This window comes from Algoriphagus machipongonensis (genome assembly GCF_000166275.1).
In the GTDB taxonomy this organism is placed as follows: domain Bacteria; phylum Bacteroidota; class Bacteroidia; order Cytophagales; family Cyclobacteriaceae; genus Algoriphagus; species Algoriphagus machipongonensis.
Window position 1 is genome coordinate 4210216 of sequence record NZ_CM001023.1, and the last position, 57671, is coordinate 4267886.

Consider the following 57671-nt stretch of genomic DNA (forward strand, 5'->3'; position numbering starts at 1 on the left):
AGGACGAATATTAACCACAAAGCCCTGATTCACATCGGGGCTTTGCCTTTTTTATAAGCCCAGAACTTGTCTGAGCCTTGTATACCCCGCTTTGCTGACGGGGATCTTTTCAGCATTTCTTAGCTTCACCAAATAGCTTTCCTTTTCGTAAGGCTCGATTTGGGTGACCTCGTTGAGGTTGACCATAAATGATCGATGCACTCTCGCAAACTTATTCGGGTCTAATGCTTCCTCCAGAGATTTCATGGTCATCTTCTTGAGATACTTGGAGCCTTTGCTATGAATGGCGATGTAATCTCCATCTGCCTCAAAATAAGAGACCTCTCGGATGGGAATGATTTTGATTTCATTCTTGACTCTGACTACCAAACGACTGCTTTTCTCTGCCAATTGGCTCAAATTCCCAGTCTCTAGCTCCGTGGACTGACTTAAAAACCTTTCTATGGCTTGATTAAATCGCGTTTGAGAAAAAGGTTTTAGCAAATAGTCTATCGCTTTGGAGTCGAAAGCCTGAATCGCATATTGGTCAAAAGCAGTGGTAAAAATAACGGCTGGAGGAGTGTCCAATAATTCCAGCATTTCAAAGCCTGTAATCTTTGGCATTTGTACATCCAGGAAAATTAAGTCCGGCTGATGGTTTTGGATAGCTTTTAAGCCCTGAAACCCATCTTGGCAAACTTCCACCAGTTCAAATTGAGGAAAGGCCTGTAAGTACTCCTGAACGATGCTAGCCGCTAAAGGCTCGTCGTCTATGATGATTGTCTTGATCATTTGATTTGTGGTATTTTGAGCGTCACCAGAAATTCTCCTTCCTTCGCTACACTGCTAAGCAAATCCGTTCTTCCAAATAGTAGTTCTAACCTGCGCTTGACAGAATTTAACCCAAAGCCAGCTCCGGAGGATACAGCGCTTTCAGGGTCAAAGGGATTTTGAACTTTGATATAAACATAATTGGTCTCGGTAAAAGCTTCTAGTTTAATCTCCACCTCCCCAGTCAAGCCATACAACCCATGTTTGATGGCATTTTCCAGCAAAGGCTGAATCAAGAGCTGTGGAAGTCTTACGGACTTTACCTCTTCGGTGACATTGATTTTCACTTGAAGCCTATGACCAAAGCGAACCCGCTCTATATCCAAATACATTCTCAGGTAATTCAACTCTTCCTCAAGAACCACCCATTCCTGATGATCCTTCCGGATGGTACCGCGGAGAAAGTCCGATAATTGCAGCACCATTTCTCTGGCTTTTTGTGGCTTGGCTACGACAAGCGCACTGATGGAATTTAAGCTGTTAAACAGAAAGTGCGGCTGTAGCTGCTGACGAATCTGCATCAACTCGGCTTCTCTGGCCAATTCTGAAATGGCAGCCTCTCTTTTTTGGGACTCTCCTTGTTGCTCAAGCTTGGAAACGACCAAGGCTATGATCGCAATTAATACCGCCGGAACGGCTAAAATTGCCCAACGTAGATAGAATCCGGTATCAAGCACATTCAGATAATCCAGTTGATCCCCAAAGACCCATTTCATGATCAGCTTATGCGCAAAGACTGCTATAAAACTTAGCAGTACGGGTATGACTACCAGCAACCATGTGTTTTTGCCTTGGGGGATATAAAAGCCGAATACTAATTCAAGGATAAAAAGAATCACTAAAAACACCCCCGTAAAAGCCAGGGCATCCGGCCATGCTTGCTGAACAGGCACACCTAGATTAGTGAGTATAAAATAGCTTCCCAGGAACCACATCAGGGCGGTTCCCAGGATAACATATTTAACTAATTGTGGCTGTGAAAAAGCTTTAAATATCAATTTCTAGAAGATGAAGTGAAGCTAAATCTCGTTAATATGATTTGATTTCCAAACCTCCAAACAGAACCGTCCCTTTTAAGATTAAGACTTTTTCCGGGTCGATAGAAGATTCTCTGTACACTCGTTTATCATCAATCCCAGCAGCGATATTGCTGACATCAGATCGCACATCCCAATGTGGTGGAACTACCAGTTTCATTCCTCCAAAAATCACATCAATTTGTAAGGTCACTTCTCCCTGGATATCCGCTTGAGTTAAATCCAGATCTATTCCTCCAAAAGCAGCAGTCAGCTTTCCCCCTTTTAGGTTTTTGGATAGAATCCTTTTATTCACTCCGCTTAAGATCGCATCAATATTCAGGGTGTCCGAGAAGGAATTCCCACTCATACTACTCGCCCCTGAGAAAGTTGAGGATGAAGATGCGGAGGATGAGCCAAAGCTACTGGAGGTAGAATTTTCAACTTTTGCCTCATCTTTTACCTCCTCTCCTCCTATGGGAGCAGAAGTACCCTTGTTTTTATTGATTTGCCATTTGGCCTGGATATCGTTCATCAAGTCCTGCTCTTTCTTTTTCTTGGAAATAAGATAGATCCCTAAGACAATTAAGCCTACCGGGAAAATGTATCTGTCCAGAGAAAAGTCAAGGCCAAACTCATTTCGAAGGAGAAAATAAGAACCGAGGGCTAGTAAGAACGCCCCGAAAAGACTTTTGAATTCATGTTTAATTAACGTGAAGACACCGATTACGATCAAGATCATAGGCCAAGTCAATACCCATCCGGGGATAAAAACGCCTACCTTTTTTAGAAGTAGCAAAACACCGATTCCTAGGATAATGAAACCAAAGGCGATGCCACCATCATTTCGTGAGGAAGAAGAAAATTTATTCATGAGCTTTTTTGATTAAAATTGATAATCAAAAGTATTTAAGCTCCACGAATTAAATTATTGCTATTAGTCAGGTGAGACCCTATCGTCGATAAAAGCCACTAAAAAGTCGATAAAGCAATCAACAAATTATTGAGCTTTCCTTTTTGAAAGCAAAAACTCCCCGTACTCCAGATCTTCCGGCGTGGTGATTTTGAAGTTTTCAGGGTTTCCGGCAATCAAAGAAACTTGCCATCCCTGATGCTCATAAACCGTGGCATCATCTGTAAACTGCTGGATTTCCGTGACCTGAAAAGCCTTCTTAATTTTATCAATTTGAAAAGTCTGAGGAGTTTGTACCAATCTGAAATACTGCCGCTCCTGATAAGTGGACTTCCCATCATCTGACAATTTGCGGATGGAGTCCTTCAATGCCACAACCGCTATGGCACTTCCCGAGGTCTCTGCTACACGATAAGACTCTTCGATGACATCTTGCCTTACAAATGGACGAACCCCGTCATGGATCGCTACAAGGCCCTCAGTCCAAGTGATGGAATGAAGACCATTTCTTACGGACTGAAATCTGGAATTCCCTCCAGCTACCAATTGATGGGGAATCTGAAAATCGTACTCCTGGCAGAGTTCCTTCCAGTAGGAAAAATCATCTCCGGGAAGTACTAGAATCAATTCGATGGAAGCATCCAGTTGATAGAAAACCTCCAAGGTGTGCATCAACACTGGTTTGCCACCGATCGGTAAGTATTGCTTGGCAATGGGACCTCCCATTCGTTTTCCTTTTCCTCCGGCAACAATAATCGCAGCTTTATTCATTCTCAAAATTTTAAACAAAAATATTCCTTCTTGGCAGAAATACCCCTTCCCTGAATTATTAAAATGTAAAGGAAATAAAAAAGGCTCCCATTTGGGAGCCTAATATGTTTAGAGAATCAACATCGCGTCTCCATAGGAGAAGAAGCGATACTTTTCTTTAATAGCTTCTTTATAAGCTTTCATAACCAGATCATAGCCTCCGAATGCTGATGCTGTCATCAACAAGGTAGATTCTGGTAAATGGAAGTTGGTGATAAGCGCATTGGCGATTTTAAACTCGTAAGGAGGGATGATAAATTTATCGGTCCATCCTTGGCTTGCTTTCAATCGTCCATTTGCGGTTACAGAAGATTCCACAGTTTTCAGAGAAGTGGTTCCTACTGCTACTACACGCTTTTTCTCATCGAGTGCCTTGTTGACAAGAGAAACGGTTCCTTCAGGAATATTATAATTCTCAGAGTCCATTTTATGCTTCGTAAGGTCTTCTACGTCTACCTGACGGAAAGTACCCAATCCAACATGAAGTGTAATCGGAGATACTTCTACCCCTTGCAGTTCCAGTCTTTTCAACAAATGTGGAGTAAAGTGAAGTCCTGCAGTTGGGGCAGCTACCGCACCCACATTTTTAGCAAATACGGTTTGGTATCTTTCTCTATCTTCTGTCTCCACCTTACGCTCGATAAATTCCTTTAATAAAGGAGTTTCTCCAAGCGTATCGATTGTTTTATGGAATTCCTCTTCGGTGCCATCAAATAGGAAACGGATCGTTCTACCTCTAGAAGTAGTATTATCAATCACCTCAGCCACCAAATCAGAATCGCCGAAATACAATTTATTTCCAACTCTGATTTTTCTAGCAGGATCTACCAAAACATCCCAAAGTCTTAATTCAGGGTTTAATTCACGAAGTAGGAAAACTTCGATTTCTGCTCCTGTTTTTTCCTTGTTACCGTATAATCTGGCTGGAAATACTTTTGTGTCGTTCGTGACAAAAACATCCCCCTCTCCAAAATATTCGGTGATATCTTTAAATACCCTGTGTTCGATTTTTCCAGTGTCTCGGTGCAAGACCATCAAGCGTGATTCATCACGGTTTTCTGCTGGATACAGTGAAACAAGTTTTTTCGGAACTTCAAATTTGAAATCTGATAATTTCATAGGAAAGCTTTAGTAGTCTGAGCTTGATTTGTTTATTTTAGATTAACTCTAAAAAATGCAAAGATAATAACAATAATGCCCAATTTCAGCTATCTTAACAAATTGTTTTAACCAACTATAAAAAGCATGCTATTTTTCCAATTGACATGGGAGAGCTTTAGGTTTGCGATAACTGCCTTAAAATCAAACATTACAAGGACAATTCTCTCCTTATTGGGAGTGACTATTGGTATATTTGCAATCATTGCAGTTTTTACTTTAGTGGACTCCTTGGAAAATAATATCAAGTCATCTTTTTCATTTCTAGGGACAAACGTCATGAGAGTGGATCGCTTTCCATTTTCCAGCGGTCCCCAGGAATATCCCTGGTGGAAGTACTTTCGCAGACCTCCCGGATCTGTTGCAGAATATGAATTCTTAAAAGAACGATTGAAGTCTGCCGAAGCCGTGACTATTTCGGCTTCAGCAAGTACTACCGTTCAGGCAGGAAGCAATGCCTATCAGGGAATGCAACTAACAGGAATCGAATACGGCTATCAAGATGTGTATGATATGCCTATTGAGGAAGGTCGGTTTTTTCTTGAATCAGAAATCAACGCCTCCAGAAACTTGGTGGTGATCGGAAGAGAAATTGCCAACACTCTTTTTCCTAATCAGCCACCCATTGGAAGGGAACTCAAGCTGAAAGGCATCAAATTTATCGTGATCGGTATTTTTGAAGAAGAAGGAGAAGGACTTTTTGATGCCCCCTCTAAGGATGAGGCGGCCATCGTACCTTATGGAGCATTTACAAAAATGTTTTACACCGGTAAAAACGGAATCGAGCCTACCATCGCTGTGCAGGGAAAGGAAGAAGATATAGGATTAGTAGCTCTGGAAAATGAAATGACAGGTTTGCTTAGAGCGAAAAGAGGTTTGAAACCAACGGAAGAGGATAATTTTGCACTGAACAAAACCGAGTTTATTCAAAATGCCATCGGCTCTATTTTCGATGTGATTTCGATAGCTGGATGGGTAATTGGTGGATTTTCGATTTTAGTTGGGGGCTTCGGGATCGCAAACATCATGTTTGTATCTGTCAGAGAGCGAACCAATATTATTGGAATTCAAAAATCCTTAGGAGCGAAAAATTATTTCATACTATTTCAATTCCTGTTTGAGGCTGTATTCCTAAGCTTAATTGGCGGGATTACAGGAATCCTCATTGTATTTGGACTGAGTTTCATCCAACTCGGCTCCCTTGAATTGATTTTATCATTTAAAAATATTGTACTGGGACTTGGGGTCGCTTCGATCATCGGGGTAGTTTCGGGAATCGTTCCTGCAACCTTAGCAGCAAGGATGGACCCGGTGGAAGCCATTCGAACGAATTAAGAATAAAAAAAGGGAGCAATTTAAATTGCTCCCTTTCTATTTTACCTCGTATTATTGGATTTACTTTTCTGTCTCCGCCGGAGCATTCAATCCAGAAGCAGCTTTGATTTTCACTTCCAGCTCTTCCATCAATTCAGGATTATCCAGAAGTAGGTTTTTCACTGCATCTCTACCTTGCCCTAGTTTTTCTCCATTGTAGGAGAACCAGGATCCAGCTTTCTTGACAATGTCAAATTCCACACCTAGATCAATAATTTCCCCAACTTTGGAAATACCCTGACCATACATGATGTCAAATTCAACCACCTTAAATGGTGGTGCTACTTTATTTTTCACCACTTTCACTCGGGTACGGTTACCTAAAATACTGTCAGCACTCTCTTTGATTTGACCTATTCTTCTGATATCCAATCGCACAGAAGCATAAAACTTCAAAGCATTACCACCGGTAGTCGTTTCAGGATTCCCAAACATTACCCCGATTTTTTCTCTTAACTGGTTAATGAATATGCAAGAGCATCCTGTTTTATTAATGGCTCCAGTCAGCTTCCTCAAAGCCTGAGACATCAATCTTGCCTGAAGTCCCATCTTGGAATCTCCCATATCTCCTTCCAGCTCGCCTTTCGGCACTAAAGCCGCCACGGAGTCAATCACGATAATGTCAATAGCTCCAGATCTAATCAAATGTTCTGCGATTTCTAAAGCTTGTTCTCCATTGTCAGGTTGAGAAATGAGAAGGTTCTCTGTATCAATCCCAAGCTTTTCGGCATAGGTTTTGTCGAATGCATGTTCAGCATCGACAAAAGCAGCTAAACCTCCGGCCTTTTGGGCTTCCGCGATACAGTGCATCGTCAATGTGGTTTTACCTGAGGATTCCGGACCATAAATCTCGATCACCCGGCCTCTAGGAATCCCGCCCACACCAAGAGCCATATCGAGCCCAAGAGAACCTGTGGAAATGGCAGGAATATCCAGTACTTTGTTGTCGCTAAGCTTCATCACAGTACCTTTTCCATAGGTCTTCTCTAACTTATCAATGGTAAGTTGGAGGGCTTTTAGTTTTTCTGCATTATTACTCATGTATTTTCGTTTTAAAGAATCAATAGTAGGTGAAATTACTCAAACAACAAGCTATAACCAAAGGAGAAACAACCATTGTTTTAGATGGCCAAATTCGTAATTTTATTCACCAAATGGCGCTTTTTTTCGTATTACCTTTTAATAAACTCAATTTTTGTCAGGTATTGTCACTCAATTTTATGAGAAAGCATTTCAGTTTAGTGATTCTAGTCCTTCTTCTAGGTAGCTCTAGAGCATTTTCCCAGCAAAACCCCCAAAATGACGCTTTTACTTTTGGTGAAGAATTGAATTTTGAGGTGAGCTATGGCTGGCTAAATTTAGCGGATGCTAAGCTTCAGATAAATAAAAAACCTCATACCCAAAACAACAGACCTCATTATAAAATAGATGTCTATGGCAAGACAAAAGGGGCTGCCACCATTTTCGGTAAGGTCAACGATAACTGGGGAACTTACCTCGATACCACTGACATCTACCCTTCCCTATCCTATCGCCATATTGAAGAAGGAAAATACCGAAAGCATGAAAAGGTTTACTTTGATCAGGTAAATTATACCGCTTTGGTAGAGCTTTTCGAGAAGGATAACAAAACCCTGAAAAGCGTCAAAGAATATAAGTTGGTAAGCAAAGTTCAGGATATCGTCAGTGGATTTTACTATCTCAGAACTCTTGATCTGGAAAAATTAAAGCCCGGAGACATCGTTTTTATCCCTGGCTTCTTCGATAAAGAAAGATATAACATAAAGTTAATATATGAGGGGACGGAATCCTTAGAAACCGAAATCGGGGAAAAGGACACCTACATATTCTCACCAGAAGTGCCAAAAAACAAATTGTTCCGAGGGGATTATCCCGTGAAAGTTTGGGTTACTCAGGATCAGAATAAAATCCCGGTAAAAATCAAGGCCAACTTATTTCTTGGCTCACTGAACTTTGACATTGTTAATGCCAAGGGGCTTAGAAACAATTAGGTAATCCTGTCTTAACTTTGACATAACCCTGTCACAGGTATTCGGATTTTCTCCTCATTTTTTATTGAATCATGCCCCATTACTTCCATTTTATTTGGCGGGCATCTTTAAATATTCCTTAATTTTAAGCGAATTATTAAGAAAACCTAGCATGGGCGACAAGCGAAAAATCAAAGTTCTAGTTGTAGATGATGAGCCGGATATTGTAGAAATCCTCAAATACAATCTTCAGAAAGAAGGCTATGAGGTATCTACTGCGGAAGATGGTGTCAAAGCTGTAAAAGTGGCATCTAAATTTCATCCCGATGTCATCCTATTGGATATCATGATGCCAGGTCAAGATGGTGTTGAAACTTGCCTTCAGATCAGACAAATTCCAGAATTAAAAAATGCCTTTATCATTTTCTTGACAGCCAGAATGGAGGAGTATTCTGAAGTAGCTGCATTTGATGTAGGAGCAGATGACTATATCACCAAGCCTATCAAGCCTCGTGCACTGATGAGCCGAATAGCTGCATTGTTCAGAAGGGAGTTAAAGAAGGAACAAGAGCAAGTACAGATCAAAATCAAGGACCTCACCATAGACCGGGGGAGCTATACGATCGACAAGTCTGGAAAAACCATCACTTTGCCCAAGAAGGAATTTGAATTATTGTATTTCCTTGCTAAAAACCCTAATATGGTTTTCAGTAGAGATGAGCTTCTTCAAAATATCTGGGGAGCTGATGTGTTTGTCTTGGCAAGAACAGTGGATGTACATATCAGAAAAGTCCGTGAAAAAATTGGAGATGACTATATCACTACTGTCAAAGGAGTAGGATACAAGTTTGATCTAGGCTAAAATGCTTACAAATTCTCGAGGGATTGCAGTGATCATAGCATTGGCTATCAGTATGCTGGTGGCTGCATTTTTATCATTGCTTGATACTACCACTGCTACCATTCTGATGGTGGCAGGTGGAATATCTTTTTCCGTTTCCTATTTATTAATCAATATCACCTTGGAATTTCTGGTGTTTCGTGAGATCGGAAACATCTACACTTTATTGGAAAAAATCCAGAAGAAAGAACTTTCTGAGTTCAGTGATAAATCATCGAAGTCTTCCATATCACCTTTACGGAGAATTAATAAGGTGATTAATTCCTATGCACTGGCCAGGCAAAAGGAAATTGACACACTACAGAAAAACGCCGAATTCAGAAGGGAGTTCATTGCAGATATTTCTCATGAACTAAAAACCCCCATTTTTGCAACGCAAGGCTATATCCACACGCTTCTTGATGGAGCAATAGATGATAAGGAAGTTCGGATGAAGTTTCTTAAAAGAGCTGCCAAAAGCCTGGACTCCTTAGATGTTTTGGTTCAGGATTTATTGACGCTGAATCAAATGGAGAGTGGGGTAATCAAGTTTACTTTCACCCAATTTGACCTGAAGGATTTATTGCTCGAGGTCATCGACCAGTTGGAACACAAAGCTTCCAAGAGAAAGGTTGATCTGGTTTTCCAATACGATGAAAAGGAAGATTATATTACCTCAGCCGACAAACAAAAAATTTATCGCGTCTGCCAAAACCTGATTTTCAATGCCGTTAAGTACAATAATAATCAGGGGAAGGTGAAGGTGAGTTTAAAAACCTCGAAGCATAACCTACATGTAGAAATCAAGGACAATGGGCAAGGCATCCCTCCCGAGGATTTGAAGCGGATTTTTGAGCGCTTTTATAGGGTGGAAAAAAGCCGTAACAAAAAAGAAGGCGGAACTGGATTGGGATTAGCGATCGTGAAGCATATTCTGGAAGGACATAAAAGCAAGATTTCTGTGAGTTCTACGGTAGGAAAAGGATCGATTTTTAGTTTCTCGCTGCCTTTGGTTAAACAAGTATTGCCAGAGGGCAAAGAAAAACAGGATGTTAACTAACATATTTAGGAGCTAAATTTTTTACCATAGCTTTTTTCCCTACTTTTGCAGCCTCGTTGAAGAGGCAGGAGATCCATGAAGAAAATTGATTTTCAAAAACTTATTCTGTTTGAAAATGCGGATTACCTGGTAATCAATAAACCACCGTACCTATCGAGCTTAGACGACAGGCACGAAGCGCAGAACATACTTGACCTTGCCAAGGCATACACTCCCGATGCCCAACTATGCCATCGATTGGACAAGGAAACGTCAGGCTGCCTGGTGATTGCCAAGAATCCGGAGGCCTACAGGCATTTGGCTATTCAGTTTGAAAACAGAAAGGTGGACAAAATCTATCATGCCGTAGTAGAAGGGATTCAGGATTACCAAAATGAATTGGTGGATCGGAATCTAATCGCTACGAATAAGGGGGTTGCCAAAGTCAGTAAAGGAGGAAAGTCAGCGCAGACGTATTTTCAAACATTGAAAACCTATGCTGCGCACACCTTGGTAGAATGCAAGCCGGTCACGGGCAGGCTACATCAGATCAGGGTTCATTTGGCTTACCTAAAGTCACCCATCTGTGGGGACACTTTATATGGTGGCAACATATTATACCTTTCTTCACTCAAGCGTCGCTTCAATTTAAAAAAGGACACAGAAGAGTTGCCTATCATGCAGCGGGTTTCTCTTCATGCTTTTTCTATTGGATTTGAGGGCTTAGATGGTACCAAACTTCAATTGAATGCACCTTACCCGAAAGATTTTCAGGTTTTGGTCAAACAGTTGGAAAAAACGACCAGATAAACTTTCAGTAAAATAAAAAGCATCAAAAAACCCTGTTTAAAGGGAGATTTGTAGCTAAGCCTATGAAAATTAGGACTTAGTAATGGAAATATTTTGCATGAAAAATAAAATACTTCTATCTTTGTGTCCCTTTTTGAGGGGGAAATAAATTTAACAAGCTAAAAATTAAACAGTTACACAGTGGATACTTTGAGCTATAAGACCATATCAGCCAATGCCGCGACTGTAGACAAGCAATGGGTCGTAGTGGATGCCCAGTCAGCAGTTTTGGGTAGATTGGCTAGTGAGGTAGCGAAAATCTTAAGAGGTAAGACGAAGCCAAGCTTCACACCTCATGCAGATTGTGGTGACAACGTCATCGTAATCAATGCAGACAAAGTCAGGCTGACCGGCGACAAGTGGAACTCCAAAGTTTACGTGAGACACACCGGTTATCCAGGTGGACAGCGCATCTCTACTCCAAGATTATTGAAAGAGAAATCTTCTTCTATTTTGGTAGAAAAAGCTGTCAGAGGCATGCTGCCTAAGAACAGATTGGGAAGAAAATTGTACGGCAACTTGTACGTGTATAACGGATCCGAGCATCCACACGAAGCACAGCAGCCTAAAACCATCACCCTTTAATCGCCTAAATCATGGAAATGATCAACACAATCGGTAGAAGAAAAACCTCTGTAGCCAGAATTTACATGGCTCCAGGTAAAGGTGAGATCTCCGTAAACAATCAGTCTTTAGAAAAATACTTCCCATTTGATCTACACCAGATCGTTGTGAAGCAGCCTTTGACTCTTGTTGGCGTAGATGGCAATTATGACATTAAAATCAATGTAGACGGTGGCGGTATCAAAGGGCAAGCGGAAGCAGCTCGTATGGCTATCTCCAGAGCTTTATGTCAATTTGACGAAGAGCACAGACCAGCATTGAAAAAAGAAGGTTTCCTTACTCGTGATCCTAGAATGGTCGAGCGTAAGAAGCCAGGTAGAAGAAAAGCAAGAAGAAAGTTCCAGTTCTCTAAACGTTAATCTGGAGGTTCTTCACTTAATAAAATCATATTTATGGCCAAATTAGAATATAAAGACTTACTAGATGCTGGTGTTCACTTCGGACACTTGACGAGAAAGTGGGATCCAAGAATGGCTCCATACATTTTCATGGAGAAAAATGGTATCCACATCATCGATTTAAATAAAACGCTTGCTTGCCTCGACGAAGCATCTAACGCAATCAAGCAGGTAGTACGCTCAGGCAAAAAAGTCATGTTCGTCGCTACTAAAAAGCAAGCTAAAGACCTTGTTGCTGAAGAAGCTAAGCGTCTTAACATGCCTTTCGTAACTGAAAGATGGTTAGGTGGTATGTTGACTAACTTCGCTACTATCCGCAAGTCCTTGAAAAAAATGTCCGGTTTGGACAAATTGATGAAGGAAGAGGCTTATACAAACCTTGCGAAAAAAGAGCGTTTGATGGTTTCTCGTCAAAAGGACAAAATGGAGAATGTATTAGGCGGTATCGCTGACCTAAGCAGACTTCCTGCAGCCCTTTTCATCGTGGACATCAAAAGAGAACACATTGCTATTGCTGAAGCAAAAAAGCTTGGTATCCCTGTTTATGCATTGGTAGATACGAACTCTAACCCAAATGAGGTTGAATTCCCTATCCCAGCCAATGATGATGCATTCAAATCCGTATCCTTGCTAGTGAAAGCGTTTGGTGCAGCTATCGAAGAAGGTCTTTCTGAGAGAAAGAAGGACAAAGAAGAAGCTAAACTTTCTGAAGAGGAAGAAGCTAAAAAAGCTGTGGACGCCGAAACTAAAGAATAATCCACAATTGAATTGAAATATTAAAAAATTGAACATCAGGTTTCGGCCTATGTTCAATTTTTTGTTTAAAACCTGCGCCATAGTTGTCCAGGTTTCCTATCTAATTTTAAAAGCTTTCGTATTCTGGTACTGAAGCTCCCTTAATAAAACATATCCCGTTTAATTTTAAACTGATAACACAATGGCAATTACTGCACAAGAAGTAAACAAATTGAGACAAATGACCGGTGCCGGTATGATGGATTGCAAAAAAGCTTTGACTGAAGCGGAAGGCGATTTCGAAAAAGCGGTGGATATCCTTAGAAAAAAAGGTCAAAAAGTATCTGCTTCCAGAGCAGACCGTGAAACAAAAGAAGGTGTAGTAGTAACAAACGTTTCTGAAAATGGAGCTAAAGGAACTCTTCTTTCTTTGACTTGCGAAACTGACTTTGTTGCCAAAAATGACGAGTACGTAGCATTTGCCAATACTCTTCTTGAGAAAGCAGTTGCAGCGGGTGCTTCTACTGTAGAAGATATCCAAGCATTGCCTTTCGACAACATCACTGTTGCTGAGAAAATCGTAGAAATGACTGGTAAAATCGGTGAGAAAATCGAAATCTCTAACTACGAAGTAGTAAGTGCTGAAGCAGTTGTTCCTTACATCCACTCTAATGGTAAATTGGGTGTATTGGTAGGATTGGTTAACACTTCAGGTGCTGATGTTGACGAGGCTGGAAAAGACGTTGCTATGCAAATTGCAGCAATGAACCCAGTTGCAGTGGACAAAGACGGAGTTGACTCTTCTGTTGTTGAAAGAGAAATTGCAGTTGGAATGGAGCAAGCAAAAGCAGAAGGCAAGCCTGAAGCAATGCTTGAAAAAATTGCAATGGGTAAATTGAACAAGTTCTACAAAGAAAACACTTTGTTGAGCCAGGCTTTCGTTAAAGACAGCAGCAAAACTATTGCTCAATATCTTGACAGCGTAAGCAAAGGAATGACAGTTTCTGCATTCAAAAGAGTATCTATCGGGTAATTAATTCCGATTTGAACATAAAAAAATCCCCTCCAATTGATTTTGGAGGGGATTTTTGTTTTCAAAGGGTTTGATTAAGCATTCATCAACTCTTCTATCTCTTCAGCCTCTACCGGAATATCTCCCATCAGATCCAGATAGCCGTTTTCCTGAACCACAATATCGTTCTCCAATCGAATTCCAAATCCTTCATCTGGAACGTAAATTCCTGGCTCCACCGTGAATACCATACCCGGTTTGATCGGTCCATGCATGGTACCTACATCATGCACATCTAAGCCTATATGATGGGATGTCCCATGCATAAAGTACTTCTTATAGGCAGGCCAATTGGGGTCTTGGTTTTTGATATCCGTCTGATCGATCAAACCTAAACCGATCAGCTCACTCTGCATGATCAAGCCCACTTCCTTATGGTAATCTTGGATATTCTGACCCGGGATCAACATGCTGGAGGCTTGTTTTTTCACTCTTAATACGGCATCATATACTGCCCTTTGACGTTTGGTAAATCTTCCATTGACAGGAATTGTTCTTGTCATATCCGCATTGTAATTTCCATACTCCGCTCCCACATCCATCAGGATCAATTCACCATCATTACAGGCTTTGTTGTTTTCTAAATAATGCAAAACACAAGCACTGCCTCCAGAGGCAATAATCGGTTCGTATGCAAAACCCTTGCTTCGGTTTTTTACAAACTCATGTAGATATTCTGCCTCAATTTCATATTCCGTAACTCCCGGCTTTACAAAAGAAAGAATTCTTCTAAATCCTTTATTGGTAATGTCACAGGCAATCTGCATTTGATCTATTTCCTCTTGCTCCTTCACTCCTCTCAGTTCGTGCATGATCGGAGCAGCACGCTCATACTCATGCAGCGGAAATTGCTCCTTACAGGTTTTGATAAATCGGGAATCCCTGGTCTCTACCACGACCCCAGCTCTCAAATGCTCGTTAGTATTTAAATAAACTCTCTCGGAAAGAGCCATTACCGTATTAAAAATCAAATCAAAATTAGATAGCCACTGAATGTTTTTGATTCCAGAGGCTTCTTCCGCTTCTTCTTTGGTGTATTTATGACCTTCCCAGATGGCAATGTGCTCATTTGTTTCACGAAGGAAGAGCACCTCCCTCATGGCAGGATTTGGACAATCTGGTGCGATCAATAGAATTGTTTCTTCCTGATCGATGCCACATAGGTAAAAAAGATCGTTGTTTTGCCTGAACTTCATCGTCCCATCTGCATTGGTGGGCATGATGTCATTGGCATTAAAAATAGCCACGCTATTCTTTTTCAACTTGGCAGCAAGCTTTTCCCGGTTCTTGATGTATAAACTTTTTGGTAAGGGCTGATATTTCATAGACCTGATATTGATTATTTCCAGCTCCGAAGTTACTAAAATCTAAAGCAAAAGAAGTCTAAATGCTGCTTGGAAACTTATTGATGCTTTTCTTTGTATTTTACCGATTGGGTAAGCAAATATGAATTTAAACATCAAGGAACTAGGGAACGGAATCCGTATCGTTCATCAGGAAATACCACATACCAGACTGGTGCATTGTGGTTTTATTTTGGACATAGGAAGCCGAGATGAAACCAAAGAGCAGGAAGGCTTGGCTCACTTTTGGGAACATATGGCCTTTAAGGGCACCAAAAAAAGAAAGACCTTCCATATTCTCAACCGGTTGGAATCTTTGGGAGGTGAGCTCAATGCTTATACCACTAAGGAAAAAGTCTGCTTTTATGCCTCCACTTTGAAAGAGCATTACCCTAAAGCAGCTGATTTATTATTTGATATCACCTTCAACAGCACTTTTCCTCAAAAGCAAATCGAAAAAGAAAGACAGGTGATTTTAGAGGAAATGGCCATGTATCGGGATTCTCCAGATGATTCCATCCAGGATGAACTGGATGAGTTGGTTTTTAATAACCATGCTCTGGGAAGAAATATTTTGGGCACAGAAGAAACGGTAGCCAGCTTTTCGCATCAGGATTTCATCAATTTTATTTCATCTCGACTGGATACAGAAAGAATCGTTTTTTCGGTCGTTGGAAATATCAGCTTTAAAAAAGCACTTCGCATCATCGAAGGCCCTCTGGAATCCATTCAGGCAAAAAGGAGCCTTTACATCAGAAGTGGATTTCAATCCTATATTCCCCAGAAAAAAGAGGTAAAAAGGGATGTCACCCAATCCTTATGTGCGATAGGAAGGCCTGCTTATTCTCTGCATGATCCCAACCGATATAAACTTTATTTGCTGAATAATATTCTGGGAGGCCCGAGTATGAATAGCCGGTTGAATTTAAGCTTAAGGGAAAGGCATGGCTATGTCTATAGCATTGAATCTTCCTTTACTCCCTTTTCTGATACGGGTTTCTTTGGCGTTTACTTCGGAACGGAAGAAAAGACCCTAAACAAAGCCCAGTCACTGGTTTTGAAGGAAATGACAAAACTACAGCAGAAGAAATTAGGCACGATTCAATTACATATGGCCAAGGAGCAGGCCATTGGACAAATGGCAATGGCAGAGGAGAATTATGCCGGTTTGATGCTGGTTTTCGGAAAAAGTCTTCTAGATCATGGAAAAGTAGATTCATTGGAAAGTATCTTTGAACAAATCAGAAAAACCAGCGCTGAAGAAATTCAGGAAATCGCTCAGGAAATATTTAATCCGGAAAACTTGAGTTTTTTAACCTATAGGCCCCATTAATCATGGATTTCATTTCACAAGATTTATTAAACTACTGCGAACAGCATACTTCTACGGAAGACCCTTTACTTCAAAAAATCACTCGGGAAACTCAACTCAAAGTCCTAAAACCAAGAATGCTTTCCGGTCATTTGCAGGGGAAAATGCTGGAGATTTTCACCAAAATGATCAATCCCAAGATTGCATTGGAAATTGGCACCTACACAGGATATTCGGCGATATGTATGGCTAGAGGATTGAGCAAAGGAGCAAAACTGATTACCCTCGACATCAATGATGAATTGGAAACCATGGTGAGAGGTTTTTTTAAAGAAAGTGGACTGGAAGATCAAATCGATTATAGGTTAGGAAATGCCCTGGATCTTCTTCCCGATGTAGAGGGTCCGATCGACCTTGTTTTTATTGATGCCGACAAAATCAATAACGAAAAATACTATGATCTAATCATTGATAAAATCAGTTCAGGAGGGATTATCATGGCAGATAATGTACTTTGGTCAGGTAAGGTGTTGGTGGAAGAAGGGCAAAAAATAGACAAAGACACCAAGGCAATTTTAGCCTTTAACCAAAAAATTCAGGAGGATCCCAGAGTGGAAAATATCTTGCTTCCGGTACGGGATGGGATCCTGATGGCAAGAAAATTATAAGTAATCTTAAAAGGGGAATCATTTTTGCTAAAACTAGGCTGAGCAACAGAATTAAGCCTTTTTGGAATGAGTAAACATATAATTTCTCCCTTTCTCTTTATTGTCACGCTCTTAGTAAATTTTCCACTGCTGGCCCAAATTCCACAGGTTCCTGCCGAACTAGAATTTGCAGATATGATCGTTAGGATCAATCCCCAAGCCAGAAGAGAAATTCAACTGGATGTCGATGCGCAGTATAGAAATCCCAATTACTTTAAGATCAAACAAGAGCGTGTCAACCTGTACATGCCCATCATCGAAGAAATTTTGAGGGAAAGTAATGTCCCTCTAGATCTAAAGTACCTGGTGATCCAGGAAAGTAGCTTGATTCCTGATGCAGTTTCCACCTCTAATGCCGTAGGTTTTTGGCAGTTTAAACAAGGTACTGCTGAAGAGGTATTTTTACGAGTAGACAAGCAGATAGACGAGCGAAAGAACATCGTATCCTCTACCCGTGGAGCGGCGCTCTACCTCAAAAAGCATAACAATACATTCGACAACTGGATGTGTGCATTGGTTTCCTATCAAATGGGGCTTGGTGGAGCAAAAGCGTATTTCGGAAATAGGTATAATGGCAAGCGAGTAGTGGATGTAGATAGAAATACCCATTGGTATTTTAAAAAATACTTAGCTCATAAAATTGCTTTTGAAAGCCAAATTGGTGTATTAACCTCCAATTCAAGAATGGTAGAGGTTCCCGTAAAGGGTCCGACCACGCTAGCAGCTTTAGCTAAAAAGTATGGGGTTGAGGAAGATCATTTAAAGGAGTATAATAAGTGGACTTCAAATGGTAAGATTCCAGGGGACAGAACTTACGGGTTGGTTTATGTGCAGGATGGTTCACTTCCTGTTCAGCAAGCCATCGTTAGAGAAACAAAACCTCAAAAATCTCAGAGTGGAAGCTCATCCATCAAGAACTCCCCAGCATACAAGCAAGCTAATTCATTCCCTAGAATCGCAGGAAACACCACGAAGGCCAATCAGCCTGATCAGATTACGGTAAACAATATTGAAGGGGTTCAAGCGGCCCAGACAACGACCTTAAGCAACTTTTCTGATAAGGTGGGAATCCGTGAGAATAAGCTTAGAAGGTTGAATGATCTAGACCGTGGTGAAAGAATCGAAGCAGGAAAATATTATTATACCAAAAAGAAAAAGACCAAAGCCGATGTGGAAACACATGTGGTTTTGCCAGGAGAAACGCTATGGAGCATTTCCCAAAAATATGGCATCAAGCTTTCTTCTCTGAAATCTAAAAACAGAATCCGTAAAGACCGGGATCTGAAAGTGGGCATGGTGTTGAACCTTCAGGAACACAGGAAGCGAGGAGAAGAAATTCCGATTGTGAATTTAAATCAACCTGCTCCGACAAAAACGGTTTTGGCAAGTAGTAGCTCCAGCAATCCACCAAGACAGGAAGTTAGAAATACAACTTCAAGCCGTACCAACAGCAATCTGACCCATACGGTCAGCAAAGGGGAGACACTTTTTGCCATCAGTAAAAAGTATGGGGTCACAGTCAACGACTTAAAATCCTGGAACAATATCGGAAGCCAAAACATCATTAGCATCGGTCAGAAATTGGTTATCTTGAAGCCCTGATCCATTTATCTTCTTTTTTGAATGCGTTACTTTCTCCTTGGTTTAGGAATCTTAGTTCTATTATGTAGCCAAACTGCTTTGGCACAGGACAGGCAGGTTATTCCTGATACGGTCCTAATCAATGGGGACACCCTTTTAATGCTGGGAGATTCATTGCTTATCGAAGAACCAGAAAAGGAAATCTTCTGGGAAACCGGCGGGAATTACAATTTGAATATTCAACAGGTTACTTTGAGTAATTGGGCAGCAGGTGGATCCAGTACCTTCGCCCTCAACTCAGGCATCTCCTTGTTTGCAAATTATAAGAAGGAAAAGAAAGTCTGGGACACACAGCTTACCATCAACTTAGGGATGAACAGGCAAGGCGACCGGGATTTCAAGACCCGGAAGAGTAATGATAACTTCATCTTTGTGAGTAATTATGGCCGGGAGCTATCCGAGAAATTCTATCTCTCTACCCAAATCGATGCCCGAACCCAGCTTCTGGCAGGTTACAAATATTCGAGGCCTTCAGGAAGTGAAAGTGAGGTACGAACAAAAATTTCCGACTTGCTTTCTCCAGGCTATTTACAGTCTTCCACGGGTCTTAACTATAGAAAGACCTACGAAAACAAGAGTAAGATTTCCGTGATTCTATCACCCTTTACCGGGAGATTTACCATCGTTTTAGATGATTCCTTAAGTCGGGCCGGAGCGTTTGGTGTGACTCCGGGAGAAAATGTAAGAGCGGAAGCAGGGATGTCATTTGCTACCTCGGTAACTGATATCAAATTAATGGAAAACATCACCTGGAAAGCAGACCTCAACCTCTTCTCCAATTATGAGACCTTTGGAAATATGGTGGTCAACTTTAACTCCATCATCCGAATGAAAGTAAATAAATACATTTCCACGAGGATGGAGACTCGATTGATTTACGATGAAAAGGTTTTGATTAAACAAGATGATGGAAGCTCCAAACAGGCTGTCCAGCTCCAAAACCTCATTAACTTTGGGATCAGTCTGGACTTTTAAAAATCAGTTTCTAAGCCAAATTTCTTCTGAAACTCAGCCAAAGCCGGGTGCTTTTCTTTGAGAAATCGGAGCTTATCCGTGCTGGTGTATAGTTTGTTGGAATGGGGTTCTACCTCTTCTTTAGTGACCAGTTTTATGGCCAATTTTCCCGCACCGGTAAGATCCCGAATCAAGGACAGGAGTTCCGGCTTCATCTTTTGAGCAATCTCCTCCTGTACATGCCCCATGACTTCCAGACATATTTCATGGCCTTCCATTCTGGAGGGTTGATTAAGGATTGCCAATTCCAGCACTTTCCCTTTACCTTTGAAATGAGCGATTACTTCAGGCATCACCTCTTCCAGCTTTTCCTGGGTTAGAACAATTCCATTTTGCGGAACAACTACAGAAGCTTCTGCTTTCTTTTTCTCTTGAAGAGAAGCCTCCTCTTTAGCCTTTTGGGCCATCAACTTTTTAGTATGCCCAAGACTGGTAGGAATGGACATGGTTCGCTGAACAGGCGTAGAATGACTATTTGGGGAACTAGGAAGGGGTTTGGAATCAGCTTCGGAAGTACTAGTTACCGCTGGCTTATTCAGGCTTTTTTTTTTGCTTCCTCAGCAGCCAAATTCGCCAACTTGAATGCTTGAGGTAGTTTTGACATTTTCATCAAAGCCAGCTCCACATGTAAACGTTGGTTTTTAGCTGTTTTATAATGAATATCACATTGGTTGGCAATATTCAAGGCAGATAATAAGAAGGAAGTACTTGCTGCTTCAGTTTGCTGCAAATATCTCTGTTTGGCATTTTCAGATACCTGAATCAACTCTACTGTTGCAGGATCTTTCGCAACCAATAAATCTCTGAAATGCTCCGATAAGCCTACTATGAAATTATGCCCATCAAATCCTTTTTTAAGAATTTCATCAAAGATGAGCAGCACTTTTGATAGGTCTTCTTCAATCAATGCATCTACCACCTTGAAATAATAATCATAATCCAAGATGTGCAGGTTGTCTATAGTCTCATGATAAGTCACCTTTTTCCCTGCGGAATAGGTAACAATCAAATCGAAGATTGACAAGGCATCCCGAAGGGCGCCATCTGCTTTGGTAGCAATTAATCGTAGTGCTTCCTCTTCAAAATCAACAGATTCCTTCTCAGCGATATATTTCAGATGATTGGAAATATGATCAATTTGAATTCGGTTGAAATCAAAAATCTGACAACGGGAAAGGATCGTGGGTATGATCTTATGCTTCTCTGTAGTCGCTAGAATAAAGATCGCATATTTTGGAGGTTCCTCTAATGTTTTCAAAAAAGCATTGAATGCCTGATTGGAAAGCATGTGCACCTCATCAATGATATATACTTTGTATTGTCCTTTTTGAGGAGCATACCTGACCTGATCTACCAGGTTCCTGATATCATCTACCGAGTTATTGGAAGCCGCATCCAGTTCGTAGATGTTAAACGAACTGTTATTTTTAAAAGAAACGCAGGATTCACATTCACCGCAGGCCTCCTGATCATCTTGACGATTTTCACAGTTGATGGTCTTGGCAAGGATTCGGGCACAGGTAGTTTTACCCACCCCACGTGGGCCACAAAAAAGAAAAGCCTGTGCTAAGTGATTATTTTTGATCGCATTTTTGAGAGTGGTTGTGATATGCTCTTGGCCTACAACACTCTTAAAATCTGCGGGTCTGTATTTTCTTGCCGAAACGACGAAGTTTTCCATCACCGCAAGATATAAAAAACTCCATATTCAGGAAGCCCAAATCGCTTCAATCTCTGATAAAAACTGATAAAATATTGATAACCAATCCAAGAAATTTAAATTTTTATTCAGGTGATGTGAATATCAAAAAACAAATACCGCTTGGAACCAAAAATCCATTACTTTTGTCATCCTAATACAAATGGGGCTGACCGGTATTGACAGTAAGTGTAAAGATCGGGCTCGCATGCAGGCTGGAGTATGTACGGCCTTGAAAGATTCATACGAACTATAATTGGCGAAAATACTTACGCCATGGCTGCCTAATCTAACCTTTTAGGATAGATTGCTTAAAGGGTTGAGTTTCGAAGCGGAATTCCCCGGCCACATCTCACCACCCGTTGCCTGATCCGGGTGGATTTGAGGTGTCGACTTGATCGGGTTGCGGTTTGTGATGCTATTAAGCAGACCTAAGATCAATAGCTAAGCCGTGACAAGGTGTGTCATCCAGCATATCTCGGTCGAAAATCTAACAGGTGACTAAGCATGTAGACGGTACGTTGTTTCCTTATCTGGACGCGAGTTCGAATCTCGCCAGCTCCACAAAAAACCCTCTGGATTTTCTCTCCAGAGGGTTTATTTTTTTTAAGGGCCTAGATTGGCTTGTTTATCTAGTCCCTATTCCATGTTTATGTCAATTGGATTGCCCTGCCAACCACTGCATGATCGTCACGGAAACTCCATTTACTTTCACCGGTTTTCCATCAAAATCGGTTTGGCTCAAATTTGCATGGGAATAGATCCAGGACCAATGTCCAGGATAGTGGTAATCTTCACCCCCCAGCAAACCTGTAATATCCACTACATGGTCATAAAATGTCAAGTGAACATCTTTTGCTCCTGCTTTGATTAGTTTGTCATATACCGGTAACACCGTCTGATCTGCTACGGTCGTAGAATCATCCTTGGAATGAACAAACCAAATCGGAACGTCTTTAATACTTTTTGCCTGCTCATCAGATAAATAAGCCCCTCGATAGGCAAGGGCACTTATATAGCCTCCTGCAAAATAATCAGGATATTCCAGGATGAGCTTTAAGCCCATATACCCTCCATTACTACATCCACCCACATAAATCCTATCCTGATCTACATTGGGATGCTTGGCTATAAAATCATCAAACATGGCCTTTAATGCTTCAAAATAGATATCATCTTTTTCACCACTAGTAGAACCTTCTCCACTATCCATCCAGCGCGTTGGAGTTTGTGGAACCATGACATAAGCTCCTCCAAAGTAATCTTGAATTTCATCAGAGGCATAATTGGCGGCCCTGTTTCCTAAAAGTGGAATGGTAGTATCCGTTCCTCCTTCTCCTCCACCATGCAACCAAATAATCAATGGAACATCTTCTTGATCTGTTTCAGGAGTAAATGAAGCATAAGTAAGATCCACTTGATTGGCAGTGAATTTTCCATTTAGATCAAATTCATCAATCAATGGCATCACTCGATCCGCTTCCTTATTCCAAACTTCAAGCGTTGCAGTATTTGTAACAGACAATTTGTAATCTACCCAGACATTGCCATAGGAACGCATGTATTGAAAAGGTGAACCTAAAGGAAGATTTGGAGCTACAGAAAGATTAAGTGTTACATGGCTTCCATCTACAGCACGATTCCCTTTTGCATCTGATTTGTAGGCTGAGAGTACAGTTCTCTCCCCTTTTGCAGGATTAATGGGAGTTTCTGATAAGTCTGAACTTCTTGTAGCAAATACTTGATAATCGGATGGATCAGTACTCAGATCTGAATTGCTATTGGAGAGTACTACTTTATTTACGGCAGGTCCCCAATCAAAGCCTTCCACAACAAGCGTGTAGGAATTTTGTGCATACACCCCAGAAGATGCAAGGATCATAAAGAGGCTAAGGAGGAGTAAGGGTCTATTGTTCATAATTCATTTTTTTAAATGAATCATTAATATAATAATCCCTTTGGTTCATTTAATGATTATTCCAAAATCTAATTTAGATTCCTTTTTGCAGTTGAAACATCTCTCGTTTCTAGGTGAATTAGCTGATCAAAAACTATAAAGTGGATTTTTTTAACTGAAATTTTTAATTCAAAAGCTGCCAACCAAGCCTAATTGTAGCAATTCAATAATCACCGTATCCTAAGCCTTTTTTCTTTTCAACTTCAATACAGTGATTTCCGGCCAGATACCTACTCGCCCAGGAAAGGCTAAAAATCCAAATCCACGGTTGACATGCAGGTAACGACCTAGCTCCTCATACAAACCCGCCCATTTTGGGTAGCGAAGTGAGGCCGGACTCCATTTGATAAATCCGGGAATCTCTATACCAAACTGCATGCCATGGGTATGACCACTCAGGGTGAGGTGAATGAATTGAGAAAACTTTTTTACTTCTTCATCAAAGTGTGAGGGATCATGACTCATTAAGATTTTAAAACTTTGATCGCTGAGATTTGCTACTGCTTTTGGCAAATCGCCATATTGTGCAAATCCTTTTCCCCAATTCTCCACTCCAATCAAATCAATGCTTGCTTTGGCCCCTTCGACTCCGCTCAGGGCAGGTTTTTGAAGCTTTACGTTTTCATTGCGAAGTAGCTTAAAACCTAGTTCCTCCTGGATTTCGTAAAGGCGTTGCATATTTGACTCTTTTGCTTCCTTATTTGGCCAGGACATATAATCCCCATAATCATGATTTCCCAAGATGGAATACTTTCCCATAGGTGCCTTTAACTTTTTAAAGGTGTCGATCCAAGGTTCCATTTCTTTTGAGTGATTATTGACCAGGTCTCCTGTGAAAAGAATCACATCCGATTCCTGTTGGTTAATAAGATCAACTCCGTATTCCAGCTTTTTCTTATTATCAAAACTTCCAGAATGAATATCTGAAATCTGGGTAATGGTAAATCCATCAAACTCCTCAGGTAGGTCATCAAACTCTAGCGTATGATTGACGACTCGATACCGATATTTACCAACAATAACTCCATGCAAAACTCCTAAAAATGGAATTGCCGAAAGAACTAATGCTGTTTGACTAATAAATTTTCTTCGATCCGGAAGGAAATCACCTTCGCTATTTCCACTTACAGATTGAAAAACGCCGGTAACAATTCGCACAAGGTCTTCCCCAAACATAAGTCCTAGAATGATCAGTTTTGGAATTAAAGATAAAACCAAGAGTGAGATCATTCTCCCAAAGTTCAGACTGAGACTAGCCCGGTTAAAAGTGAGGAAACCATAAGCAACAAAAAGGTAAACCGAAATAGAAAAGGTCCAATAGACAATCTTCACCCAGTTTTGGTCCCGAAATAGCGTTTTAAATGCTTGGTAGGAATACCAATCAATTAGAAAAACGAAAAACAAGAAAATCAGAATGCGAATCAGGACAGGAACCAAAATAGAATATTGATTTAGAGGGGATAAAAGCAAGCCTCATGTTGGGTATTCGGACTTACGGATTTGTAATATTATTCAAATAACGAATCAGGATATGAATGGGTTTACTATTTATTCAATGGTTTTTCATGGAGTAGATTAATGATCTCTTTCTAGCTTGCCTTAATTCATTCCTCTTCATTTTTTAGGATAGTAATCGGCGTCCCCTCCTCCCCCGCGTAAAAAACAATAATTTCAGCGGGAACCGAGCCCAAGTTTTCTCCAAAATGCCAGGTATCGTAAAGCTCCACAATCGGATCTCCCTCTTTCAAAAATAAGGTGTCTGCATATTCACTGATTACCATCAACTCCCCTTTTACTAAAACTCCCGCATTAATCGCCAGATGTTTATGCATCTGCATTTTAGTATTGGGAGGAATAGTGAATTTTAGAATAGAGAGTTTCGGTTCTTTTTCTGGGTAGGAAGGAAGTTTGTCTCCATTCCAACTCGTAGATGATTCTACCAATTTAATTACCTCTATTTCCCCACTGGCATCCACCTTTTCACAAGAGAACAACCCAATAAAAAGACCTAGTAAAAAAATATTTTTCATTTTTTTTAAAATTAATTTAAATAGAATAATCTGTCCCAAGACGTGGTATTTTTAAATCTACCACCTTAAATTTTAATAAGTTAGAATTTTCTTTACTACCAAATTTACTTTGGTTCCGCCCCAACAGTAAATCAGGTCTCATCTTCAAAAAACTCAATAAATGGATGTATAGGCCAAATTTTCCATTCTATCAACATTAACAAGAAAAGCAATAAAATGACTAGTTCTCTAAAATATTGTTAAAGGACGGAACCAATTGATACAAAATATTGATTTTTAAACTGGAATCCCAAAGTGGGGCTAATGAGAATCTTTTATAAATAGCTCTTTCAAATTAGTTTTCATTTATGAGGATTTAACTCCATTTATTTGGAAGATTACCAAAGAATATTTTAATTCGCAGCTTGATGATGAAGTTGATAACAAGATTTATTCTTTCTCTTTGTATCCTGCTTTCCAGTGGGTACAATCAACTATACGCTCATGCATTCGCAGAAGGGTCGGATTATGTCCCTTCCAGTTCAGTACTAAAAGCGCAAGACATTCAAACTGGCGCAAATTTTTCTGAGCATATTCATATTCTTGCTCCAAAGTCTGGAAATTCACTTAAAATTGATGCGACAGACATCGAGGAGGAGGAAGAAGATTTTCTCATTTCTTTTAAAAAGTATGTAGAGAACAGTCTCTACTTCTCGGCAATTTTTTGCACCCAGATTTTAGGGATATTGACCGAGTACATTAAACCAAGTTTATTTCTTACAAAACATTTTTCAAAAATAAGCCCCTATCGTATACACCTAGAAAACCAGGTGTTTACTATATAATACTTTTTGCAGGAAGTAAATTCTTCCAAACCTCATTACAGTTATCCTTTACTGAAAACCGCATTTAACAAGGTTTAAATGCACATTATCCTGTGTTTTATTATTCACACAGGCTAAAGGAACCTCACTTGGAATTACATTTAAAAGAAACCTATTATGAAAAATTATCTCATGATTTTAGGTGCGTGTGCGCTGTTTTCTCAGACAGGTTGCTCTACGCATGGAGAAGAAAAACACGAAGAAAAAGAAACATTTTTGGTCACAAGTCCTCTTCAAATGGACACCACACTGACCAAAGAATATGTCTCTCAAGTCCACTCGATCCAGCATATTGAGTTAAGAGCTCAGGAACGAGGATATTTAGAAAAAATTTATGTTGACGAGGGGCAATTTGTAAAAAAAGGCCAATTGCTCTTTAAGATCATGCCTAAGCTTTATGAGGCAGAAAGAGAAAAGGCTCAAGCAGAAGCAGATTTTGCTGAAATAGAGTATCAAAACACCAAATCTCTTGCTGATAGAAATATCGTGGCACCCAATGAATTGGCTATGGCCAAAGCAAAAGTAGCAAAAGCGAAAGCAGAGTTAGCCTTAGCGGATGTCCACCTTCAATTCACAGAAATCAGAGCCCCATTTGATGGTATCATAGATCGATTTCATGTGAGAGAAGGAAGTCTTTTGGAAGAGGGTGAATTACTATCCAACTTCTCTGATAACAGTAAAATGTGGGTGTATTATAACGTCCCTGAAGCTGAATACCTTGATTATAAATCAGAGGTAAAAGATGATTCAAAAGTGGATGTCAATCTTTTGATGGCAAACCATAAAATGTTTCCACATCAAGGGGTGGTAGAAACGATTGAAGCCGACTTTAATCATGAAACTGGGAATATTGCCTTTAGAGCGACTTTCCCAAACCCAGATGGCCTATTACGGCATGGAGAAACCGGTAACATCCAAATGAGCATCCCAATGCCAAATGCGATGCTTATTCCTCAGAAAGCCACTTTCGAAGTATTGGATAAAAAGTATGTATATGTCCTTGATGAAGAAAATAGAATTCAATCAAGAGAAATAGTAATTGGTGCTGAGCTACCCCATATTTTCGTGGTCCAATCTGGACTTGAAACAGGTGATAAAATATTACTTGAAGGATTACGACTCGTAGAAGAAAACGATGAGATCGAATATGATTTTGTGCAACCAGAGGATGCATTGTCGCAACTGGATCTGTACGCGGAATAATAAGAAAATTAAAAACACAAAATCATGTTTCAAAAATTCATACGTAGACCTGTATTTGCGATAGTAATATCGGTCATGATCGTTTTTGTAGGGTCATTGGCTATTAAACAACTGCCAATCTCTCAGTTCCCTCAAATTGCACCTACTACAGTAAATATATTTATTGCTTACCCTGGTTCCAGTGCGGATGTACTGGTGAAATCAACCTTAATTACGCTTGAAAACTCAATCAATGGGGTGCAAGGTATGCGCTATATGGCCACAGATGCCACTAGTGCTGGAGAGGCCACGTTAAGAGTTATTTTCGAACCTGGAACGGATCCAAACCAAGCGGTTATTCGAGTCAAGACGAGGGTGGATCAAGTCATGCCCCTCTTACCTGAGTTAGTCCAAAGGGAAGGTGTGGTCATCACTCCTATCCAACCTAGTATGTTGATGTATGTCAACCTCTATGCGAAGGATCAACGAATGGATGAAAAATTCCTCTATAACTACGCAAACGTTCAAATGATTCCGGAACTCAACCGGATCAAAGGGGTTGCAAGATCTCAAATTTTAGGTAGTAGAAGATACGCTATGCGTGTTTGGTTAGATCCAGACAGAATGCGAGCTTATGACATCTCAGTTGACGAAGTCATGGAAGCTTTGCAAGAGCAGAGCATCGTAGGGAGACCAGGTAGAATTGGTCGAAGTTCTGGTATAGAAGCACAATCTCTCGAGTATGTATTAACCTATAAAGGTCGATATAATGAACCAGAGCAATACGAAAATGTAATCGTCAGAGCCAATTCTGCAGGTGAAAAAATCAGGCTTAAAGACATAGGAAAAGTAGAGTTGGGTAGTGAATTCTTCGATATTTACTCCAACCTAGACGGACATCCTTCCGCGGCAATTGTCCTCAAGCAAAACTATGGCAGTAATGCCAGTGATGTTATTGCAGAAGTAAAAGCCAAGTTGGAGGATATGAAAACCAAGTTCCCTCCTGGGCTAGATTACAAAATCAGCTATGATGTTTCCAAATTCCTTGATGCTTCTATTGAGCAAGTAATCCATACGCTTCGAGATGCTTTTATTTTGGTTGCAATTGTAGTATTCATTTTCCTTGGAGACTGGCGATCAACCTTAATCCCGATTCTGGCAGTGCCTGTATCTCTGATTGGAGCCTTCTTTGTCATCCAGTTTTTCGGACTTTCGATCAACCTGGTCACCTTATTCGCACTAGTATTAGCGATTGGTATTGTGGTCGATGATGCGATCGTAGTGGTAGAGGCAGTTCATGCCAAAATGGAAGATTTTCCCCATCTGACTCCTTATCAAGCTGTGAAAAGAGTTTTGGGAGAAATCAGTGGAGCAATTATCGCTATTACGGCTGTAATGGTATCTGTATTCCTGCCCATTTCCTTTATGTCAGGACCTGTAGGTACTTTCTATCGACAATTCTCGATTACCATGGCGAGTTCCATTGTGATTTCAGCAATTATTGCTTTGACCTTGACGCCGGTATTATGTGCCATGCTATTGAAAAATCATCATGGACACGAGAAAAAAAGGAATTTCCTTACCAAAGCATTAGATAGCTTCAATAGTGGTTTTGATAAATTAACTGGCAAATATGTCAATGTCCTGAAATCCATTGTCAATAGAAGATGGTTGACTTTTGGGATTTTATTAGCCTTCTGCGCAGGAATTTTCTATGAAAGCGAAATCCTTCCTTCTGGATTTATTCCAAGTGAGGATCAAGGAACTATTTATGCCATTATTCAAACCCCTCCTGGAGCTACTTTGGAGAGAACAAACCAAGTATCTCAAAAACTTCAGAAAATCTGTGAAGAAATCGATGGGGTAGAATCTGTTTCATCTTTGGCAGGTTATGAGATTATGACGGAAGGTCGTGGATCTAATGCCGGTACCTGCTTGATCAACTTAAAGCCTTGGTCAGAAAGAGAGCATACTGTAACAGAGATCATGGAAGAATTAGAAGAAAAATCCAAAGGTTTAGGTGCGGTAGTTGAATATTTCGAACCACCTGCAATTCCAGGATTTGGTTCTTCTGGTGGTTTCTCCATGAGGTTATTGGATCAAAATACGACTACTGATTATCAAGAATTTGACAAAGTCAACAAACAGTTCATGGAAGACTTAGGAAAGCGGAAAGAGTTGACTGGTTTGTTTACTTTCTTCGCGGCTAACTATCCACAATATGAGCTAGAGATCAATAATGATCTTGCAATGCAGAAAGGAGTTTCAATTGGTAAAGCGATGGAAAACCTAAATATTCTGATTGGTAGTACATACGAACAAGGTTTTATCAAATTTGGTAGATTCTTTAAAGTTTATGTTCAGTCCGATCCAAAATTCAGAAGGTTACCATCTGATGTACTGAAACTTTATGTGAAGAATGAAAGCGGTGAAATGGTACCTTATTCGGCCTTTATGACCTTAAAGAAAACTCAAGGACCCAATGAGGTCACTCGATATAACATGTACAACTCCGCAGCTATCCGTGGTTTACCGGCAAAAGGGTACACCACAGCAGATGCTATCGCTGCTATTCGGGAAGTAGCCGCTACCACATTGCCAAAAGGTTATGATATTGCTTGGGAAGGTTTATCCTACGATGAATCTAACCGTGGAAATGAGTCTCTTTATATTTTCATCATTGTATTAGTCTTTGTGTATTTCGTGCTTGCAGCACAATACGAGAGCTTTATTATACCTCTGGCCGTGGTTTTCTCACTTCCTGTAGGTGTATTTGGTTCCTTCTTGTTGCTGAAAGGCATGGGGCTTCAAAATGATATTTACGCTCAGATTGGACTCATCATGCTGGTCGGTCTATTAGGTAAAAACGCCGTATTGATTGTGGAATTTGCGGTGCAGAAACGTCAAGAAGGATTAAGCATACTCGAAGCTGCGATAGAAGGAGCAAAAGTACGTTTCCGACCTATTTTGATGACTTCCTTCGCCTTCATCGCTGGTTTGATTCCTTTGATTATGGCAACTGGAGCAGGTGCAATTGGTAACAGAACCATCGGTGCTTCAGCGATGGGAGGAATGCTTTTCGGAACCATTTTCGGAGTGATCATTGTCCCAGGCCTTTATTACATATTTGGCAAATTGGCTGATGGTCGTCACTTGATTAAAAATGAAGACGAAAGTCCATTATCAGAACAAAATTGACCTCAATCATGCTTAAGAAAATAATAAATATAGGCCTTATGGCAGCAGGAATGGCTATGATAGTCAGCTCCTGTAAAACCCCAGAATTGGCACAAAAAGATGTGAATAATCAAGTACCTGAGAGCTTTAATGGCTCTCAGGATACTACCACAAGTGCAACTATTGCTTGGCAAGACTATTTTAAAGACCCTTATCTCAAAGCTTTAATAGACACAGCCTTAAATAATAATCAGGAATTGAATATCACATTGCAGGAAATTCAATTTGCCCAAACCGAAGTGAGAGCACGTAAAGGCGAAATCCTTCCTTCAGTGGATATAGGTGCTGGTGCAGGAGTGGACAAGGTAGGAAGGTATACTAGCCAGGGCGCCAATGATGCCAATACTGAAATCAAACCGGGAGAAGAAATGCCTGAACCACTTCAAGATTACATGTTAGGTGCTAATGCCACATGGGAAGTGGATATTTGGAAAAAACTGAGAAATGCAAAAAAAGCTGCATTAACCAGGTACTTGGCTAGCATTGAGGGCAAAAACTTCATGGTTACCAATTTGATCTCTGAAATTTCCCGATCCTATTATGAGCTTTTGGCATTAGACAATCAGTTGGAAATCATACAGCAAAATATCGAAATCCAAACCAATGCCCTGGACATTGTCAAATATCAAAAGGAAGCTGCTCGGGTCACTGAATTAGCTGTTAGGCGATTTGAGGCTCAGGTCTTAGACACCAAAAGCCTTCAATTTGACATCCAGCAAAAAATCGTCGAAACGGAAAACCGAATTAACTTCCTCGTGGGAAGGTACCCCCAACACGTTGCTCGGGATCACCGAGAGTTTACAGATTTAATTCCTGATTTGGTTCAGTCTGGTATCCCTTCTCAATTGTTGGCTAACAGACCTGATATACGACAGGCAGAACTGGAACTTGAAGCTGCAAAAATTGATGTACAAGTTGCGAAAGCTGAATTTTACCCTTCGCTTAGAATCACTGCAGGAGTAGGATTCAATGCTTTTAAAGGTTCTTATCTATTTACCAGCCCTGAATCCTTGATTTATTCATTGGCAGGAGAATTAACAGCTCCATTGATCAATAGAAACGCAATCAAAGCAAATTATATCGGCGCGAATGCAAAACAGATTCAGGCTATTTATAACTATGAACAAACCATTCTGAACGCCTATGTGGAAGTAGTAAACCAACTTTCTAATATTCAGAATCTGGAAAAAAGTTATCGATTAAGGACTCAACAAGTGAGTGCTTTGACCGAGTCAATAGATATTTCAAATGAACTATTCAAAAATGCGAGAGCTGATTATATGGAAGTTTTATTAACTCAAAGAGATGCCTTGGAAGCAAGATTTGACTTAGTAGAGACTAAAATGAAACAGATGAATGCCAAGGTGAATATTTATCAAGCCCTTGGCGGAGGCTGGAGATAATTTGATGATTTATAATAGGCTCTTTTAATTAGAAAACCCTTCAGGCAATCCTGAAGGGCTTTTTTTTTTAACCTTTAAAGTAACTATCCAATTCCTGCATCATCGCAGATTTGTCTCTCAAGTCATTGATGATTTTACCTTTTTCTAACAAGACGATTCGATCACAAATCTCAGTTACATGATTCAAATCATGACTGGAAATCAAAAAGGTGACATTGGACTTTTCTTTTTCTTCCAAAATCAATTTTTTCAGTCGAATCTGAGAGCTTGGATCCAAGTTTTCAAAGGGTTCATCTAAAAACACCACTTCTGGATTTCCCATCAATGCTGCTGCAATTCCCACTTTTTTCAAATTACCTTTAGATAGGTCTCTGATGTATTTTTTCTTTCCTAAAATCTCCTCATTGAATAAGTCTGTAAACTTATCCAAGTGATTTTGAAGATCTGCCTCAGATAAGCCATAAACTTTCATCAAAGTCTTGAAATATTCATCGGGAGTTAGATAAGCCAAAAGCATATGCTCATCTAAAAAAGCTCCCGTGCTCTTCTTCCAATCCTCACTCTTACTTACATCTTGCTCATTGATAAATACGCTACCCTCTGTGGCTCTTACTAAATCGAGCATCACTCTAAATAATGTCGTCTTTCCCGCACCGTTATTTCCTACCAAACCAAAACACTCTGAGTTGGGTATTTCTAATTGAGGTACATCAAGGACAACAGCTTCTTTATATTGTTTTTTAAGGTTACTTACTTGAATCATAATTCTTGACGGAATGAAGATGAAATTTCGTATTTATTAGTTAAAATTCGGCGAATGTTGATTGCTGCTAGCTTTTTAAATGCCAACAGGCCAGCTACCCCTAAGACTCCCAGAGTTGCTAATCCAACATACTCATTAAAGTATATCGCCAGAGGACTGTATATTAAATAAGGAAGTCCAACGATAGGAATGATCATTAAAAATTGCGCAGCTCCTACTCCCTCATAATTAAACATGGCTCCTTTATTCAAATCCATAGGTTTTGGTTTCCAAAGGGCCAAATAAATGATTACATGAATAGAAATACCAATGTTAAAGAGCCATGTGGCCAAATGAATCAAAAGGAACTTCCAGCCAAAGTATACATAAGGGACTGAAAGCATAAAGCATAGGAAAGACACGCAAATTAAAAGTAGGTACTTCCCTTTTACCAAGGCTTCTATACCTTCCTTGTGATTTAAAAAGAAGTCAAAATTTCCAGAATTCCAGCTCAGAAAAAGCTGTCCATACTGAATCATAAATATTCCGGTAATAAATACACCTACAAATATGAAGATGAAGCTAAATCCTCCTCCTTCAGTCTGATATTGAGGGTTAGTATAAAAAATCAGTCCATAAAGTAAAAAGAAAGCACTTAACATTAAAAAGGTCCTACTTTTCTTATGTCTGATAATTAGCATCCATTCTAAGTTTGCCATTTCCCCAGCTAGGCCAAACCTTGAAAAGAAACCGAAACTCTTATTTACAAATCGGGCTTCCTCTTCCTTGGCCAAATCTTCCAAATAGGCATTTTTCAAATAATAGCTATAAGCCAAGTAATAAGAAACCACCATCAATACTCCCATGATCAACAAAGGAATTGGGCTGGAAAGTGACAAAGAATAAAACGGACCTGTAATCTCACCTACGTTAAACCAACCTAAATAGGTAGATCCTCCTCCCAATAAAAGAACCGCAAACACGATCAGAACTCCTGTCAAACTATCTTCAAAGCGTTGCTTGAACCATAGCATTAACCAGTGCAAAAACCAGCTTGTCGTCAAAATCGTCCCGATCCAAAACACCAGTGAGGCAGCTCCCATTTCAGGTAAAATCACTTGTATTCCGAAAGGCAGAAACAGTAATATAGCGATAATGCTAATCGGGGAGATAAACGACCTAACCAATAGCATATGGATAATTTTTCTTTTCCCTATCGGTAAATGAAGGAGACTTTCTAAATCAATTACCGGTAAGGTTTGAAGAAAATACCGGTACATAAACTCCATGAGGAAAAAGAAGATCAAGCCTTGATTCAAAAGAGTTAAGGCATCACCTTCCCCAGTCATAGCGAGAATAATCTTCTCAAGAAAAATTCCTGCAATAAGCACATAGCTTAATAAAAGCAAAGCAAGGAACCCCAGAAATAGGGTAATCAAAATAGATTTGGCAAAGGAAGTGGACCTTAGGCTTTTAAGGAATTGTAATCGGATCAGTTCAAAAATCATAAAACTGGATTTGTATAAAACTTTCTAAATTCGCCACAAAAGATAACTAAACAAGACCTATTTATCATGGTTATGAACCAGAAATGGGCAAAGTCAACTAATGAAGGAGGAATTAAGCTTTTTCGAAGCGGTAAATTCAAGAAGATCGGTTAGAATTTTCGATCAGGAAGGATCATTTGATCATGAGATAGTTAAAACATGTTTGGAGGCTGCAATTCTATCTCCAAACAGCTCCAATCTTCAGCTATATCAATTTATCCGAGTACCTGAATCTTCTCCATTAAAAGATCAACTTGCCCAACTCTGCATGCGTCAAAAGGCAGCTGTCACTGCACGTGAATTGGTAGTAGTAGTCACAAGAAGAGACCTCTGGAAATCCCGAGCAGAGGCAAACTACCAATACATCAAGAACACTGTTCAAAATCAATCTGAAAAGAAACAAAAACAAGCTTTAAGCTATTACGGAAATCTGATACCTAAATTATATTCCAAATTTCCGGGTTGGACGATTATCAAAAAATTGATTGCTTGGTGGGTGGGAATGAAACGCCCCATGGTACGGGAAGTCAGTGAAACGGATGTTCGGATTTCCGTCCATAAGTCCGCAGCACTTGCTTCAATGACATTTATGCTGGGAATGAAAGCCGCTGCCTACGACACCTGCCCCATGGAAGGGTACGATTCCAAACGCATTTCCAAACTCCTAAACTTACCTAAAGCAGCAGAAATCTGTATGATCATCGGTTGCGGAAAGGGAATTCCTGAAGGGGTTTATGGGAAGAGGTTTCGCCTCCCGGTTTCATCGTTTATTTATGATTTATGATATAGGATATATGATTTAAAAAGCTTGTGGAGATTTAACTATTTGATTTTGCAATTATTTCTAGCCAGTAAAGGGTTTCATCCGATTCTTCAACCACAACACCAAGTTTTGCTATGAATTCTGCTTTAGATCTGCCTCTTAATGGGGCTCTGTAGTTAGCTCCAATAGAAGTGGAAGACCGAATAATTTGATTTGTAATAGGGAATGTCGAATTCTTTCTTGGTAAAGTTTCCGTCATTTCTATAATAGAAACGGCAAAAGCCTTCGTCCTCTTTTTTAATTCTTCTTTCATTTACAAATCTGATTACTACACTTTAAGTTAGTTAGATAATCATATATCTAACATCTTAAATCAAAAATTTAGTAACCATATTTCCCCTTCCATTTACTACCCAAATACCTTCTCAATTCATTTTCACGGGCATTTTCTCCGGGATCATATAATTTCATCCCTTTGATTTCATCTGGTAAAAATTCCTGAGCCACAAAATTCCCAGGGAAGTCATGGGAGTACTTGTATGCTTTGCCATAATTCAAATCTTTCATCAATTTCGTTGGTGCATTTCGCAAATGAAGCGGAACTGATAAATCTCCTTTTTCACGGACTAATGCCTGGGCTTGATTAATGGCCATGTAAGACGCATTACTTTTGGGTGAACTCGCCAAATAAGTCACACATTGCGAAAGAATTATTCTGGACTCCGGATAGCCGATCAGCTTCACCGCATCAAAACAATTGGTCGCTAAAAGCAGCGCGTTCGGGTTAGCATTGCCAATGTCCTCTGAAGCCAAAATCACCAATCTTCTGGCGATAAACTTCACGTCCTCTCCCCCTTCAATCATTCTTGCCAGCCAATACACTGCCGCATTGGGATCTGAACCACGAATGGACTTGATAAATGCCGAAATAATATCGTAATGCTGTTCTCCTGACTTATCGTAAAGCGCCACCTTTTGTTGAGCAATCTGCATTACCTTTTCATCTGTAATAATGCAGGGATCCTCGTTGATTCCATCGATGACGATTTCCAATAAGTTCAAGAGCTTTCTCCCATCACCTCCGGAAATTCTTAGCAAAGCATCGGTTTCCTTTAGCTCAACATTCAGCTTTTTCAAATCCACATCCTTTTCCAAAGCTTGGTGGACCATTGCTTCCAATTCCGGCTTACCTAATGAATTCAGCGTAAAAACCTGACACCTGGACAACAAAGCGGCATTCACCTCAAAAGACGGGTTTTCAGTAGTGGCACCAATCAAACGGATAATTCCTTTTTCTACGGCACCAAGCAAGGCATCCTGCTGGGATTTATTAAACCGGTGAATCTCATCAATAAAAAGAACGACGCCCATTTGAAATTTGGCTTTCTCTATTACTTCCCGGATGTCTTTCACTCCTGAACTTATTGCCGATAGCGTATAAAAAGGAGCTTTAATTTCATTGGCAATAATATTGGCGATCGTAGTTTTACCTACTCCAGGAGGCCCCCAAAGTATCAAAGAAGGGACATTTCCTGACTTGATGGCTTTAAATAAAAATGAGTTTGGAGAGGATAAATGTTCTTGGCCGATTAGGTCTTCCAATCGTACAGGACGCATTCTTTCCGCCAGAGGTGTCGTATTCATTCTTTAGAATCTAGATTCAGCAAGCAAGATACAGAGAAAAGAAAAAAGGCCTCAAGGGCCTTTCGAAATTGTCAACAATTGTCAGATGATTAAAGGTTGGATATCCTTTTCCCAAACTCCTCCAGTTGGTCATCTCCAAAATCATGGTGAGTCACAAACCGAACCAGGTCTGGGCCAAATTTCACAGCTTTGACCCCATTTTCATTCAGTTTTTCCAAAAAGAATTCTGGAGTAATCCCATCTAATCTCGCTATCGCAATATTCGTCGCCACAGGTAAAACTTCGGACACGAAAGATTTCTTCAATAACATCTCCCCCAGTAACCTAGCACGTGCATGATCTTCCTTCAGTCTGTCCACCTGATGGTCTAGTGCATAAATCCCAGCTGCTGCCAAGAACCCTGCTTGTCTCATTCCTCCACCCATCACTTTTCGGACTTTTCTAGCTCTTTTGATATCCGCTTTAGAACCTAATAGCACAGAGCCAACCGGACAACCCAAGCCTTTGCTTAAACAAATAGAAATCGTATCGAACTGCGCCCCCCAGTCTTTAGGGTTTTCTCCGCTTTCTACCAAAGCATTGAAAAATCTTGCTCCATCTAAATGAAGTTTTAAACCATATTCCTCACATACATTTTTGATCGGAATCACTTCCTCTAGCGTATAAATGCTCCCTCCCCCTTTATTCATCGTATTCTCCAAAGAAACCATGGTCGTTTCAGGAGCATGGACATCATCAGGATTGATTGATGCAGCAATTTGAGAAGCGTTGATTTTCCCTAAATCCCCATCCAGTAATTTTACTGAAGCCAAGGAGTTTGCCATAATACCTCCACCTTCGTAAAGGTAGATATGGGAGTATTTATGACAAATCACTTCCGTTTGAATCCTTGTATGTAATCGGATAGCAATCTGATTGGTCATGGTTCCGGAAGGACAAAAAACAGCGGATTCCATTCCAAACAACCCAGCAATTTTTTCTTCCAATTTCAAAACTGTTGGATCCTCGCCAAAGACGTCATCTCCAACAGGTGCTGAAAACATTGCATCTTTCATTCCCGGTGTAGGTCGGGTTACAGTATCGCTTCTTAAGTCAATAATCATTTTTAAAATACTTGGATTTAGAACTTTGTGATGGGACTAAAGTTTTGATGGCTGCAGCGGCTTCAATCGGTCGGTCTGTTGCCAAAATGTCCGCTCCGTGCTGTACAAAACTTGTGTAAATCTGATCCCCTCGAGCTTCGGCACGTTGATCAAGGTTTCCTAATACACCGAGGATAGTAAATACTCCTTTCTGATGGAGTTGATTATTAAATGACTGAGTACGCTCAGCCACTCCGGTAAAGGCAATGACTCTTGTCCAGGGGATTCCAGTTTCTTCCAATCTCTTTATTTCCTCCTCATTCCGAATTGTCACGGAGAGCATTAGTTCTGGAGCCAGGGAATTCAACTTTTTAGCCGCGGGAAATGAATAGGTTATTAAGGCTGCGTGAGCCTCAGAATCGGTTTCACGAACCAAATCAATGATTTTCTCATAAGGTACAGAACGTTTGATATCTACTGTCAAGAGTGCTTTCCCTTTGGACCAAAGTAAAGCCTCCTCCAAAGTTGGGGCCTTAAAGGCTGTTTCATTGCCCTCATTATCTTTCAAAAACAGCGTCTGAATGTATTCATAGGTCACATCCTCCACTTTTCCGGTTCCAGTAGTAGTCCTATCCAGGTCATCATCATGCATCAGTACCAAAACCCCGTCTTTGGTCATCGCAACATCCAGTTCAATTATCGCTGGAGTAAACTCCAAAACATGGGCAAATGTCTCGATGGCATTTTCTGGAAAACCGGGATAAGGTCCTCCCCGATGAGCAGATACCAAAGGCAATCGATCTGCGGTCCAAGTATAGAAACTTCTCGCTTCTTCTAAACTGGCTACTTGAATAAAATGACTACCAGAGTCTGCTGAGACTTCAGTTTGACTCTCTTCACTTTCTTGGACTTCACTTGGATTACAGGCACCAAGAAATAAAAGGAAAATGGGTAGCCACCAAAATCTACTCTTCATCTTTCTTTGCATCTTTTTTGAAAATAAAATCAAGTCCAGAACTCCCTTTTTTGAAAATTTCTTCCATATCTGCTAACTCCAGGTTAAGTGCTTTGGTAGAAATTTGTATTTCAATTAATGACAAAGTTAAGGCTACCAATAATGAGCCCATACTACCTACAAATACCCAGTTTGCCGCTTGGGTAAAACCATGGAATAAAAGGTACATACAAATCACACAAAGCAAGAAGCTAAACACTCCAAAAAGCTGCATGTTCTTGATTAGCCTTAGTCGAATTCGAAGGTTATGAATTTGTTTGACAATGGTTCCTTTGTCTTGAGCATCCAAATACGATTTATGAAGACCTCGAATCAAACTGGCAATCGCCAAAAACCGATTGGTAAAGGCAAGCATTAATAATGTAATAGCCGAGAAAAGTAAGGCCGGTGTTGAGAGTTGAAGTTCCATAGGCTAAAGTTCAGGAGATAAAGATGCTTCAAATTCCTCTAAATGAAAAAAGCCTGCTCTTTTCAGAGCAGGCTAAACAAATATTAAATCAATTTCACTTCTAAATTTTAAGCCACTTCACCTAGGACTACCAATTTTTCAAGAGTTGGCGCCTCAGAACCACCTTTTGGCTCGATCGTGATGGCAAAAGCTCCGGCTTGAGCCACTGCTTGCATTTGCTGCAAAGTAAACTTCTCACCTGGATTCACTAATCCAATACCTATAGGACCATCATCCCCTATCGCCCATAATTGATAATCATATTCATCACTAAGGGAATTAAGGTTATTTACTGCTACAAAGACTTCTTCGGCATTTTGATCCCAGAAGACATCCACTTTGGCGTCTTTCTGCATCTCAAAACCTTCCCCTTTCATCTCCACGCGCTTAAAGTCTCCAGCTATCATTTTATCCAACTGGGTATCTTTTTGTTCAAAATCTTGCTTCACCTGATTGAGGTTATCGGCCATGACACTTTGTTCTTGCATCAAGGCAGTAAATTGTTCTTCTTTTTCATAAAACTTACTTGCGAAGAACATGGCGGCAGCTGAAGCGACGATCGCTATGAAAGATGCGGCAATGGCAAATGGTTTCCAAGGAGTCAATTTTACCTCCTTAGGTTGTGCTGAAGTCTTTACTTCTGGTTTTTGGAAATCTGACTCAAGGGTAGCAAAGATTTTATCTTTTACCTGAGCAGGGGGATTTGTACCCGTAAGCTCGTCAAAGGAAAACATGGCCTCATCCAATTCATCCAGCTCTTTCTGAACCTCAGGATATTTTTTTGCCATGGCCAGAACCTCCTCACGCTCCCGCTCATTCAACTCTCCCAAAAGGAAGAGCTCCAGTTTGCCTGATGCTATGTACGATTGAATATCCACTATATCCTGTCTAAATTCTTTTTCAAAACTTGTATTGAAGCTCTTACCCGAGACTTGACGGTGCCAAGAGGAATATCAAATTCCTCTGATACTTCTGAATGTGTATAACCTTTAAAGTAAATATACTCAAGAATGAAGCGTTGATCTTCATTGAGTTGTAACATCAACTCCCGAACACCAATGGCATCTGTCTTTTCTACTGTCCCTGATTTGCTCTCCATTCCATATACGAAGTCGTCAATCGTGTTGGTCTTACTAGATTGAGAAATTTCTTTGGAACGTAATTTATCTATGGCTGAATTTCTACAAATATTAGCCATCCACGTATATAAACGCCCTTTTGATTCATCATAACGATCAATCTTACGCGTAATTTTCACAAATGCATCGTGAAAAACTTCCTCTGCTATGTCCTGATCACGTACTATCCGGCTGATGACAGCAAAAAGCGCCCTCGAATACTTTTCGTAAAGATATTCGGTGGTTTTTCTGTCTTTGGCCCTAAGGCCTGCGATTAGTTGAGTTTCCTCCAAAAGTCGGTTGATTTCAATGGGTTTGTCTTAAAAGTAAAACACAAGACTGAATCTTTTCAGTCTTGTGCCATTTATTTTTAAAAAAAGGTTGAATTATAAGTGAATCACCTCATCATAAGCTGCAGCGGCCGCTTCCATCACCGCCTCTGACATAGTCGGGTGAGGATGAACCGTTTTAATCAATTCATGACCTGTAGTTTCCAACTTACGGATAGCGACAATCTCAGCAATCATCTCGGTAACATTGAAACCAATCATATGTGCACCAAGTAATTCGCCGTATTTCTTATCAAATACCAATTTGACAAATCCATCTTTCGCTCCAGCCGCAGAAGCTTTTCCGGATGCGGAGAATGGAAACTTACCAACTCTTAATTCATATCCAGCTTCTTTTGCTTTCGCTTCTGTCATTCCTACTGAAGCTATCTCTGGAGAACAATAAGTACATCCAGGGATATTTCCGTAATCTAGAGGTTCAGGATTCTGACCTGCTATTTTCTCCACGCAGATAATACCTTCAGCAGAGGCTACGTGAGCCAAAGCTGGTCCCGGAATCACATCTCCGATCGCATAATAGCCCGGCATATTTGTCTTATAATACTCGTCTACCTTAATCTTGCCTTTATCCACCAAAATACCCACATCTTCTAAACCACAGTTTTCCAAGTTTGAAACAACTCCAGCTGCGGAAAGCACGATATCACATTCTAATGTCTCTTCTCCTTTGGCGGTTTTAACAGTTACTTTACAACCTGATCCTTTCGTATCCACTGCTGTTACCTCAGAAGAAGTCATGATAGTCATACCAGCTTTTTTATAGATTTTTTCTAAAGTCTTAGAAACCTCTGCATCTTCTACTGGTACAATTCTGTCTAAATACTCAACGATAGTCACTTCTGCTCCCATCGTCGCATAGAAATAAGCGAACTCAATCCCAATAGCTCCAGATCCTACTACGACCATTTTCTTTGGCATTTTGTCCAAAGTCATTGCCTCACGATATCCGATAATTTTTTTCTTATCGATTTTCATAGATGGAAGCTCTCTGGATCTTGCGCCAGTAGCGATAATGATATTATCGGCAGAATAAACCGTCTTCTTCTCCTCGCTATCTGTAACTTCAACCTTCTTACCTGGTTGGATTTTACCCCAACCTTTGATTACCTCGATCTTATTCTTCTTCATCAAAAAAGTTACGCCTTTGCTCATTCCATCGGCTACTCCCCTGCTTCGCTTAACGATTCCATCAAAATCAGCTTTGGCATCACCTACAGTAATACCATAATCTGCTGCGTGATTGATGTATTCAAAAACCTGCGCACTTTTAAGCAAAGCTTTGGTAGGAATACAGCCCCAGTTAAGGCAAATACCACCTAGCTCGGCTGCCTCTACTACAGCTGTTTTCAAACCGAGTTGGGAAGCACGAATAGCGGCAACATAGCCTCCTGGTCCACTGCCCACCACGATCAAGTCAAATTTGGTCGAAGACATATCTAAATATTGTTTTTTAAACGAATTGAAACTATGCAAAAATAGACCTTTTGGCTTCAGAAAAAAATTTGTATCCTTTGTCAAAACCGCAAAGGATTTCGGGAAACCTATTCAAATGAACTCTTAAAAAGAGAGAATTCTTCATCAAAGCTATTTTGACTAATTTTATTTCTTAAATCTTATTTTTTATAATAAATACGACGGAAGAAGAAGCAAATCAAAAAGGCTTTGCCTTTCTAAGAGGAAACTTTCGGTTTTTTTCTAATTTTGGCAAAACAAAAATTTTAGAATCAATGGGATTACTTTCCGGAAAAACAGCTTTGATCACCGGTGCCTCTAAGGGAATCGGAAGAGCCATCGCGATCAAATATGCTCAAGAAGGTGCCAATGTAGCCTTCACTTTTTTATCCAGCGTAGAAAAAGGCCAAGCTCTGGTCAGCGAGCTGGAAGCATTTGGTGTTAAAGCCAAAGGATATCGCTCCGATGCATCTGACTTTAAAGCTGCAGAGGAATTGATTGCTGAGGTAGTCAAAGAATTTGGTGCTTTGGATATATTGATCAATAATGCAGGGATCACCCGTGACAATCTTTTGATGAGAATGACTGAGGAGTCTTGGGATGAGATCATGAACGTTAACTTAAAATCTTGCTTCAATACTGTCAAGGCTGCCACCCGAACAATGATGAAAGCAAAAGCAGGCTCTATCATCAATATGACTTCAGTGGTAGGTTCTAAAGGTAATGCAGGCCAATCCAACTATGCTGCCTCGAAAGCGGGAATTATAGGTTTTTCTAAGTCTGTAGCCTTGGAACTAGGATCAAGAAATATCCGATGCAATGCTATTGCCCCAGGTTTTATCGAAACGGAGATGACGGAAGTTTTGGATGAGAAAACGGTGCAGGGCTGGAGAGATGCTATCCCAATGAAGCGTGGTGGAAAACCAGAAGAAATTGCTGATGCCTGCGTATTCTTAGGTTCTGATATGAGTACTTATATCTCAGGTCAGGTGCTTCACGTGAATGGCGCGATGTACACCTGATGGATATAGGATTTTAGATGTATGATATACGATTTAAAAGCGGCTGGGGAAACTCAGCCGTTTTTTTTATCCCCGAAAATGCTAAACAATTTTTCAGAGTTAGGTTTTTATCTTTTTCTAGACGAAGTCAATTGATTTTTTAAATAAAAGGCTAGCCTCTCATAAAAACATAGTTGTAATTAATTGATTATCAAATCAATCCGATTACCCATTAGGTTACGTAGATACTTTTATCAATTAATTAACCGAAATAATATTCTTATGAAAACATCTTTTCAATATCTCGTTATGCTATGTGCAATAGCATTTTTTGCTGTTTCCTGTCAGAACATGCAGGAAGAAACCCCATACATGAATCAACTTGCCGATGAAAATTCAGCAACAGATTCAGATTTTAATGCTCGAAAAGGCCAGATGGCTGAATTTGGAGCATTTCTAATTGGTACAGAGGAAGTTCCCTCAGTTAATTCTCCTGGTTCGGGTGCCGCTAAAATCACCCAAATGGATGCAAACACTTTAAAATTTGAATTGAGGGTAGCTAATACAACAGGAATTGTATTTGCACATCTACACAATGCTCCAATAGGCACAAATGGAGGAGTCGTAGTTACACTAATCCCTAACCAAAGTCCCTCCCCTCTTTCCAATGGAGTAATTGCCGAAGGAATGATTGAGGCTGGAAATTTATCAGGAGCTTTAGAAGGAATGTCAATTCAGGATTTAATTATGGAAATGGAGTCTGGAAACATTTATGTAAATGTTCATACTACTGACAATCCAGGTGGAGAACTTCGAGGTCAAGTAAGTATGGTTGAAGCCAGTGACAATAAAAATTACATTACCAAATTAAGCGGTGAAAATGAAGTTCCTTCAATCATGTCAGATGCGACTGGAATAGCAAAATTCAACTTTTCAAATGATGGAATGTCTGCTTCTTTTCAGGTAAATGTGGACGATATTGAAGATGTGCGATTTGCACATATTCACCTTGCGAAAGCCGGAGCTAATGGAGGAGTAGTTTATACCTTGAAAATGGATAAAATAGAAGGTCCTGTATCTGGAGTTTACACTAAGGGCGAAATCATGGCTGATAACTTTTCCGGTCAACTCATGGGCGGAGATTTGATGATATTAAAAGAAGCCTTTAGAACTGGAAATGCTTATGTCAATGTTCATTCAGACGATTTCCCAAGTGGAGAGTTAAGAGGTCAAGTACATTAAGTTGTTTAATTTCACCTCTATCATAAAAGGCCCGCAATTGCGGGCCTTTTTCTTGTATAAACACATTGGAAAGTATTATTGGAACCGGCTTAAATCTATCTTATAAAACTCGTATTCATCCTCTGACTTTTGCTCGGGTTTATTGATAAAAAGAAGAGTGAATGATTTCATTTACGAAAGTTTAACATAACAACTAATTCTAACAAAATATCTGAAACTAAAAAAGTCTCAGAAATAAATCTGAGGCTTAATCTTTAGTATTTAATATCTCAAAAGATACCCTTCAATTTCGAGACTCTCGTCTCTCAAGTGCTCAGGGTGACATCTTTAAAGTATGGGATCTAGACCTTCGAGGTTTTTGGAAACCTCAAAGGTCAAAAGAATCAATCTTCTCCTAAGAAAGGATATCTATAATCTTCTGGAGAAACAAAGGTTTCTTTGATCGTACGAGGAGAAACCCAACGTAGCAAGTTAATCATAGAACCCGCCTTATCATTGGTTCCTGAAGCTCGGCTACCACCAAATGGCTGTTGACCTACCACTGCTCCAGTTGGTTTATCATTGATGTAGAAGTTACCCGCAGCATTTTTCAATTTGGTTGTTGCCAACTCAATCGCATAACGATCTTGAGAGAACACCGCACCAGTTAATGCATAAGGACCTGTCTGATCTACCAATTCCAAAGTCTCTTCAAAATTTTCTGCATCGTAAACATAAATCGTTAACACAGGGCCGAAGATCTCTTCACACATGGTCGTATACATCGGGTCTTTAGTTACGATGACAGTTGGTTCGATAAAATACCCTTTAGATTTGTCATAGTTACCTCCAGCGATGATTTCTACACCTTCTGCCTCTTTTGCTTTAGCTATATACCCTGAGATTTTATCAAAAGCTTTCTCATCAATTACAGCGTTTACAAAATTGGTGAAGTCTTCCGTTCCACCCATTTTGATGGTCGCCAAATCTTCCAACATATATCCTTTTACCTCATCCCAAATATTGGATGGAATATAAGCTCTAGATGCAGCTGAACATTTTTGCCCTTGGAATTCAAATGCTCCTCTTACCAATCCTACTGCTACTGCTTTAGGAATCGCAGATTTATGTGCCACCACAAAGTCTTTTCCACCAGTCTCTCCCACAATTCTTGGGTAAGACTTAAACTTATTGATATTGGAACCAATCTCTTTCCAGATGTGCTGGAAAACGCCAGTCGAACCTGTAAAGTGAATTCCTGCGAAATCTGGGTGTTTGAAAATAATATCCCCAGCGACTGGGCCATCTACATAGATCAAGTTGATCACTCCGTCAGGAACACCCGCTTCTTTGAATACGTCCATCAATACTTTCGCAGAATAAATCTGAGTATAAGCTGGCTTCCAAACAATGGTATTTCCCATCATTGCAGCAGATGCTGGAAGGTTTCCAGCAATAGCTGTAAAGTTGAAAGGAGTCAAAGCGAAAATAAATCCTTCTAAAGGTCTTTGCTCTAATCTATTCCAAACACCATTTCCAGAAACTGGAGGCTGCTGAGCATAGATTTCTGTCATGTATTTGACATTGAATCTCAAGAAGTCTATAAACTCACAGGCTGCATCAATTTCAGCTTGCATGGCATTTTTAGATTGTCCAAGCATGGTAGCAGCATTGATTTTTGCTCGGTATGGACCTGCAATTAAATCAGCAGCTTTTAAGAAAATAGCAGCTCTTTGCTCCCAAGCCATATTCTCCCAAGCGTGTTTTGCTCCTAGTGCAGCATTAATTGCTTGCTCTACATGAGAAGCATCTCCTTCATGGAAATGACCTAATATATGTTGATGATCATGAGGAGGAGACATGGATTTTGTATTCCCGGTTCTAACTTCCTCTGAACCAATATACATTGGCACATCTACTTGTACAGACCTTGCTTGTTCCAGCGCAGCTTGCAATTCAATTCTCTCGGGGCTTCCGGGAGCATAAGCTTTTACCGGTTCGTTTACCGGAGTAGGTACATTAAAAAAACCTTTGAGCATGATATCTGGGGTTATAATTTTCTGATGATGGCAAAGATAACCATCTGTAATTTATTGACTAGTGATTTTGGTAACAAAAGCCACTACAAGATGGTTTCTAGTTCTTTTAAATGAGTGATGGTAAAGGTTGGATTTAGCGCAATTTCTTTTCCCTGGGGATTAAAAAACACTTGATCAATGGAAGCATTTTGAGCTCCAAGAATATCAGAATTTGGGTTATCTCCAATCATAATACAATGCTCAGGAGTTGTATCCAGCAATTTCATTGTATGAAAGAAAATTCGGGGATCAGGTTTTTTATGACCAGTAGTTTCAGAGGTCACTACCACATCAAAATAAGTATCCAGTCCAGAGGCTTTCATTTTCTTTGCCTGCGATTCATTGAATCCATTGGTAATGACATGAAGCGGATATTTATCCTTTAGATAGCTTAATATCTCAATAGAATAAGGAAATAAGTGAGGCTTAGAGGAAGTTCTATGCATAAAGTCCTCTTCGAAAGGCAAAGGGACTTCTACCCCAGGGACTCCGGCATGCGCAAAAATCCTTTGAAAGCGCTCCTTTCTCAAGTTTACTTTATCGATTTTCCCCACATTGTATAAATCCCAAAGTTTGAAATTTACATGATGAAAGGAATCAAAAAATTTCTGGAAGGTGGGAATCCCTATTTCTTGCAGTTGATAGATTTCGTATAGTTCAGAAAGTGATTCGGTGACATTTCGATCATAGTCCCATAAAGTATGGTCCAAATCGAAAAATATATGTTGGTATGTTTTCACAAGCGGTTAGCGTCTGTACTGATTATTCTGTATTTTATTGATGGCAAGTTCTCTGTTAGACTTTAAAATCTCAAAAGTTTCCTGGTCTTTAATCAAACTTGGATCCTTTTGGATAAACTTAAAAATAGCTTGAAATATCTCCATGTACTCTTCCAAAATGTAGTAAAACATCCATTGGTCAACCCTTCTACTTCCCAAGAGCCCAGCGTTTTTTAGCAGAATCAAATGTCTACTGGTTTTGGTTTGAGTAAAGTCCAGAATATGTTCCAAATCAGAGATCGTGAGTTCCTTGTTTAGCATCAACAAATGAATGATGCGAACCCTTGGCTCCTCAGAAAGTGCTTTAAATATTCGGAGACCGTAATTTAAACTGATATTTTTGAGTCTCATTTAGTAAGTTTTAACTCAGTTATTGCTTGTAAAATAAAATTTCAAACGAAATTAGGGTATAATCGCATTCGATTTGCCAACCTTTCGTTTTTCAATTAGTTAATATAAATGTGAATAATTCAATCATACTTCGTTCCGCTTTTATTTTCCTACTGGGAATATTTTTTTCAATCCAGCATGTTGCTGCTCAGGATGAGCAAGATAAGAAAGTCATCCAGCTTTCTGGAATTATCCTTAATGCAGATAGTACCGATGCAGTAGCTGGGGTAAACGTATACGTGCCCAAGAAAGGTCGAGGTACCAGTAGTGGTCGCTTTGGTTATTTCTCTATGCCGGTTCTTGAAGGAGATAGCGTAGTATTCAGCTTTATTGGATTAAAACGCCAAACTTTTAAAATTCCTGATGCAGTAGAAAATGATCGAATCAGTTTGATTTTGACGATGGAGGTAGATGAGATTGCCTTGGCAGAAGTGGAAGTTTTACCTTATCCTACTGAAGAAGAATTTAAGAAAGCAGTTATTGCCATGAATGTGGTAGACCCTATGTCCATCAGTAGAGCAAATATGAGTCCTGAAATGCTCCTACGATGGGCCGAAAGTATGCCGGCATCGGGGACAGAAAATTTCAGGTATTTCCAGCAAGGGCAGATGTTACAGAACCAAGATCTCTACGGTCCAAGGCCACTTAGATTATTGGATCCATTTGCTTGGGGACAATTTATCCGATCTATCAAACGAGGGGATTTAAAGAAAAGAGATTAATATCCACACCATTCTAAACACACCCTTGTTACTTCAGGAAATATATAAAAGAGATGCTATTCTATTGAGTAGCATCTCTTTTTGGTTTTGATTCTTCAAACCATTCTTAAAAAAATAATTTAAGGATTCCTTACCGCGCTGAAAATGGATTGTCCATTTAACAAACTCTTAATCCAAAGAAAGCATCATATCATTATCTTTGGGTTCAAAATTTTAATACCATGAAAAAATCCGGAATTCTACTTTTCATACTTTTGATGTCCATCGGACCTATCATCGCCCAAGAAAAGCCAGATAAACCAAAGCTTGTTGTAGGAATTATCGTCGATCAAATGCGACAGGAATACCTTTATAGATTTGCAGACAGGTACAAGGATGGAGGCTTTAAGCGACTGATGAAGGATGGTTTTATGATGAAAAATGGCCATTACAATTATGTCCCAACTTATACTGGCCCAGGACATACCTCAGTTTACACTGGCACGACTCCTGCAACTCATGGGATAATCAGCAACAGCTGGTACGTGCGTAGTTTAGGGGGATCTCTGTATTGCGCAGAAGACTCTACTGTTTCTGCGGTGGGAGGCTCAGCAAGTAGCGGGAAAATCAGTCCGAGAAACATGTTGACGACCACCATCACAGATGAATTGAGGTATTCAACCAACAAAAGATCTAAAGTAGTAGGAGTAGCCATCAAAGATCGAGGCGCAAGTTTGCCTGCGGGTCATACAGGAGATGCCTATTGGTTTGACAGTGCCACTGGAGAATTTATGACCTCTACTTATTATTATGAGACGCTACCTGCCTGGGTAAAGGAGTTCAATGAAAAAAAGGTTGTTGAAGAGTATTTGAGCCAAACTTGGAATACACTTTATCCAATCGAAACTTATGTGCAGAGTATTGAGGACAACAATGAATTTGAGGGGATTTTTGCAGGAAAAGAAACTCCTACATTTCCATATGAACTACCTGCATTGAGAGAAGGAAATGGCGATTTAGGGTTAATTGCTTCTACTCCATTTGGTAATTCCATGACTTTGGATTTTGCGATAGCAGCTATCGAAGGTGAAAATCTTGGCAACCGCGGAGAAACTGACTTTTTAGCCTTAAGCTTTTCCTCTCCAGATTATATCGGACATAGATTTGGCCCAGCTTCCAAAGAAGTTGAAGACAATTACCTTCGTCTAGACCTAGAATTCGAAAGATTGTTGAATTACCTGGATGAGCAAATCGGAGAGGGTGAATATTTGGTATTCCTTACTGCTGATCATGCAGTGGCTGAGGTGGCTACGCACATGATTAGTGAAAATATTCCAGCAGGGAACCTAAACAATAGCTATATCAATGCTCAACTCAAAGGTTATACTCAAGTAACTTACGGTGAAGGTGATTGGATAGAAAACATGTCCAATGAGCAGGTGTTTTTAAACCATAAGTTAATCCGGGAAAAAGGCTTAAACCTTAGAGATATGCAAGAGGATTTGGCTAATTTCTTATTAAGGTTTAACGGCATCAAAGAAGTTTACACAGCCTATGCCATGAAAAACACTGAGTTCACCCAAGGTCGTGCGGCTAAGCTTCAAATGGGCTTCAACCATAAAGCCTCTGGAGATATTTTATTGGTTCTGGAACCAGGCTGGCTCACCGGAGGAGCAAGAGGAACTTCTCATGGTACTTCTTACAGCTATGACACTAATGTACCGATGGTATTTTATGGGTGGAATGTACCTGCAGGAGAAAGCTCTAGGTATGCTACGATCACCGATATCGCCCCTACCCTTTCTATGATGCTCAATATCAAGCTTCCAAATGGAGCAACTGGGCAACCAATCATAGAAATCACTGATCATAAATAAGCAGATTTCATCAAAAAAAGTCCTGAAGACATTGTTTTCAGGACTTTTTTTTGTGACTTAATTTTCAATTCATTCAGTCCAGCTCATCGGATAATTATCATCAACGAACTCTAAGGCATCTGTCGTAATTTCCAAAGACTTGAAGGTGTCCAGCATCACCGCGTATTCTTCTGTTGATTTTGCTCCAATCGATTTCTCCACGGTCCCAGGATGCGGGCCATGAGGCAATCCTCCCATATGTATAGTAAAGGAGCCTCGATCAATTCCTTTTCTACTCATAAACTCTCCCTCCGCATAGTAAAGCACCTCATCCGAATCAATATTAGAGTGATTGTATGGAGCAGGAATTGCCAAGGGATGATAATCGAAAAGTCTCGGCACAAAGGAGCAAATCACAAAACCCCAAGCCTGAAATGTCTGATGCACTGGTGGGGGTTGATGAATCCTTCCAGTAATGGGTTCAAAGTCAAAAATAGACAAGGCATATGGATATAAATAACCATCCCATCCTACAATATCTAAGGGGCTATGCTCATATGAGTAAGGATAAAGCATCCCCTTTTTCTTGATATAAACTAGGTAATCTCCTTTCTCACTTTCCACTTCTAGCTCCTCAGGAGGTCGAATATCACGCTCGCAATAGGGAGAATGCTCAAGCAATTGTCCTACTTCATTTCTATATCTCTTGACCGTCTCGATGGGTCCATGAGATTCTATCACCAAAAGCCTTAACGGCCCTTCCTCTTTGAATTCGAATCGATAAATCGTGGTACGAGGAATCATAATATAATCCCCCTTCTTCACGGAAAGCTTGCCAAACTGGGAATACAAAACACCTTCTCCGTCATGAACATAAATCAACTCATCTCCATCGGCATTCTTAAAGAAAAAATCCATTTTCCTTTTCTTAGGAGTACATATCCCCATCATCACGTCAGAGTTCATCATCAGAATTCTACGGGCACTCAGGTAATCCTCTCCAGTCACCTCCACCCCAGAAGTTTTGAGATGAGTCTGTTGTAGCCCATGCTCTTTGGCAGGCTTCCAAGAATAAGGAATGGCTTTGCCAATGGACTTTACCTCATTGGGATTATACTGATGATATAGATTGGAGTAAATTCCTGAAAAGCCTTTTGAACTCACAAGCTCTTCTTTATAAAGGCTGCCATCAGGTTGTCTAAATTGTGTATGTCTTTTGGGAGAGATTTTTCCCAAACGATAATAGTAAGCCATATTTTTCTGGGTTTATATGGGACTAAAATACAAATAAACTGGGGACAAAAAGACAATCTTCAGTCTTGAATAGGACTCTTGCAAAATTCCATGTTTAATTATTTTAGTTTTTGTATTTTCCCACTATCAATCAATTATGAGAAAACTATCCATTTTATTTTTACTTCTAGGAAGCTTTACGTCTTTCGCCCAAGAGGCAAAACTGCTTTGGTCAGATGAATTTGACCAGAATGGCCTCCCTAATCCACAATATTGGGGTTACGATGTAGGTGACCATGGTTGGGGAAATCAGGAACTGGAATATTATACGGAGGCTAACCTTCAAAATGCAAGAATTGAAGAGGGAGTCTTAAAAATTACTGCCATCGCTGATAGTAGCTATTCTAAGGGATATACATCAGCCCGGATTCATACCCGAGGAAAAAAATCCTGGAAATATGGCTACATAGAAGTAAAAGCGAAACTTCCATCCGGTAGAGGCACCTGGCCGGCGATTTGGATGCTGCCAGAAGAAAACCTGCATGGAGGCTGGCCGGCAAACGGCGAGATTGACATCATGGAGCATGTTGGTTTTGACCCAGGAGTAGTCCATGGAACTGTCCATACCAAAGCTTTCAATCATAAAATTGGCACGCAAAAAGGAAATTCTATCACAGTTCCGAAATTCGACTCTGAATTTCATGTCTATGCAATCGACTGGACTACTGAAAAAATTGATTTCTTTATTGATGATGAGCTATATTTTACCTTTGAAAACAATGGCGGAAATTATGAGGAGTGGCCTTTTGATCAAGAATTTCACTTAATTCTAAATATTGCTGTTGGAGGAGGATGGGGAGGTCAAAAAGGTGTTGATCCAACGATTTGGCCCCAACAAATAGAAGTAGACTACGTCAGAGTATATGACAGGAAGCCAAGCCTTTAATTGAATAACAATTTAAAACTACCCTATTTTGAAAAATAAAAGATTTAAGGCCATCACCATAATATCAATTCTATTATTACTGATTTATGGCAAAAATTTAACTGAAAGACAGGCGTTTAAAAGTATTAGTAAAACTTTTACAGAAGTCTATAAAGATAGATTAGTGGTGGAAGGTTACATTTTCCAGATCTCTGATAGACTTTTTTCCATCCAAAAACTTATCGACCATTGTAATTTGGACTATGATTACTCAAGAGTCATTAGTGAAATTCAGGGTCATGAGGAGGGAATCATGGAATTGATTGTAGATTTTGAGCAAACCAATCTTACAATTGAGGAATCGGACTATCTTTCTGACTTTAAAAAAATCATTTCCAATGACCTGAAAATCAACAGCTACAACCTCTTGTTTTCGGATTCTTCTGGTGTGAATTCCCAGCAGGTAAAACTTTACGATCAAAAGATAGCTTTAGCTAAAAAAGACCTTGAGAATTTGAGTAAAATACAAATGGATGAGGGGCAAAAATTAATTAGCAAAGCCAAAGTTCAAATTAACCGTTCCCAGATCTGGGCGCAGTTTGAAGTGGCCTTGCTAATTATATTAATTATTGTGATTTACTTTTATTTATTTAAAGGTAAACCTAAAAATCAGGATATGTTTACCTGATTAATATTCGAAGGTGTTTTTCAAGTAGGCAGCATTTTTCTCGGCAGCCTCCATTGGGTTAGTTCCCACGAAGCGTTCTTGCTCCACAATAAAGTACTCCATTCCTAATTGGGTAGACTCTTTGACTAAATTAGAAAATGGGATTTCTCCTGCACCTAATAAAACGCCTCTTTCTTCACCATCTCCTTTATCCGGCTCAGCATCTTTTAAATGACATAATTTAAATCGATTAGGATATTTTGCCAGGTAAGCTGAAGGGTCTACTCCCGCGACATATACCCAATACATATCCATCTCAAAATCTACCAACTCAGGGTCGGTGTTTTCCATCAATACATCTTGTGGCATTACTCCTTCCAATGTTTCAAAGGTGTAGTCATGATTATGGTAAGCAAACTTCAGTCCATGTGATTTCAATGTTGCTCCAGCTTCATTGAATTTATCTGCAAATTTCTTGTAGGCATCGATCGTTTCTTGTCCACCAATCCATGGGCAGATCAGATATTCCAAACCAGCTTCTTTAGCTGCTTCCGCTTGGGCATCTAGGTTTTCAAATACGTTGGCATGAGAAGCCACCATACTTACTCCCAGGTCTGAAGTTAGAGTTTTAAACTCTTTTGGATCCATGCCCCATAAGACACCTTTCCCTCCATCAAACCCTTCAAATTGCTTATATCCAAAACCAGCAAGCGCAGCCATTGTAGCTTTGGCATCATTAGCCATTTCATCTTTGACAGAGTATAATTGGATCCCAAACGAATTCAACTTGGACTTCGCAGCCTTAGCTTCCTCTATTGTGGCCGACTCCTCTTTTTTGGCAGGCGAGCAAAATTGTAATGGCATGATTGCAGAGCTTACACCAAGCAATGCACCCATTTTGATAAATTTTCTTCTAGGATTGTTCATCATGTAAAAAGCCCACCCCGAATAGGGGCAGGCATCAATTATAAGTAAATTTAAATATTAAATCGCGTATGCTTTATCTCCTGGCTCAAGTGGAATACATGGATCAAATCTTCCCGGAGTTTCTACAAAATTTAAAGCTTGAGTAGCTCCTACCTCTGAAGTGAAATAACCTAAAACAGTCAAATCCCTCAACATATTAATCACTTGTGGCTCTCTGGATTGTCCGCTTGCTTTGTATTGCTCAAACATTCCATTGAGATAAGCCAATCTTTCTTCTGCTGGAGCACCAACAAAATCTTTCCCATTTTGGGCTTCGAAATCTTTGCTGATTGTATTTAGGCCATCAACAAATGTTTTCTGCTGATCTGCTGTATAGCAATCTTTGACCATCATCACCATAAAGGATCCAATACCCGCAGCTTTCGCACCTGGGGTATCAGTTTCTGGAATAATGGTATCTCCAATTTCATCTAGGAAAGCGATATCCTCAGGCATGAAATTCAAACCTTCGATTTGATGCTCTGGAGTACAACCTGTCAGGATTGCCGAGGCACCCACCATGGTTCCTCCCATCATCAGAACCACGCTTTTCAATGCGTCTCTTCTATTCATCGTCATTTTTCCTTCGTTTAATATTAGAGATTTCTTTTCTTCAATTCATCTACTGCAAAGGCAGCTGCTCTAGCTGTCAAAGCCATATAAGTCAAGGATGGGTTTACTGCAGCTGCAGATGTCATACAAGCCCCATCCGTCACAAACACATTTTTAGCTTCCCAAACCTGGTTGTTACCATTCAATACCGAAGTCTTAGGATCTCTACCCATTCTGGCGGTACCCATTTCGTGAATCCCTTGACCAAAAGTATACCCAGCATCAAACTCGTTTACATTTTTAAATCCTGCAACCTCAAGCATTTCTGCGGCATCGGCCATCATGTCTTTACGCATTTTGAGTTCATTATCTTTGATCTCTGCGTTCATAACCAATGACTCAATTCCCCATTTATCTTTTACAGTATCACTTAATTTGATCGTGTTTTCATGATAAGGAAGGATTTCACCAAATGCGGTAATCCCCATAGACCAAGGCCCTGGTTTAGTTAAGGCTTCTTTCATTGGTGCCCCGAAATTTAGCTCGGCCACATCTCTGCTCCATCCGCTACGGCTTGCGCCCCCTTGATAACCAAAGCCTCTTAAATAGTCACGTTTATCTCCGTTGACATTTCGGAATCGAGGAATGTAAAGTCCAGTAGGCCTTCTTCCAAAGTAATATTTATCTTCATAGCCTTCCATCGTACCGCTGGCACCTAGACGGAAATGGTGATCCATTACGTTGTGCCCAAGTTCCCCTGAACTACTTCCCAAACCTCCCGGCCAAACGTCCGTTGCTGTTCGCATTAAAATAGCTGTGGAGTTAAATGCAGAAGCACATAAGAATACAATTTTCGCATCATATTCGATGGTCTTATTGGTTTCCCCGTCTACAACTTCGACTCCTGTTGCTTTTTTAGTGTCTTTATCATAGATCAATCTTCTTACGATTGACCAGGGTCTTAAAGTCAAATTACCTGTAGCTTTTGCTGCTGGAAGAGTAGAAGCCTGCGTACTGAAATACCCCCCAAACGGACAACCTAAGGAACATTTGCTTCGGTATTGGCAACCTGGTCTCCCTGGAAGGGGCTCTGTAATATTAGCAGGTCTACCAATAGTCCAAGTTCTTGCTCCTTTGTAGTGTTCTTTAATCTTTTTAGAAGCATCTTCTTCCACACAGTTCATCGGCATTGGAGGCATGAATTCACCATCAGGCAATACATCAAGTCCTTCCTTTTTACCCGAAACACCAATAAATTTCTCCACATAAGAATACCAAGGTGCTATATCCTTGTATCGTATGGGCCAATCTACAGCAACTCCTTCTTTGACATTGCCTTCAAAATCAAGATCGGACCATCTATACGATTGCCTTCCCCAAAGTAAGGAACGACCTCCTACTTGATATCCTCTAAACCAAGTAAATGGCTTTTCTTCTACATAAGGTGAATCATCTTCATGTGCCCACCAATCCAAATTCAATTCGTTGAGAACATAATCTCTTCTTAAATTTGGGTGGTTTTCTAACTGTTCCTGAGTTCTCCTGCCTCTATGAGGCACTTCCCAGGGTGGAAGAGTTGCCGTTTTATAATCTGTCACGTGCTCGACATTCGGCCCTCGCTCTAATAAAAGCACTTTAAGTCCTTTTTCTGTCAGCTCTTTCGCAGCCCATCCTCCACTAATCCCCGACCCGACTACGATTGCATCATACGCTTCATTTGCCATATATGGATTTTTTAAGTTATTAAAGTTTAAACATCGCAGATCTGAACACCCTCTGCTAAAGAAGCCATCTTATCCTCTTTTTTCGGGATAAATTCATGGGACACATACCCATCAAATCCAGTCTCAACAATGGCTCTCATCACAGCTGGATAATTGATTTCTTGATCATCACCCAACTCGTTTCTTCCAGGGTTTCCTGCAGTATGGTAATGCCCGAAATATTCATGGTAATCTTTGATATTTCTAATTAAGTCTCCTTCATCTATCTGCATATGATAGATATCAAATAGCAATTTGAAGTTTGGACTACCCAATCTCTTACAAAGCTCAACCCCAAAAGCTGATTTATCACATAGGTAATCTTTGTGATTTACTTTGCTATTAAGTAGTTCCATTTGAATCATCACCCCATGCTTTTCAGCAATAGGCATAATTTTCTCCAAACCGATTTGACAATTTTTTAGACCTGTTTCATCATCCATTCCTCTTCTATTGCCAGAAAAACAGATTAGATTTTTATAACCTGCCTCAGCTACTTTCGGAATCATCTCAGTATAGTTCTTAACTAACTGATCATGGTATTTTGTTTCACCAAAGCCTTCAGTTAAGCTTATTTCAGCCCCATTGCACATGGAAGAATCAAGTCCGTGACTTTTAAGGGTTTCCCAGCCACTTGGTCCGATCAAGTCCACACCTTTGATTCCTATTTTTTTAACTTCTTTGCAAAAATCCTCGAGGCTATATTGGCGAAAGCACCAATGGCAAACCCCATGATTTACATTTCCTTTTAAGGCTTTGGGCATATTATCTTTTGAATCAAAGCTGGAAAGTGTACCTAAGGTAGCACCACCAACAATCATTTTTTTAAAGGAAGAACGCCTTCCAGAGTCAAATGACATAAATTTTTCAGGTTAATTGGGAGAGATTTTTTTTTCCTCTTTAAAAAGAGATATGAAAAATAGCAAAACCAAAACGGAAATACCAGAAGGAATCAACCAAATTGACTTCCAAATGTGATGACCAGTCAAATCCGTATAGTAATTGGAAATGATTCCTGCTGCCCAAAAGCCTATTAACATCCCAATACCGTAGGTTGCCAAAGTGATCATTCCTTGAGCTGAGGACTTATATTTTTCACCAGCATGTGAATCGGTATAAATCTGACCACTGACGAAAAAGAAATCATAACATATCCCATGTAAACCTATTCCTACCAAAAGCATCCAAGCGCCTTCATTGACATCTCCAAAGGCAAATAAGGCATACCGTATGGCCCACGCAGCCATTGCCACGATCAAAGTTTTCTTTACTCCAAAGCGGGAAAAGAAGATGGGAAGTGCCAGCATAAAGAGGACTTCAG

General features: G+C 40.0%; 56 protein-coding genes and 1 other RNA gene (2 of these 57 only partly in view). 26 read left to right on the top strand and 31 right to left on the bottom strand.

The features are described from left to right. On the top strand, positions 1–14 hold the final stretch of the coding sequence (locus tag ALPR1_RS17720; protein ID WP_008202749.1) for a DUF2795 domain-containing protein. Its footprint begins 208 nt before the window's first position; the window shows 14 of its 222 coding nt (coding positions 209–222); its start codon lies beyond the left edge, outside the window; its stop codon occupies positions 12–14. 37 nt (positions 15–51) lie between these two features. On the opposite strand, the gene ALPR1_RS17725 is transcribed toward ALPR1_RS17720, so the two are convergent. The 5 genes from ALPR1_RS17725 to queA form a co-directional block, all read right to left on the bottom strand. Continuing rightward, positions 52–771 (bottom strand): LytR/AlgR family response regulator transcription factor, encoded by a 720-nt coding sequence (locus tag ALPR1_RS17725; RefSeq protein ID WP_008202751.1) that lies wholly within the window; start codon positions 769–771, stop codon positions 52–54. After that, positions 768–1808, bottom strand: coding sequence for a sensor histidine kinase (locus ALPR1_RS17730; RefSeq protein ID WP_050776412.1), 1041 nt, complete (start codon positions 1806–1808; stop codon positions 768–770). The genes ALPR1_RS17725 and ALPR1_RS17730 overlap by 4 nt, the downstream gene beginning before the upstream one ends. Positions 1809–1839: 31 nt before the next feature. After that, positions 1840–2700, bottom strand: a complete 861-nt coding sequence (locus tag ALPR1_RS17735; RefSeq protein ID WP_008202756.1) for a LiaF transmembrane domain-containing protein — start codon at positions 2698–2700, stop codon at positions 1840–1842. Positions 2701–2826: 126 nt separating this feature from the next. Further along, positions 2827–3510 (bottom strand): 2-C-methyl-D-erythritol 4-phosphate cytidylyltransferase, encoded by a 684-nt coding sequence (locus ALPR1_RS17740; RefSeq protein WP_008202757.1) that lies wholly within the window; start codon positions 3508–3510, stop codon positions 2827–2829. Between the two features lie 108 nt (positions 3511–3618). After that, positions 3619–4668, bottom strand: coding sequence for a tRNA preQ1(34) S-adenosylmethionine ribosyltransferase-isomerase QueA (queA, locus tag ALPR1_RS17745; RefSeq protein WP_008202760.1), 1050 nt, complete (start codon positions 4666–4668; stop codon positions 3619–3621). A gap of 126 nt (positions 4669–4794) precedes the next feature. Between queA and ALPR1_RS17750 the strand changes: the two genes are divergently transcribed. Further along, a complete protein-coding gene (locus ALPR1_RS17750) occupies positions 4795–6042 on the top strand; it encodes an ABC transporter permease (protein WP_008202762.1) in 1248 nt (415 codons plus the stop codon). A 60-nt stretch (positions 6043–6102) separates the two neighbouring features. Here ALPR1_RS17750 and recA read toward each other — a convergent pair whose 3' ends face one another. Beyond that, positions 6103–7122 (bottom strand): recombinase RecA, encoded by a 1020-nt coding sequence (recA, locus tag ALPR1_RS17755; protein ID WP_008202764.1) that lies wholly within the window; start codon positions 7120–7122, stop codon positions 6103–6105. A 179-nt stretch (positions 7123–7301) separates the two neighbouring features. Between recA and ALPR1_RS17760 the strand changes: the two genes are divergently transcribed. From ALPR1_RS17760 to tsf, 8 genes are all read left to right on the top strand, one after another. Next, on the top strand, positions 7302–8093 hold the full coding sequence (locus ALPR1_RS17760; protein ID WP_040303874.1) for a DUF3108 domain-containing protein: 792 nt from the start codon (positions 7302–7304) through the stop codon (positions 8091–8093). 151 nt (positions 8094–8244) lie between these two features. Beyond that, complete coding sequence (locus tag ALPR1_RS17765; protein WP_008202768.1) at positions 8245–8934, top strand: response regulator transcription factor; 690 nt, start codon at positions 8245–8247, stop codon at positions 8932–8934. 1 nt (position 8935) lies between these two features. After that, positions 8936–10012, top strand: a complete 1077-nt coding sequence (locus ALPR1_RS17770; protein WP_008202770.1) for a sensor histidine kinase — start codon at positions 8936–8938, stop codon at positions 10010–10012. A gap of 75 nt (positions 10013–10087) precedes the next feature. Then, positions 10088–10801 (top strand): RluA family pseudouridine synthase, encoded by a 714-nt coding sequence (locus ALPR1_RS17775; RefSeq protein WP_008202771.1) that lies wholly within the window; start codon positions 10088–10090, stop codon positions 10799–10801. Between the two features lie 180 nt (positions 10802–10981). Beyond that, positions 10982–11425 carry a 50S ribosomal protein L13 gene (gene rplM, locus ALPR1_RS17780; protein ID WP_008202772.1) on the top strand — a complete coding sequence of 148 codons (444 nt, stop codon included), beginning with the start codon at positions 10982–10984 and terminating at the stop codon, positions 11423–11425. Between the two features lie 11 nt (positions 11426–11436). After that, a complete protein-coding gene (rpsI, locus tag ALPR1_RS17785; protein WP_008202774.1) occupies positions 11437–11823 on the top strand; it encodes a 30S ribosomal protein S9 in 387 nt (128 codons plus the stop codon). A 33-nt stretch (positions 11824–11856) separates the two neighbouring features. Next, positions 11857–12618 carry a 30S ribosomal protein S2 gene (gene rpsB, locus ALPR1_RS17790; RefSeq protein WP_008202776.1) on the top strand — a complete coding sequence of 254 codons (762 nt, stop codon included), beginning with the start codon at positions 11857–11859 and terminating at the stop codon, positions 12616–12618. A 181-nt stretch (positions 12619–12799) separates the two neighbouring features. Further along, a complete protein-coding gene (gene tsf / locus ALPR1_RS17795) occupies positions 12800–13630 on the top strand; it encodes a translation elongation factor Ts (RefSeq protein ID WP_008202778.1) in 831 nt (276 codons plus the stop codon). Between the two features lie 74 nt (positions 13631–13704). Here tsf and ALPR1_RS17800 read toward each other — a convergent pair whose 3' ends face one another. Continuing rightward, entirely contained in the window at positions 13705–14994 is a 1290-nt protein-coding gene (locus tag ALPR1_RS17800; RefSeq protein WP_008202779.1) for an aminopeptidase P family protein, read from the bottom strand. Between the two features lie 121 nt (positions 14995–15115). Between ALPR1_RS17800 and ALPR1_RS17805 the strand changes: the two genes are divergently transcribed. The 4 genes from ALPR1_RS17805 to ALPR1_RS17820 all read left to right on the top strand — a co-directional run bounded on the left by ALPR1_RS17805 (position 15116) and on the right by ALPR1_RS17820 (position 19647). Then, entirely contained in the window at positions 15116–16345 is a 1230-nt protein-coding gene (locus tag ALPR1_RS17805) for a M16 family metallopeptidase (protein WP_008202780.1), read from the top strand. A gap of 2 nt (positions 16346–16347) precedes the next feature. Further along, entirely contained in the window at positions 16348–16992 is a 645-nt protein-coding gene (locus ALPR1_RS17810) for an O-methyltransferase (protein WP_008202781.1), read from the top strand. A gap of 66 nt (positions 16993–17058) precedes the next feature. Continuing rightward, on the top strand, positions 17059–18633 hold the full coding sequence (locus ALPR1_RS17815; RefSeq protein ID WP_008202782.1) for a lytic transglycosylase domain-containing protein: 1575 nt from the start codon (positions 17059–17061) through the stop codon (positions 18631–18633). Positions 18634–18654: 21 nt separating this feature from the next. Beyond that, the gene (locus ALPR1_RS17820; RefSeq protein WP_050776413.1) at positions 18655–19647 is read left to right on the top strand and encodes a DUF3078 domain-containing protein; all 993 of its coding nucleotides are present in this window, start codon (positions 18655–18657) and stop codon (positions 19645–19647) included. Here the strand turns inward: ALPR1_RS17820 and ALPR1_RS17825 are convergent. After that, positions 19644–20132, bottom strand: a complete 489-nt coding sequence (locus ALPR1_RS17825; protein WP_008202784.1) for a hypothetical protein — start codon at positions 20130–20132, stop codon at positions 19644–19646. The two genes, ALPR1_RS17820 and ALPR1_RS17825, sit on opposite strands and share 4 nt — an antisense overlap. Before the next feature lie 89 nt (positions 20133–20221). Beyond that, positions 20222–21367, bottom strand: a complete 1146-nt coding sequence (locus ALPR1_RS17830; RefSeq protein ID WP_040302985.1) for a DNA polymerase III subunit gamma/tau — start codon at positions 21365–21367, stop codon at positions 20222–20224. 183 nt (positions 21368–21550) lie between these two features. Here ALPR1_RS17830 and ssrA point away from each other — a divergent pair. After that, positions 21551–21952: a transfer-messenger RNA gene (ssrA, locus tag ALPR1_RS20595) on the top strand. Between the two features lie 88 nt (positions 21953–22040). On the opposite strand, the gene ALPR1_RS17835 is transcribed toward ssrA, so the two are convergent. From ALPR1_RS17835 to ALPR1_RS17845, 3 genes are all read right to left on the bottom strand, one after another. Further along, the gene (locus ALPR1_RS17835; protein ID WP_008202786.1) at positions 22041–23303 is read right to left on the bottom strand and encodes a prolyl oligopeptidase family serine peptidase; all 1263 of its coding nucleotides are present in this window, start codon (positions 23301–23303) and stop codon (positions 22041–22043) included. 219 nt (positions 23304–23522) lie between these two features. After that, positions 23523–24572, bottom strand: coding sequence for a metallophosphoesterase (locus tag ALPR1_RS17840; protein ID WP_237701594.1), 1050 nt, complete (start codon positions 24570–24572; stop codon positions 23523–23525). Positions 24573–24946: 374 nt separating this feature from the next. Continuing rightward, a complete protein-coding gene (locus ALPR1_RS17845) occupies positions 24947–25372 on the bottom strand; it encodes a cupin domain-containing protein (RefSeq protein ID WP_008202788.1) in 426 nt (141 codons plus the stop codon). A 407-nt stretch (positions 25373–25779) separates the two neighbouring features. Between ALPR1_RS17845 and ALPR1_RS17850 the strand changes: the two genes are divergently transcribed. The 4 genes from ALPR1_RS17850 (at position 25780) to ALPR1_RS17865 (ending at position 32057) form a co-directional block, all read left to right on the top strand. Further along, complete coding sequence (locus tag ALPR1_RS17850) at positions 25780–26196, top strand: hypothetical protein (RefSeq protein ID WP_008202789.1); 417 nt, start codon at positions 25780–25782, stop codon at positions 26194–26196. 156 nt (positions 26197–26352) lie between these two features. Next, a complete protein-coding gene (locus ALPR1_RS17855; protein WP_008202790.1) occupies positions 26353–27438 on the top strand; it encodes an efflux RND transporter periplasmic adaptor subunit in 1086 nt (361 codons plus the stop codon). A 24-nt stretch (positions 27439–27462) separates the two neighbouring features. Then, positions 27463–30615, top strand: a complete 3153-nt coding sequence (locus ALPR1_RS17860) for an efflux RND transporter permease subunit (protein WP_008202791.1) — start codon at positions 27463–27465, stop codon at positions 30613–30615. Between the two features lie 8 nt (positions 30616–30623). Then, positions 30624–32057, top strand: a complete 1434-nt coding sequence (locus ALPR1_RS17865) for a TolC family protein (RefSeq protein WP_008202794.1) — start codon at positions 30624–30626, stop codon at positions 32055–32057. A gap of 67 nt (positions 32058–32124) precedes the next feature. Here the strand turns inward: ALPR1_RS17865 and ALPR1_RS17870 are convergent, their stop codons facing one another. Both ALPR1_RS17870 and ALPR1_RS17875 read right to left on the bottom strand, forming a co-directional pair. Then, positions 32125–32820, bottom strand: a complete 696-nt coding sequence (locus ALPR1_RS17870) for an ABC transporter ATP-binding protein (protein ID WP_008202796.1) — start codon at positions 32818–32820, stop codon at positions 32125–32127. Next, positions 32817–34307: a DUF5687 family protein gene (locus ALPR1_RS17875; protein WP_008202797.1), complete on the bottom strand. Its 1491-nt coding sequence runs from the start codon at positions 34305–34307 to the stop codon at positions 32817–32819. The genes ALPR1_RS17870 and ALPR1_RS17875 overlap by 4 nt, the downstream gene beginning before the upstream one ends. A 100-nt stretch (positions 34308–34407) precedes the next feature. Here ALPR1_RS17875 and ALPR1_RS17880 point away from each other — a divergent pair, with 100 nt between their 5' ends. Beyond that, on the top strand, positions 34408–35130 hold the full coding sequence (locus ALPR1_RS17880) for a nitroreductase family protein (protein ID WP_008202798.1): 723 nt from the start codon (positions 34408–34410) through the stop codon (positions 35128–35130). 34 nt (positions 35131–35164) lie between these two features. Here the strand turns inward: ALPR1_RS17880 and ALPR1_RS17885 are convergent, their stop codons facing one another. The 8 genes from ALPR1_RS17885 to lpdA form a co-directional block, all read right to left on the bottom strand. Beyond that, the gene (locus tag ALPR1_RS17885) at positions 35165–35422 is read right to left on the bottom strand and encodes a four helix bundle protein (protein WP_008202799.1); all 258 of its coding nucleotides are present in this window, start codon (positions 35420–35422) and stop codon (positions 35165–35167) included. A 68-nt stretch (positions 35423–35490) separates the two neighbouring features. After that, positions 35491–36753, bottom strand: a complete 1263-nt coding sequence (locus ALPR1_RS17890; RefSeq protein ID WP_008202800.1) for a replication-associated recombination protein A — start codon at positions 36751–36753, stop codon at positions 35491–35493. 89 nt (positions 36754–36842) lie between these two features. Further along, entirely contained in the window at positions 36843–37856 is a 1014-nt protein-coding gene (locus ALPR1_RS17895) for a threonine aldolase family protein (RefSeq protein WP_008202801.1), read from the bottom strand. Continuing rightward, positions 37846–38811: a glycerophosphodiester phosphodiesterase family protein gene (locus tag ALPR1_RS17900; protein WP_008202802.1), complete on the bottom strand. Its 966-nt coding sequence runs from the start codon at positions 38809–38811 to the stop codon at positions 37846–37848. Before ALPR1_RS17900 ends, ALPR1_RS17895 begins: the two co-directional genes overlap by 11 nt. Further along, positions 38801–39259 (bottom strand): DUF2721 domain-containing protein, encoded by a 459-nt coding sequence (locus ALPR1_RS17905; RefSeq protein WP_008202803.1) that lies wholly within the window; start codon positions 39257–39259, stop codon positions 38801–38803. The genes ALPR1_RS17900 and ALPR1_RS17905 overlap by 11 nt, the downstream gene beginning before the upstream one ends. A gap of 107 nt (positions 39260–39366) precedes the next feature. Further along, entirely contained in the window at positions 39367–40176 is an 810-nt protein-coding gene (locus tag ALPR1_RS17910) for an anti-sigma factor (RefSeq protein WP_008202805.1), read from the bottom strand. Beyond that, complete coding sequence (locus tag ALPR1_RS17915; protein WP_008202809.1) at positions 40176–40709, bottom strand: RNA polymerase sigma factor; 534 nt, start codon at positions 40707–40709, stop codon at positions 40176–40178. Before ALPR1_RS17915 ends, ALPR1_RS17910 begins: the two co-directional genes overlap by 1 nt. Before the next feature lie 93 nt (positions 40710–40802). Then, on the bottom strand, positions 40803–42200 hold the full coding sequence (gene lpdA, locus ALPR1_RS17920) for a dihydrolipoyl dehydrogenase (protein WP_008202812.1): 1398 nt from the start codon (positions 42198–42200) through the stop codon (positions 40803–40805). 293 nt (positions 42201–42493) lie between these two features. Here lpdA and fabG point away from each other — a divergent pair, with 293 nt between their 5' ends. Together fabG and ALPR1_RS20450 are read left to right on the top strand one after the other, a co-directional pair. Continuing rightward, a complete protein-coding gene (gene fabG / locus ALPR1_RS17925; RefSeq protein WP_008202814.1) occupies positions 42494–43240 on the top strand; it encodes a 3-oxoacyl-[acyl-carrier-protein] reductase in 747 nt (248 codons plus the stop codon). Between the two features lie 261 nt (positions 43241–43501). Then, entirely contained in the window at positions 43502–44461 is a 960-nt protein-coding gene (locus ALPR1_RS20450; RefSeq protein ID WP_083796197.1) for a CHRD domain-containing protein, read from the top strand. 383 nt (positions 44462–44844) lie between these two features. Here ALPR1_RS20450 and pruA read toward each other — a convergent pair whose 3' ends face one another. The 3 genes from pruA to ALPR1_RS17945 form a co-directional block, all read right to left on the bottom strand. Further along, the gene (gene pruA, locus ALPR1_RS17935; RefSeq protein WP_008202817.1) at positions 44845–46479 is read right to left on the bottom strand and encodes an L-glutamate gamma-semialdehyde dehydrogenase; all 1635 of its coding nucleotides are present in this window, start codon (positions 46477–46479) and stop codon (positions 44845–44847) included. An 83-nt stretch (positions 46480–46562) separates the two neighbouring features. Continuing rightward, entirely contained in the window at positions 46563–47258 is a 696-nt protein-coding gene (locus ALPR1_RS17940; RefSeq protein WP_008202820.1) for a YjjG family noncanonical pyrimidine nucleotidase, read from the bottom strand. A 6-nt stretch (positions 47259–47264) separates the two neighbouring features. Continuing rightward, complete coding sequence (locus ALPR1_RS17945) at positions 47265–47648, bottom strand: ArsR/SmtB family transcription factor (RefSeq protein WP_008202822.1); 384 nt, start codon at positions 47646–47648, stop codon at positions 47265–47267. A 110-nt stretch (positions 47649–47758) separates the two neighbouring features. Between ALPR1_RS17945 and ALPR1_RS17950 the strand changes: the two genes are divergently transcribed. Together ALPR1_RS17950 and pafA are read left to right on the top strand one after the other, a co-directional pair. Then, a complete protein-coding gene (locus ALPR1_RS17950) occupies positions 47759–48409 on the top strand; it encodes a carboxypeptidase-like regulatory domain-containing protein (RefSeq protein ID WP_008202823.1) in 651 nt (216 codons plus the stop codon). A gap of 221 nt (positions 48410–48630) precedes the next feature. Beyond that, positions 48631–50265: an alkaline phosphatase PafA gene (gene pafA / locus ALPR1_RS17955; protein WP_008202824.1), complete on the top strand. Its 1635-nt coding sequence runs from the start codon at positions 48631–48633 to the stop codon at positions 50263–50265. A 69-nt stretch (positions 50266–50334) separates the two neighbouring features. Here pafA and ALPR1_RS17960 read toward each other — a convergent pair whose 3' ends face one another. Then, a complete protein-coding gene (locus ALPR1_RS17960; protein WP_008202825.1) occupies positions 50335–51498 on the bottom strand; it encodes a homogentisate 1,2-dioxygenase in 1164 nt (387 codons plus the stop codon). Between the two features lie 136 nt (positions 51499–51634). Here ALPR1_RS17960 and ALPR1_RS17965 point away from each other — a divergent pair, with 136 nt between their 5' ends. Then, complete coding sequence (locus ALPR1_RS17965) at positions 51635–52423, top strand: glycoside hydrolase family 16 protein (protein WP_008202826.1); 789 nt, start codon at positions 51635–51637, stop codon at positions 52421–52423. 28 nt (positions 52424–52451) lie between these two features. Next, complete coding sequence (locus ALPR1_RS17970) at positions 52452–53090, top strand: MCP four helix bundle domain-containing protein (protein WP_008202827.1); 639 nt, start codon at positions 52452–52454, stop codon at positions 53088–53090. Here the strand turns inward: ALPR1_RS17970 and ALPR1_RS17975 are convergent, their stop codons facing one another. From ALPR1_RS17975 to ALPR1_RS17995, 5 genes are all read right to left on the bottom strand, one after another. After that, entirely contained in the window at positions 53091–53966 is an 876-nt protein-coding gene (locus ALPR1_RS17975) for a sugar phosphate isomerase/epimerase family protein (protein ID WP_237701595.1), read from the bottom strand. Positions 53967–54053: 87 nt separating this feature from the next. Beyond that, positions 54054–54614, bottom strand: a complete 561-nt coding sequence (locus ALPR1_RS17980) for a gluconate 2-dehydrogenase subunit 3 family protein (RefSeq protein ID WP_008202829.1) — start codon at positions 54612–54614, stop codon at positions 54054–54056. 17 nt (positions 54615–54631) lie between these two features. Then, entirely contained in the window at positions 54632–56311 is a 1680-nt protein-coding gene (locus ALPR1_RS17985) for a GMC oxidoreductase (RefSeq protein ID WP_008202830.1), read from the bottom strand. Positions 56312–56337: 26 nt separating this feature from the next. Continuing rightward, complete coding sequence (locus ALPR1_RS17990; RefSeq protein WP_008202831.1) at positions 56338–57210, bottom strand: hydroxypyruvate isomerase family protein; 873 nt, start codon at positions 57208–57210, stop codon at positions 56338–56340. 12 nt (positions 57211–57222) lie between these two features. Then, on the bottom strand, positions 57223–57671 hold the 3' end of the coding sequence (locus ALPR1_RS17995) for a nucleoside permease (RefSeq protein ID WP_008202832.1). It continues 778 nt past the right edge of the window; the window shows 449 of its 1227 coding nt (coding positions 779–1227); its start codon lies beyond the right edge, outside the window; its stop codon occupies positions 57223–57225.

Coding starts and splice junctions, on each gene's coding strand:
- ALPR1_RS17725 (WP_008202751.1), bottom strand. CDS start 771: ATGATCAAGACAATCATCATAGACGACGAGCCTTTAGCGGCTAGCATC.
- ALPR1_RS17735 (WP_008202756.1), bottom strand. CDS start 2,700: ATGAATAAATTTTCTTCTTCCTCACGAAATGATGGTGGCATCGCCTTT.
- ALPR1_RS17740 (WP_008202757.1), bottom strand. CDS start 3,510: ATGAATAAAGCTGCGATTATTGTTGCCGGAGGAAAAGGAAAACGAATG.
- queA (WP_008202760.1), bottom strand. CDS start 4,668: ATGAAATTATCAGATTTCAAATTTGAAGTTCCGAAAAAACTTGTTTCA.
- ALPR1_RS17750 (WP_008202762.1), top strand. CDS start 4,795: ATGCTATTTTTCCAATTGACATGGGAGAGCTTTAGGTTTGCGATAACT.
- recA (WP_008202764.1), bottom strand. CDS start 7,122: ATGAGTAATAATGCAGAAAAACTAAAAGCCCTCCAACTTACCATTGAT.
- ALPR1_RS17760 (WP_040303874.1), top strand. CDS start 7,302: ATGAGAAAGCATTTCAGTTTAGTGATTCTAGTCCTTCTTCTAGGTAGC.
- ALPR1_RS17765 (WP_008202768.1), top strand. CDS start 8,245: ATGGGCGACAAGCGAAAAATCAAAGTTCTAGTTGTAGATGATGAGCCG.
- ALPR1_RS17770 (WP_008202770.1), top strand. CDS start 8,936: ATGCTTACAAATTCTCGAGGGATTGCAGTGATCATAGCATTGGCTATC.
- ALPR1_RS17775 (WP_008202771.1), top strand. CDS start 10,088: ATGAAGAAAATTGATTTTCAAAAACTTATTCTGTTTGAAAATGCGGAT.
- rpsI (WP_008202774.1), top strand. CDS start 11,437: ATGGAAATGATCAACACAATCGGTAGAAGAAAAACCTCTGTAGCCAGA.
- rpsB (WP_008202776.1), top strand. CDS start 11,857: ATGGCCAAATTAGAATATAAAGACTTACTAGATGCTGGTGTTCACTTC.
- tsf (WP_008202778.1), top strand. CDS start 12,800: ATGGCAATTACTGCACAAGAAGTAAACAAATTGAGACAAATGACCGGT.
- ALPR1_RS17800 (WP_008202779.1), bottom strand. CDS start 14,994: ATGAAATATCAGCCCTTACCAAAAAGTTTATACATCAAGAACCGGGAA.
- ALPR1_RS17805 (WP_008202780.1), top strand. CDS start 15,116: ATGAATTTAAACATCAAGGAACTAGGGAACGGAATCCGTATCGTTCAT.
- ALPR1_RS17810 (WP_008202781.1), top strand. CDS start 16,348: ATGGATTTCATTTCACAAGATTTATTAAACTACTGCGAACAGCATACT.
- ALPR1_RS17815 (WP_008202782.1), top strand. CDS start 17,059: ATGAGTAAACATATAATTTCTCCCTTTCTCTTTATTGTCACGCTCTTA.
- ALPR1_RS17820 (WP_050776413.1), top strand. CDS start 18,655: ATGCGTTACTTTCTCCTTGGTTTAGGAATCTTAGTTCTATTATGTAGC.
- ALPR1_RS17825 (WP_008202784.1), bottom strand. CDS start 20,132: ATGTCCATTCCTACCAGTCTTGGGCATACTAAAAAGTTGATGGCCCAA.
- ALPR1_RS17830 (WP_040302985.1), bottom strand. CDS start 21,367: ATGGAAAACTTCGTCGTTTCGGCAAGAAAATACAGACCCGCAGATTTT.
- ALPR1_RS17835 (WP_008202786.1), bottom strand. CDS start 23,303: ATGAACAATAGACCCTTACTCCTCCTTAGCCTCTTTATGATCCTTGCA.
- ALPR1_RS17840 (WP_237701594.1), bottom strand. CDS start 24,572: ATGATCTCACTCTTGGTTTTATCTTTAATTCCAAAACTGATCATTCTA.
- ALPR1_RS17845 (WP_008202788.1), bottom strand. CDS start 25,372: ATGAAAAATATTTTTTTACTAGGTCTTTTTATTGGGTTGTTCTCTTGT.
- ALPR1_RS17850 (WP_008202789.1), top strand. CDS start 25,780: ATGATGAAGTTGATAACAAGATTTATTCTTTCTCTTTGTATCCTGCTT.
- ALPR1_RS17855 (WP_008202790.1), top strand. CDS start 26,353: ATGAAAAATTATCTCATGATTTTAGGTGCGTGTGCGCTGTTTTCTCAG.
- ALPR1_RS17860 (WP_008202791.1), top strand. CDS start 27,463: ATGTTTCAAAAATTCATACGTAGACCTGTATTTGCGATAGTAATATCG.
- ALPR1_RS17865 (WP_008202794.1), top strand. CDS start 30,624: ATGCTTAAGAAAATAATAAATATAGGCCTTATGGCAGCAGGAATGGCT.
- ALPR1_RS17870 (WP_008202796.1), bottom strand. CDS start 32,820: ATGATTCAAGTAAGTAACCTTAAAAAACAATATAAAGAAGCTGTTGTC.
- ALPR1_RS17875 (WP_008202797.1), bottom strand. CDS start 34,307: ATGATTTTTGAACTGATCCGATTACAATTCCTTAAAAGCCTAAGGTCC.
- ALPR1_RS17880 (WP_008202798.1), top strand. CDS start 34,408: ATGAAGGAGGAATTAAGCTTTTTCGAAGCGGTAAATTCAAGAAGATCG.
- ALPR1_RS17885 (WP_008202799.1), bottom strand. CDS start 35,422: ATGAAAGAAGAATTAAAAAAGAGGACGAAGGCTTTTGCCGTTTCTATT.
- ALPR1_RS17890 (WP_008202800.1), bottom strand. CDS start 36,753: ATGAATACGACACCTCTGGCGGAAAGAATGCGTCCTGTACGATTGGAA.
- ALPR1_RS17895 (WP_008202801.1), bottom strand. CDS start 37,856: ATGATTATTGACTTAAGAAGCGATACTGTAACCCGACCTACACCGGGA.
- ALPR1_RS17900 (WP_008202802.1), bottom strand. CDS start 38,811: ATGAAGAGTAGATTTTGGTGGCTACCCATTTTCCTTTTATTTCTTGGT.
- ALPR1_RS17905 (WP_008202803.1), bottom strand. CDS start 39,259: ATGGAACTTCAACTCTCAACACCGGCCTTACTTTTCTCGGCTATTACA.
- lpdA (WP_008202812.1), bottom strand. CDS start 42,200: ATGTCTTCGACCAAATTTGACTTGATCGTGGTGGGCAGTGGACCAGGA.
- fabG (WP_008202814.1), top strand. CDS start 42,494: ATGGGATTACTTTCCGGAAAAACAGCTTTGATCACCGGTGCCTCTAAG.
- ALPR1_RS20450 (WP_083796197.1), top strand. CDS start 43,502: ATGAAAACATCTTTTCAATATCTCGTTATGCTATGTGCAATAGCATTT.
- pruA (WP_008202817.1), bottom strand. CDS start 46,479: ATGCTCAAAGGTTTTTTTAATGTACCTACTCCGGTAAACGAACCGGTA.
- ALPR1_RS17945 (WP_008202822.1), bottom strand. CDS start 47,648: ATGAGACTCAAAAATATCAGTTTAAATTACGGTCTCCGAATATTTAAA.
- pafA (WP_008202824.1), top strand. CDS start 48,631: ATGAAAAAATCCGGAATTCTACTTTTCATACTTTTGATGTCCATCGGA.
- ALPR1_RS17960 (WP_008202825.1), bottom strand. CDS start 51,498: ATGGCTTACTATTATCGTTTGGGAAAAATCTCTCCCAAAAGACATACA.
- ALPR1_RS17965 (WP_008202826.1), top strand. CDS start 51,635: ATGAGAAAACTATCCATTTTATTTTTACTTCTAGGAAGCTTTACGTCT.
- ALPR1_RS17975 (WP_237701595.1), bottom strand. CDS start 53,966: ATGGGTGCATTGCTTGGTGTAAGCTCTGCAATCATGCCATTACAATTT.
- ALPR1_RS17980 (WP_008202829.1), bottom strand. CDS start 54,614: ATGACGATGAATAGAAGAGACGCATTGAAAAGCGTGGTTCTGATGATG.
- ALPR1_RS17985 (WP_008202830.1), bottom strand. CDS start 56,311: ATGGCAAATGAAGCGTATGATGCAATCGTAGTCGGGTCGGGGATTAGT.
- ALPR1_RS17990 (WP_008202831.1), bottom strand. CDS start 57,210: ATGTCATTTGACTCTGGAAGGCGTTCTTCCTTTAAAAAAATGATTGTT.